A 57371-nucleotide genomic window follows, 5' to 3' on the forward strand; every position below is an offset into this window, starting at 1 on the left:
CCCTGATCGGCGGCGGTATCATGAGTGCCACCCTGGGCGCTATGCTCCGCACACTTGAACCTAGCTGGTCTCAGGTTCTCTTTGAGCGTCTTGACGCACCTGCTCAAGAGTCATCCTCGCCATGGAATAATGCGGGAACAGGACATTCGGCTCTGTGTGAGCTGAACTACACACCGGAAGTTAACGGGCGTATTGAGATCAATAAGGCTCTGGGTGTAAATGAAAAGTTCCAAGTTTCTCGCCAGTTCTGGTCTTATCAAATTAACCAAGGGGTTCTCCCGAATCCTCACGAGTGGATTAACCCTGTACCGCACGTTTCTTTTGCCCGTGGTGAATCGCAGGTTAGTTATTTGAAAAAGCGTTACGACGCTCTAGCTAGCCACCCATTATTCCCCAACATGCAATATACGGACGACCGTAGCGTGTTCAATGAGATGCTCCCGTTAATGGCTGATGGGCGCAGTGAATTTGAAAAAATCGCGATTTCCTGGACCGATGCCGGCACTGATATTAACTATGGGTCTCAGACTCGCCAGTTCCTCAAAGCTGCCGAGGCTAATGGCACCAATATCCGTTATGGACATGAGGTCAAAGACATTACCCGCGATAGTGGTAAATGGAAGATCAAAGTCAAAAACGTTCATACCGGAGATATTCAGGTTGTTCGTGCCAACTTTGTTTTTGTGGGCGCTGGAGGAATGGCACTTCCGCTTCTCCAGAAGTCTGGAATCGCAGAAATACGTGGTTGGGGCGGTTTCCCGGTATCGGGTCAATGGTTGCGCTGTACTAACCAGGAAATCATCGAGCAACACTCGGCGAAAGTTTATGGCAAAGCATCTATCGGTGCGCCCCCGATGTCAGTACCGCACCTGGATACCCGCGTTATTGATGGGGAAAAAGGCCTGTTGTTTGGTCCTTATGCGGGATGGACACCAAAATTCTTAAAGAAGGGCTCGTACCTCGATCTTTTTAAGTCTATCCATCCCACAAACCTCATGTCTTATCTAGGCGTTGGGGCTCAGGAATTTGGACTAACCAAGTACCTCATCACTGAGGTACTAAAGGACCAAGCTGCCCGGATGGAGTCTCTGCGTGAGTACATGCCTAATGCTCGTGATGAAGATTGGGAGCTAGTTACGGCAGGTCAACGCGTACAGGCTATCGAGCCTGTTGTTGGGCCGCGATTCTCCACGCTGGCTTTTGGCACTTCCCTTATTAACTCAGCAGATGGATCTATCGCTGGTATTCTTGGTGCATCGCCAGGGGCTTCTATTGCGCCAGCTGCGATGTTGGAGGTTCTTGAGCGTTGCTTTGGACATTGCATGGTTGAGTGGGGAGACAGGATTAAAGAGATGATCCCTTCCTACGGAATTAAACTTTCCACAGATAAGCGGCTATTTGAGGAGATCTGGAATTATACCCAGACAACGCTGCAGCTTGATAAAGACTGACTGGTTAGTTTTCAGTGTTAGGTAGGTTTTAGTCTTAAAACGAATCCTAGCGGTGCTTTAATGAAAAAGGCACTGCTAGGTTTTGTTATTTTCTAGGAGATATTGAGGCATTATGGGCACCTGTGGACGCACACTATATCCTTTCTCTGCAGTAGTAGGGCAGGAGCGATTAAGACTGGCATTACTCTTATGCGCAATTTCTCCGCGTATTGGTGGTGTAGTTATCCGCGGGGAAAAGGGAACAGCGAAGACCACTACGGTGCGAGCTTTTGCGCGTTTGCTAGGAGAAGCCCCTTTAGTTGATCTCCCTATCGGTGCCACAGAGGATCGAGTCGTGGGGTCCCTGGATATGGAGACAGTCTTGACCACCGGAAAAGCTCGCTATAACCCGGGCTTGCTTAGTCAAGCAGACGGTGGGGTGTTGTACGTCGATGAGGTAAATCTCCTCGCAGATCACCTCGTCGATTCGCTCTTAGACGCGGCGGCAACGGGGCAAGTAACAGTTGAACGGGATGGCATTTCTTATTCTTCTCCTGCCAACTTTGTGCTCGTGGGGACAATGAACCCAGAAGAAGGCGAGTTGCGGCCGCAATTGCTTGATCGTTTCGGATTGGCTGTTGACGTTATGGCGTCCAAAGACACTGATGTACGAGCAGAAATAATGCGGCGTCGGCTTGCTTTCGAATCAGCCCCGCAATCTTTTGCTCAAGCGTGGTCCCATGAGGATGCATCGACGGCGCTGCAAATACAGAAGGCGAAACAACGAGTGCAGCAGTTACAACTTTCTAACGTTAATCTGAACCGGATCGCACATTTGTGTGCAGCATTTGACGTGGACGGTATGAGAGCTGATTTGGTTATCGCTCGAACTGCGCTAGCACATGCTGCCTGGCGCGGAGCTTCAATGGTTGAAGATGAGGATATCCGGATAGCCGCAGAGTTGGCCTTGCCGCATCGCCGTCGCAGAGACCCATTCGATGAGCCTGGCCTAGACCAGGAACAGCTGGATCAAGAAATGGAAAAAGCCCGGGATCAGCACCCTGACGCCAGTGATAAAGCGGAAGAGCCTCAAGAGGAAAAAGAGCAGCATACACTAGAGAACAAGTCTTCGGAGACTCAATCTGAGCAGCCCACCAGTGACGGTCAGGAGGAATGCGCTACTACTGGCGCTCCCTTTCGCTCCACGGGTGCTTAAACGCAAGGGCATAGGTGAGCGGGGAGTTCCAGGGCGACGCTCAAAGGCCTATTCCTCCCATGGAGGAGATGTTCGTCCATTGCGTTTTGGGCATGGTCTGAACCTTGTGGGTACCATTTTCGCGGCGGTTGATAGAGGGGCGCGATTACGGGGAAAGATGATTGACTTCCGGCCGGAGGATTTGCGGGGTTCCTTAAGGCGGGGTATGGAATCAAACCTTATTATTTTTGTCGTTGATGCTTCAGGGTCCATGTCGGCTCGAGATCGATTGGCTTCAGTCACTGGTGCTGTCTTATCGATGCTTCGGGATGCGTACCAGCGTCGGGACAAGGTTGCTGTGATTTCCGTACGAGGAGCCGCTCCTGAGTTGGTGTTGCCTCCTACTGGTTCAATTGATGTTGCGGTGCGCCGTTTGCAAAAGGTAGCTACGGGCGGCCGGACTCCGTTGGGTGAGGGGCTTTTACTCGCCCATGACGTGATTCGTAGAGAGCACGTAAAAGAACCTGGGCGTCGTGCTCTTCTGGTCGTGCTGTCAGATGGACGTGCCACCGGAGCCTCTGGTCTTGTTGGTTTGCGAACAGCTGCTCAGACCATCGCACGTAGTGATTTGGCTGGTTCGGTGGTAGTTGACTGTGAGAAGTCGGGACGCGTGAAGCTCGGACTCGCGCAGGAATTAGCTGGTCATCTTGAAGGGATTTGTATTCAGCTTAAAGAGTTGAATGCAGAGTCTGTGGCCGGAGCGATAAACGTAGTGTGAGCCACAGCCTGAGTGAGAAACTTGAAAAAGTGCGTGAGATGACACCTTGGGCAAGTAGAATCGATATGTCTTCCGATATCAATTCAAGCAAGGAGGGAGATCTTCTTATGCCTCAGGGGAAAGTAGATCCCGCGACTATACCCGATGACGGTTTAACCACGCGTCAGCGCCGCATGTTGCCTATCACTGCTGTTCATACAGGACAGGGGAAAGGGAAATCGACGGCTGCCTTTGGGATGGCTGTGCGAGCTTGGAATCAAGGGATGAATATAGGGGTTTTCCAGTTTGTAAAGTCTGCTAAGTGGAAAGTCGGCGAAGAAGCCGTCTTTAAACAACTCGGAAAGTTGTATGAAGATTCTGGTATAGGTGGGCCCGTAGAGTGGCACAAAATGGGGGAAGGCTGGTCTTGGACAAAGAAGCAGAGCGCTGATGAAGATCATGCTCGTGATGCTCAAGATGGCTGGGCAGAGATAAAAAACCGGATAGCGGCGCAAGAACATGATTTTTATGTTCTCGACGAGTTCACGTATCCCATCAAATGGGGTTGGATTGATGTAAATGACGTTGTAGACACTCTGAAGAACCGCCCTGGTACTCAACATATTGTGATAACCGGACGTGATGCAGATCCGAAGCTTATAGAGGCAGCCGATCTTGTTACCGAGATGACAAAAATAAAGCATCCAATGGATGTAGGACGTAAAGGTCAAAAAGGAATCGAATGGTAGCTGCAGTACCGGGGGTTGTGATTGCTGCAACCTCCTCCGGATCGGGCAAGACAACCATCGCCACAGGCCTGATAGCTGCTTTGGCTCAACGTATGGTGGTTGCACCGTTTAAAGTCGGACCCGATTACATTGATACGGGGTACCACGGGATGGCCGCAGGACGGGTGGGGCGAAACCTAGATTCTGTAATGTGCGGCCGAGCTGCTTTGGGCCCGCTCTACGCGCACGGTGCACAAGGAGCAGATATTTCGGTGGTCGAAGGAGTTATGGGGCTTTTCGACGGTCGCATAACGGAAGGGGCAAATACTGCGGATGCTCGTGCTCAAGGATCCACCGCGGAAATTGCTGCTGAACTGGGACTTCCCGTTATTCTGGTTGTTGACGTTCGCGGTATGAGTCAATCTGTAGGCGCTGTGGTTCGCGGATTTGCCACTGCGGATGATGCCGTGCGAGTAGCCGGTGTGATTTTGAATAAGGTTGGTACTGATCGGCATGCTGCGGTGTGTCGGGAATCGGTAGAAGCTGTGGGCATCCCGGTTTTAGGCGCAATTCCTCGTGTCGATGATGCAGAGGTTCCCTCGAGACATCTTGGTCTGGTCACCTCTACGGAGCTGAGTCAGGCTCGTTCTGTTATCTCGGAAATGGCTGCAATGGTGGAGCATCATGTTGATCTTGACGCCCTGGTTTCTCTTGCACGCTGTACGTTTACAGGTGCTGCATGGGACCCTAGGGCGGTAGTGGGGGGTCATCTCAGTTCTGAGCGGAGTCCAAGAATCGCGTTAGCAGGTGGACCTGCATTTTCATTCACTTATGCGGAACACGTGGAGCTTTTGGAAGCGGCTGGGGCAAGGGTTCTTGCTTTTGATCCTCTGATCGATGATCTGCCGGAGTGCGATGGATTAATTATCCCGGGAGGATTTCCGGAGGAGTATTGCGAAGTATTGGCAAACAGGAAGGATCTACAGCGCAGCATCGTAAACCGCATTGATCAAGGGATGCCAGTCCATGCTGAGTGTGCGGGACTTTTGTGGCTCCTAGATGCCCTTGACGGACACCGGATGCTCGGGATTATTACTGCTCAAGCTGCAATGAAGCGTCGTCTTACTTTGGGCTACCGGGAAGCCGTGGCGCTGAGTGATTCTGTGATGTACCGTGCTGGTGAACGCGTCACCGGGCATGAATTTCACCATACGGCTCTGACAAAGGACGATGCCTTGGGATGGGAGTCCGCATGGGGATGGCGCACCTGGGACGGAGCAGCGGCGCGTGAAGGATTTGTACGCGGTAATATTCATGCCAGTTATCTTCATGTTCATCCAGCGTCTGTGCCTCGGGCAGTGAGAAGGTTTGTTGATGCATGCAAGTGAAAAGCCACAGGCGTTGACGCTCACAACGCCTGATGGAGCCTTGAGCATCATAGGAAATAGTGGTTTTGTGCTGGCTAGTGGTTGGACTGACGATATTGCGGCATTATTTTCTCTTGTGCACAAGGATTTTGCGTTAGGGGCAGACGGCCAAGTAATTGATCGTGTTGAAGTCGATGATGCGCATGCTGTGTTGCAGGATGCTAGCGCAGCGGTTTCTGCTTATTACGCGGGTAGCGCGGACGGTGTGCAGCAGATTCCCGTCAAGCAACTTTCGGGGCCTTTCCGTATGCGCGCGTGGGATGTTTTGCGAGAGGTCCAACCTGGAGAGACTCTGACTTACGCCGAGTATGCGGGGCGATGCGGTAATGAAAAAGCGGCGCGAGCTGCTGCTAGCGCGTGTGCAATGAATGCTGTTGCGCTATTTATACCTTGCCATCGTATCGTTCGGAGTGATGGAACCCTTGGCGGCTTTCGTTATGGCATCAAGATAAAAGAGAGCCTGCTGGCGCGAGAGTCCAGCATTCTTGTGAACTAAGTTATGGCGGGGCGGGTGGCTTGCGGAAGCTAGATGAAAAAGGTATTCATTAGTGAATGTCTTTCTCATCTACTCCAGTCACAGTATTATCCGGATTTCTAGGCTCAGGAAAAACAACTCTTCTCAATGATTTGCTAGGTAATCGTGAAGGCCGCAAAATTGCGGTGATTGTTAACGACTTCTCTGAAATAAATATCGATGCAGCTCTCATAGCTGGGGAGGGGCACCTTGAGCGCGGCGAGGATAGGTTTGTTGAGCTTACCAATGGCTGCATTTGCTGTACTCTGCGCGATGATCTTGTGGAATCAGTGGGGTCATTAGCTAGATCGGGAAAATATGACCACATTGTGATCGAATCAACGGGTATATCGGAGCCCATGCCTGTCGCTGCCACTTTTGAATGGGAATGGGAAGATGGGACGCGTTTGGCGGACGTAGCTCCGATCGATACGATGGCAACGCTTGTAGACGCTACCCAATTTCTGGAATACATCTCAAAAAAGACCTATTTGGTAGACCGCGACCTCGGAGCTACTCCTGAAGACGATCGTACAATCGCTGATCTCCTAGTAGACCAGGTAGAATTTGCAGACCGTATCTATGTAACCAAAGCGGATTTGGTGCCTGCAGAGCGTTATGAGGCGACCGTGGCTTTGGTGCGTAGAATGAATCCGCGTGCGAGCGTCGAAAAGCTTATCGACGGCCGCGTTATTCCAGAAGAAGGTGAGCCGAGATCGGCTATTTCTGATTTGTTGGGAGCGATGGCCTATGACGAGGCAACAGCTCGGACTTATCAGGGATACGTGGATGAGCTGACCAATCCCCACACCCCTGAGACGGAAGAATATGGGATTAGCTCGGTGGTCTTTCGGGGCGACAGGCCTTTTGATCGCGAGCGGCTCATCCAGGCATTGCACTCAATTTCTGGACTAGTGCGCTCCAAAGGACACTGTTGGGTATCTGATCGGATCGATATGGTTCAAGTATGGCATCAAGCGGGGCCTGATCTACGCATTGTGCCCGCTGGTTACTGGCAGCAAGCCGGCCTGGAACCAAGTAATGAGATCGTGCTTATCGGAGTGCACTTTGATAGTGAAGATGCGGTGCGCAAACTCAACCAGGCGATGCTTAATGATACGGAGACAATGCTGCTCCTATCCCAACGGACTTAGCTTCAAGTCCAGATATCCTGGGCGCTTTTATGTACCGCAGTAAGTGATATAGGGTGCCGAGTCTTTAGGACCAGGCTCTTCGAGATCTGTATTGTTGTCTTGACGGATAAAAGGAGTGGTGGTGGCCGCAATAAGCCTTTGAAAATGTGACAGGTCTCCTCTTTCTGCTTGTAGTAGAGCTTCCTCTACGAGGTGATTCCTGGGAATATACACCGGATTGTGCGGGGGTATAGCTCCGCACGCGTCACGGGTAGCGTACCATTGTCTTGCTCAGGGGAACTCTTGCGATGTTGTACCATCGCTCAAACTGCGTAGGAAAGTCGTGAGATCTGCATCATGATGGGTCAGAATCTCTGGTAGCGCATCAAGAAGTTTTTCTGCATCAGGGGCGTGGGGGTCTACTCCTACAGCCTGTGCCATTTCCTCTAACCAAGCGGTACGGTAATGGGAAGCGAAACTATCGGTTTCTTCCCTGGCTGCTTCCATACCGATAAATGGAAGCAGCGTCTCAGCCATGCGTGCAAGATTCCACCCAGCTATAGCAGGCTGCTTTGCATAAGCGTAGCGGCCTTCATGATCAATGCTGGAAAATACTGCATGCGGGTTAAAAGTATCTAGAAAAGCACAGGGCCCAAAATCGATGCTATAACCACTCAATGTGGTGTTATCGGTGTTCATCACACCATGGACAAAACCAAACCTCATCCACTGAGCTATTAAGCGTGCCTGCGATAGGACAGACTGGTGCAAAAGCTCCCGGGCATTTGCCAGCTCGTCGTTGCTAGGTTCGGGTAGCACCCGATGACTTGCATAGCGCACGGTATCACGAAGAACCTCAGCACCATTGATGGCTGCAAATTGCAGCGTTCCCACTCGCAAATGGTTAGGAGCAACCCGAACGAGCACGGCTCCCGGTTGCGGACGGTCTCGCAGTATGGTTTCGCCGGTTGTTATCACGGCTAATGATCTGCTGCTAGGCACACCGAGGGCATGAAGAGACTCAGAAACAAGATACTCACGCAGCATGGGGCCGAGGGCTGCCCGGCCGTCACCGCCTCTAGAAAAAACTGTCCGCCCAGAACCTTTGAGATGAACGTCGTAAAGCAAAGACGCACCAGGGGCCTCTCCACAGAGATGTTGTTCTGCAGTTAGCTCCCCGACCAGAAGCGCCCTTCCGTCGCCAAGCAACGGAACAAAATTACCAGACTGATGCCCGGAATACGCTTGTGCATGCCCCTCTGCCTGGAGCACATCGCATATATTTTCCCGCGTAATGCCGAGCGCTGCTCCCACCTCATCATTAAAAACAACCAGCTGAGGGTCCGGCCACTCGCAGGCGCGGTGGGGCACTGCAAGCGATGGAAGATGCTCCGCAAAGGTATGAAGAAACGTGGGATACGGCATAGTTACTACCGTACCGTGACCCTCTACCTATTATCTTTTCCTTATAAGGAACCCAAATAGGACTAAGCGCATTAACTGTTTAAACTTGTTCTTCATGACTTCCCAGCAGAATCAATGGCAGGCCCCAGTCTCACTTATCGGCGGAGGGCCAGGAGCATGGGACCTGATTACTGTCAGAGGGATGCGTCGGCTGCAAACAGCGGACGTAATTTTGGCGGATCATTTAGGCCCGGCGTCGGAGCTGGACAAGCTTTGCGACGTCACCGCGAAAGAGATCATCGACGTATCCAAGCTTCCATACGGCCGGCAAGTAGCCCAATCGAAAATCAACGAGCTGCTCGTACACCATGCACAATTAGGGAAAAGAGTCGCTCGGCTTAAAGGCGGCGACCCGTACATCTTTGGTCGAGGCTTTGAAGAACTACAGGCTTGCGCAGCGCAAGGAATTGCTTGTGAAGTGATCCCTGGAGTAACAAGCGCTGTTTCTGTACCAGCACTTGCCGGTGTCCCTATTACTCAGCGAGGACTCGTTCACAGCTTTACCGTGGTATCCGGACACGTACCACCCCAGCATCCGGAATCCCTCAACAACTGGAGTGCACTGGCACAAACACAAGGAACATTGAGCGTTATTATGGGCGTGAAAAACGCGCCAGCTATTGCCGATGCTCTTATCGACGGTGGCCGACCGGCTTCCACTCCCGTGGTGATAATTCAAGAAGGTGCCACAGAACAACAACGCTCCTATAAATGCACACTCGGGACCCTCGCCAGCACCATGCGCACACAGGAGATTAAACCGCCCGCTGTCTATGTTATTGGAGAAGTCGCCGGACTAGATGCATAACCTCCACGCATGTAAAACGTATAGATATTAAAGGGAGTGCTGCATGCAGCACTCCCTTGTTCTTCGAGCAGCCTAACTCTGAACCTCAAACGTTAATTCTGTGGATCCAGTCTGTTCTACGGGTAAACCGGCCTGGCGTGCTACTTCTCCTACCTCTTCAGTTGAAGATGGGTTCGTGTCGCTGAGCACCAACACTCGTGCTAACTCACCCTTGTAATGCTTATTAAAGTGACTAATCACTTTTCGCGTCCCATCAGATTGCACGGACTCCACGCGCACCGTAGTCGCGCCGGGAACTTTTCCCAACTGTTGATAGGTTCCAGAACGTAAATCTACGATAAAATCGCCAGTATCAACTAAGGCCTTGGTAATTGCTGATCCCCAGCGTTTTTTCATGGTCGGAATAGTGCCGTCTGAGGCAGGGAGCTTCGTAGAACCCGATAGCCTGTAGCGCGGGATGGCATCCGAAGCCCCTACGACCCCAAATAGCGCCGATCCTATAGCAAGGCGCGACCATGCTGAACGCGGAATAGTAGACGCATCGAGGGCGTCGTAAAGCACACCCGTATAGCGTAATAGTGCTGGCATCGTCGGAGCATGAAATAACTCTGTATTAGCTAAAACTTCCTCTCGCAATTTTTCGCTTAATTTAAAAATTGTTAGGGCTTGATCAGGGGATAGAGAGCTCAGATCCTTAGTGATGCGGTTCCTTATAGGATTCAATGTGGGGAAGGACAAAGCATCCACATTGAGAGGCGCATCATTACCGCCAATGGCTTTAGTCTCTGAAGGAGGTAACACAATGAGCATGTCCCTAACCCTAGCGGGTATATTTCTTACTCATGATCACACGTCTTTCCGCGCTCTTCCTGCGCACCCTGCGCGAAGATCCCGCAGATGCTGAAGTTCCTAGCCACAAGCTGCTAGTCCGTGCCGGATACATTCGCAGAGCAGCCCCAGGTGTTTACACGTGGCTGCCCTTAGGTCTGCGCACACTCAAAAAGATTGAAAATATTGTGCGTGAGGAGATGGATGGGATCGGAGCCCAAGAACTGCTGTTTCCCGCATTGCTGCCCCGCGAACCGTACCAAGCGACTAACCGGTGGACTGAGTATGGCGACTCGCTTTTCCGCCTCAAAGATCGCAAGGGGGCAGACTACCTTTTGGGGCCCACTCACGAGGAGATGTTTGCTGGTGCAGTAAAAGACATGTATTCGTCGTACAAGGATTTTCCTGTCACCCTTTACCAAATTCAAACCAAGTACCGAGATGAAGAACGTCCACGCGCTGGCATTCTTCGTGGACGTGAATTTGTTATGAAGGACTCCTACTCCTTTGACATGACAGACGACGGGCTTGAGTCTTCATACCAACGCCACAGGGGTGCATATCAGCGCATTCTTGATCGCTTAGGCGTTGAATATGCGATTTGTTCTGCCACGTCTGGCGCAATGGGAGGCTCTGCTTCTGAAGAATTCCTGGCAATCAGCGAAAACGGTGAGGATACCTTCGTACGAGCTACACAAGGGAACTATGCCGCTAACGTGGAAGCTGTGGTCACACAACCCGGCGTCGAGCGTTCCATTGAGGGGCTTCCTGAAGCCAAGGAGTACGACACGCCGAATTCAGAAACCATCGATTCTTTAGTCGCGTGGGCACAGAATGCAGGTATTACGATTGAAGGCCGAGAGGTCGCTGCTTCAGATACTTTGAAGTGCATCGTAGTAAAAATCACAGAACCCGGTGCTGAGGATCATGAGCTCGCTGGCATTGTGCTTCCGGGGGATCGTGAAGTAGACATGAAGCGTTTGGAAGCTTCCCTAGAACCCGCAGCGGTGGAGCTTGCTACCGAAGAAGACTTCAAGGCTAACCCTTTTCTAGTCAAGGGGTATGTCGGCCCTCGAGCTTTGATTTCGCACGACATTAAGCTTTTTGCGGATCCTCGTGTGGTCACTGGAACTTCCTGGATTACCGGTGCCGATGCTGATCAACGCCATGTAATTAACCTCACCGTTGGCCGCGATTTTGAGGTAGAAAGCTACATAGAAGCTGCTGAAGTTCGTGAGGGCGATCCAGCTCCAGAAGGCCAAGGAACCCTTACACTGGCTCGCGGCATAGAAGTCGGTCATATCTTCCAACTTGGGCGTAAATATACCGAAGCCTTTGACGTGCAGATTCTTGATGAAAACGGCAAGCGGGCTATTCCTACCATGGGGTCTTATGGCATTGGCGTTTCGCGGCTGATGGCGGTGTTAGCGGAGCAGCGTCATGATGAGAAAGGCCTCAACTGGCCTATTGAGGTTGCGCCTTTTGCAGTTCACGTGGTTGTAGCAAACAAAGACACAGCAGCGATCGAAGCAGGGGATGCACTGGTGTCTGAGCTTGATGCTGCAGGCGTTGAAGTGCTTTTTGACGACCGGCCTAAAGTAAGTCCTGGCGTGAAATTCAAGGATGCAGAGTTGTTGGGAATGCCTTACGTGGTAGTCCTAGGCAGGTCTTTTAAAGAAGGAAAAGTAGAGTTGCGCGTCCGAGGCGAAGAAGCCGTGGAGATCCCGGCAGCAGAAGCTGCTGCACGGATCATCGATATGGTTGGCGCCTAAAACAATTTTCTTAGCGGGCTGGTAGCGCTTTGACTGGTGCTATAGGTACACCAGGCGTGGGCGCGCCGGCCGCTGTTTGGGCTGCAAAAGCTAGAGCTAGTTCTTTCCAAGAAGTAGTTTTAGCTGCAGCAGCCGTAGCAATCCAATAATCTGTGGTGTCTTTGCGCAGGGCCTCAATGTAATCAGCGGTGCTCTGGGCGTCGACAGGTTGTTGATACTTTTTTAGCTCATAAGCAGACTCTGGTTTGGGTAATTCTCCAGTGGGGGCCAGGCTGGTTTGTAGGATGCTGATGCGATTTTGATGGGCATCAATGGAATCGTTGACGGCCTGTTTGAGCAGACCGTTAGCAGATGCGGTAGCAATGCCTAGACCGTAGACGATGGAATACTCCCAAGAGAGTGCATCACGTGCCGCATCAGCGTCGACTTTAACGTCGGAGGATTTAAGTTTATTTACTGAAGGATCGAACATAGCACCGCCTGTGGTCGGCGCAGCTGCTCCTGCCGATACGAGTGCAACAAGCTGGTTAGCTGCGAGAAGCATGGATCCTTCTGGAAGATCACCGGCGCTAGATACGAGCTCTTGCGCTGCGGTTGTAGCGGCGTCTGCAGGGCTGCTGTTGCGGTCAAAGTCAAAGGATGCTTTTTCTATTGCAGCATCCAAGGATGAGTCGTCACAAGAAGCAGGGAGAGTGCCGTCATTTTTGTGTCCGCATACGCGTTGGATTTCTTTGCGAAGTTCAGCAAGGTTCTCACGTCGAAGTGCGGAGTAAGGGGCGTCACTGCTATCAAATACTTTTGCCTCTGTGGCGGCTCGCGCTGCTAGGCGCGTCAGTGTGGTGTTTGGCTCGGGATGTGGAGTAAGGCCGCATGCGCTAAGCGTGCTACCGGAAACCAGTACGGCCAATAAGAATCGAGATGCTGCAGAACGAGTCACAAAAGGAAAGTGTACTTACATACTTAGATAGATTTGTGCGTCGGCTACGATAACGTGCATGGCATTTCCCTCTATCGAAGTCTTAACCGAGCTCATAACACCGATCGCAGCGGCTCATAACATGGATCTTGAACACATCCGGGTAAACCGCGCAGGCAAGAAAACTCTTGTAGCGATATCTTTGGATTCCGATAACCGGCCAGATTTGGATCAGCTGGAAGTAGTATCCACAGCTATCTCAGAGCTTTTCGACGCTCAAGAGGCTTCCGGTGCCCTAAGCTTTGGCCCGGGTTATACGCTGGAGGTTGGCACTCCTGGAATAGACGTCCCTCTTACTACGGCACGCCAATGGCGGGGGAACCGTCATCGTCTGGTTGTTCTTGAAGTTGAAGGAAAAAAATCAGTCGAGCGGATTGGTGCAGTAAGTGATGATGAAACACGAGTGATCGTGGTTAAACGTCAGGGGAGGAAGATCTCGGTCCGCTCGATTGAATTGGGAGAAAATACTCAAGCAGTGGTAGAAATTGAGTTCGCGAAGCCCGCAGAAGCGGAGCTTGAGTTTACGCAACTAGATTTTGATGCCGCTTTGGCTTTGGAAGAGGAAAACAAGTGAATATTGATATCCACGCACTTAAGCTCATTGAGTCCGAGCGAAAAGTTCCTGTAGAGGAATTGATTGAAACGATCGCTCGTGCACTTCTTTTCTCCTACCGCGAGTTTAAAGACACCAACGTTGAAGAAAATACTCGTGCTCGCGTGGACATTAGCGCCACAACAGGACTCGTCTCTGTCATTGTTTCTGAGCTGGATGAAGAAGGCAACGTTCTCTCTGAGTATGACGATACTCCCGCTAATTTTGGTCGAGTCGGTGCACAAGCCGTTCGCGATGCAATCAAAAAGCGTTTGCGGGAGGCGGAAACGTGGAAAGCTTATGATGCATACAGTGAATATGAAGGGCGCGTAGTTTCAGGCATCGTTCAGGCAGACGCATATGCAAATGAGCGAGGAATTACCGTTGTGCACCTGGGAACTGAGGCTGAGGGGCAAGACGGCATCCTCATTCCTGCTGAACAGATTCCTGGTGAAAAACTTGTCCATGGTGACCGCGTAAAGTGCTATGTTGTAGGCGTTAATCGTACCCCTCGTAATCTTCAGATTAATTTGTCGCGTACTCACCCTGAGCTGGTGCGCAGGCTCTTCGAGCTGGAGATTCCTGAGGTTGCTGATGGTTCGGTAGAGATTATCAGTATTGCGCGTGAGGCTGGACATCGTTCCAAGGTGGCTGTGCGCGCGAATATTAAAGGCCTCAATGCCAAAGGCGCTTGTATCGGTCCTCGCGGACAGCGAGTGAATAACATCATGAACGAGCTGGGTGGGGAAAAGATCGACATCATTGATTTTGATGAAGACCCAGCAAAGTACGTGGGCAATGCTCTTGCGCCATCCAAGGTTGTACACGTAGAGATCACTGACCTTGAAGGTCAAGCGGCTAAAGTTACAGTGCCTGATTATCAGCTTTCCTTGGCTATTGGAAAAGAAGGGCAAAATGCTCGCTTGGCTGCACGTTTAACAGGCTGGAAGATCGATATTCGTTCTGACGCTAGCTAGTTTTTCTTAGATCGCCCCTTATAGCCGCAGTAGACGATGCGTCTGCAATGCGGGAAAGGGGCGTTTTTATTCCTGTCTTCTGAGATGTGTCGGGTTTGTTCTTTTACTGGAGAGAACAAAAGAGAATTATTTGGTGTTTGACGTTTTCAACTTCATCTTTGTGGGGAATATGGCGTACACTACTTAACGGCCCATCTGCAGCTTGTGTGATGGACACTAAAACGGTGTCTAGTACAAGCACATGACATTATGAGATGTGAAGCGAAAAGGAGACGGATGCCAGCGGCTTTGTATGATGACTCCTCTAGAGGAGATCTTTCTAAGCCTACGCGGACGCGTATCCGTACCTGCATTGCTACCAAAAAAGCACAACCTGCTGATCAGCTTCTTCGCGTTGTTGCGCGCAAGAAGGATAAGGCAGTAGGCGATTCACATCATTCTGTTTATTTGGTAATTGCAGATCCATGTAAACGTTTAAAAGGACGTGGAGCGTGGATCACACCTACCATTGATGCACTGGAGCTAGCTGAAAAGCGCCGAGCATTTGCTCGTGCGTTAAGGGTGTCTGCAGAAGTAGACACAGGTCATGTACGAGAGTACCTAGCAGCGCTCAGCGCTGGACCCGATATTACAAGGAAGACCGAACACTGATGAGCATACGATGAAGCATCAGCGATGAACGTCAAAGTAACTTAGGTAGGAAGTCGACGTAAGCCCTCCGGGGTTAAGACTTCCTTCCGTAACTCAAGGAGAGAAGTGCCCGGAAAGCTACGTGTACATGAGCTAGCTAAACAGCTCGGTGTAACAAGCAAGGAACTACTTGCCACGCTGAAAGAACAAGGCGAGTTTGTAAAAACCGCATCTTCTACCATCGAACCTCCGGTGATTAAGAAGATGAAGCAGCATTATGCTGCACAAGACGTGAATACTGATCAGGGAGCTGCACAGCCTGCTTCTGAGCCGGTAAAAACTACGTCAACGCCGGCTAAGCCTGCGGCTCCAAAACCTGCGGCAGCAAAGCCAGCAGCGCCTAAGCCAGCGGCAGCAAAGCCAGCAGCGCCTAAGCCAGCGGCAGCAAAGCCAGCGGCCCCTAAGCCTGCGGCAGCGAAACCTGCAGCAGCAAAGCCAGTACCAAAACCAGGTTTCAGTGCATCCCAGACTGATACGCCTAAACCAGCAAGTTCTGCTCCTAAACCAGGTGCTGGAGCATCTCCTTCTGCTATGCCTCGTCCACAGGCGCGCCCAGGTGGGAACGCTCCTAAACCAGGTGGACGCGCTCCTCGCGTAGCTAACAACCCGTTCTCTAGCGGTGATCGTCCAGCACCTCGCCCTGGTGGGGGCAATCGTCCTGGAAATGGTCCGCGCCCAGGTGGGGCTCCACGTCCTGGTGGCGCTCCGCGTCCGGGCGCAGGTCGTGGCGGCCAAGGCGGTAATAATGCGGAACGTCAGCCTCGTCCAGGTGGTCGTGGCGGCCAACAGCGTCAACAAGGCGGTAGCCGTCCGCAGCAAAACGCTGGCCAGGAGCGCCAAGGCGGTGGACGTCGTCCAAGTCCCGCAATGATGCCCTCGCATCCGAATCCAGGGCAAATGCCTTCTCGGAGCGCTGGCGGACGTAATGGCGGACGCGGCGGCGCAGGTGCTCAAGGCGGAAACCGTGGACCCGGCGGCGCAGGCTTTGGTGGCGGACGTCCAGGCGGCGGCGGATCTGCCGGCGGTCGTGGCGGACGTCGTGGTGGTACCGCAGGTGCATTTGGACGCCCGGGTGGTGCTCCGCGCAAGGGACGTAAGTCGAAGCGTCAGAAGCGTAATGAATACGAGGCAATGCAGGCACCAAACGTCATTGGTGGCGTTCGCCTTCCAGATGGCGGCGGCGCAACAATCCGTCTTGCCCGAGGTGCTTCGCTGTCTGATTTTGCTGAGAAGATCAACGCAGATGCCGCGGCACTTGTCCAGGCACTCTTTAATCTTGGCGAGATGGTAACTGCAACTGCCTCTGTGAGCGAAGAGACATTGCAGCTCCTCGGTGAGGAGATGAATTACAAAGTTGACGTTGTCTCTCCTGAAGACGAAGACCGAGAGCTTCTTGAGTCCTTCGACCTTCAGTTTGGTGAGGATGAGGGAACTGAAGAGGACCTGGAGAAGCGTCCTCCTGTGGTGACCGTTATGGGACACGTTGACCACGGTAAGACCCGTCTGTTGGATTCCATTCGTAAATCCAACGTTGGCTCCGGTGAAGCAGGCGGTATCACACAGGGAATTGGTGCTTATCAGGTTGCCGTTAATGTCGATGGCAATGATCGTAAGATCACCTTCCTGGATACCCCAGGTCACGAGGCCTTCACAGCTATGCGTGCTCGTGGTGCTAAGTCCACCGATATCGCGGTACTCGTTGTTGCTGCTGATGACGGGGTTATGCCTCAGACAGTTGAGGCTATTAATCACGCTAAGGCAGCTGACGTTCCCATCGTGGTCGCAGTTAACAAGATCGATAAGCCAGGGGCATCTCCGGAAAAGATCCGTGGTCAGCTTACTGAGTACGGCCTTGTTCCTGAGGAGTACGGCGGAGACACAATGTTCGTTGATATTTCTGCAAAGCAGAACGTCAATATTGATGGGCTTTTGGAGGCTGTTCTTCTTACTGCAGATGCTTCACTGGATCTGCGGGCCAACCCGGACATGGATGCACAAGGTGTGGCTATTGAAGCTCACCTGGACCGTGGTCGAGGGCCAGTGGCTACAGTCATCGTCCAACGCGGTACGCTGCGTGTTGGAGATTCAGTTGTTGCAGGTGACGCTTATGGCCGCGTGCGCCGCATGGTTGATGAGTATGGACATGACGTTGAAGAAGCAGGACCTTCCCGTCCTGTTCAGATGCAGGGTCTGAATGGTGTCCCCGGTGCTGGCGATAACCTTTTGGTTGTTGAAGACGATCGTGTGGCTCGTCAGATTGCTAACCAACGCAATGCACGTAAGCGCAATGCTCTGGCGGCGAAGACTCGCAAGCGCGTTTCTCTTGAAGACCTGGATGCAGTTCTTAAGGAACACAGCACCCTTAACCTCATCCTTAAGGGCGACAATGCTGGTTCCGTGGAAGCCCTGGAAGAAGCACTGCTCAAGATTGAGGTCGATGACGAGGTTCAGCTGAACATTATCGACCGTGGTGTCGGTGCTGTTACGCAGACAAACGTCTCCTTGGCTGCTGCTTCTGATGCAGTGATCATTGCCTTCAATGTCCGTGCTGAGGGTAAGGCAACAGAAGAGGCTAATGCTGAGGGTGTAGACGTTCGTTACTACACCGTCATCTACCGCGCGATTGAAGAAGTAGAGCAGGCACTTAAGGGCATGCTCAAGCCGATCTACGAAGAGCGTGAAGTTGGCCGTGCGGAGATTCGTGCGATCTTCAAGGCTTCTGCAGTTGGCCTGATCGCAGGTTGCATGGTTGAGAGTGGGAAGGTGCGTCGTAACGCTACGATCCGTTTGCTTCGCGACGGTGCCGTGGTGGCGGACAAGGCAACTATCGAGTCGCTACGTCGAGAGAAAGACGATGCCACTGAGGTCTCCGCTGGCTATGAGTGCGGTATGGTTTTGTCCTATCCGGATATCCAGGTAGGCGATATCATCGAGGTATTTGAGCAGGTAGAGGTTCCACGTTCTTAACGATGTGTGCTTAAACCAATAAATATTAGATAGCAGCGCTGATTCTCATCATTGATGTTGAGGGTCAGCGCCGCTTTTTGCTTCTATAAAGCAGGTAAGATAATTGCGTTAGCCGACAAACGGTTGCAAATTATAAGATTAAACAGATGAGAAGGTTGAGAAATGGTTGATCACGCACGTGCTGCCAGGCTAGCTAAGCGTATTCAGACGATTGTGGCTACGGCCATTGAACGAGAAATCAAGGACTACCGGCTGGAATACGTTACTGTTACAGACACCCGAGTTACGGGTGACTTGCACGATGCAACCGTGTATTACACGGTGCGGGGACGCTCAATTGAAGATACTCCGGATGTGGAAGGGGCTGCTGAGGCTCTCAAACGCGCTCGAGGTCAGCTACGAAAGATCGTAGGGGACCAATTGAGCGTGCGCTTTACCCCGACGTTGTCTTTTGAGCTAGATACAGTTCCAGAATCTTCGGCCCACATGGAGGATCTCTTGGCGCGCGCTAAAGCACGCGATGCAGAGCTTGCGGAGCTAAAAAAGAATGCAAAGCCTGCTGGAGAAATGAATCCTTATAAAATGGACGTCGATGAGTAAGACTTGCGTTCAAACGTTGCCGGACAATCCGTTGGATTGGTCAGCGGCTGAGAGAATTATCAGTAAAGCTCAAAGAGTGTGCGTGGTAGGACACATCAATCCTGACCCGGATGCTATCGGCAGCGTGTGCGCAACGATGCTTGCCCTGGAACAGCTTTCTAAAGAAGCTATTGGAGTTATTGGACAACGCGCCCCTTTAGAACGCTCTTTGCTGAATATTCCCAGGGCTAAAGACGTTCTTACAGTGGATAAACTTCCTGATTGTGATGCCATTATCGTCGTGGACTGCGGCGACGTAGGAAGGTTGGGCTCTCTTCAACCACAAGTTATGCGTGACATTAGTCGCGTTGTTTTAGTAGACCATCACAGTACAAATCGCGGTTTTGCAGGAGTTAATCTGATTGACCATCAGGCGGAGTCAACCACTAGTATTTTGCGAGATTGGTTCTGCTACCTGAATATTATCCTGACTAAAAATATTGCTCATAGTCTTTATGCCGGACTGGTCTCAGATACTGGTGGTTTTAGGTGGGGACGCCCAAAAATGCATACTCTGGCACAAGAGCTTGTGGATACGGGTCTTGATATTCGCAGCATTGGCCAGCAGCTCTTTAGTAACGATTCCGTTGCAGATCTCGCGATGATTGGTACGATACTTTCCCGTCTTCACGTGGTGTATCTAAACGATATATCTGCTGTCCTAGCTGTCGCCCAGTACAACGATATCCAGGGACATTCGGCTCATGCTGTAGAAAAAATCGCAGATCTGATCCGCGGTGCCGATGACACAGATATGGCTGTGGTGTTTAAGGAATACAAAAGGGGCGAATGGGCTGTTTCATTGCGCTCGGAAGAACTCGATATTTCTATTCTGGCACGGACTTTGGGTGGCGGTGGACACACGAGAGCATCAGGCTACGTGACGTTTGGAACATCGGAGCATGTGGTCGCGGAGCTTAAGGCAGCGGTTCAAAGGCTCTACTGAGGTAACCACGGGGATAGCCCAAGCCTCACTATTGTTGCAGTAAAGACCTGTAAAACGTATGTTCTCCTGGGAGAAAAGGCGTAGAGAAAGAGTATGTTCGGTGGGAAGAGCACAAGAAGAAACAGTAGAGATTGGTCCAGCAACAATTCTTCGCTTAGCGCTTCCAGCTTTAGGAGTATTGGCGGCTACACCGCTTTATCTACTTTTTGATACTGCAGTAGTGGGCACGCTGGGAGCTGCTTCCTTGGCAGCACTTGGGGCAGGAACCACAATATACGCCCAAGTAACTACTCAATTAACGTTCTTATCGTATGGGACAACAGCACGTTCAGCTCGGCTTTTTGGAGCGGGTAAAAAGAAAGAAGCTGTAGCTGAGGGCGTACAAGCTACGTGGCTTGCCCTCTTCGTAGGAACTGTTTTGGCAGTGACCATCTTCCTAGGAGCTCCTCAGTTCACTTTCTGGCTTAGCGGCTCTTCTGAAGTATCCAGCGCAGCTACGAGTTGGCTTAGAGTAACGGCTGCAGGCATCCCGTTGGTCCTTATCATTATGGCCGGAAACGGATGGCTAAGAGGAGTGCAAAATACTCGTTTACCGTTGCTTTTTACGTTATCGGGTATCTTCCCAGGGATGGTATTAGTCCCAATCTTGGTTGGCCGATACGGGCTGGTGGGCTCGGCGTGGGCCAATATCGTGGGGATTACCATCACTTCTTTTTTGTTTATAGCGTGTCTATTCCGGATGCATGAGGGTTCTGTTCAGCCGAATTGGTCTATTATGCGTTCGCAATTGACTCTTGGTAGAGATTTGATCCTGAGATCGCTGTCTTTTCAGATTTCCTTCCTATCAGCAGCAGCTGTAGCTGGTCGTTTTGGTCCAGAGTCTTTGGCTGCGCACCAAGTGTTACTCCAGCTGTGGAGTTTTTTAACACTCGTTTTAGATTCATTGGCTATTGCTGGCCAGATGCTTACAGGTGCGGCGCTTGGCGCAAAAGATGTTGTTCGAGCGCGTCGCGTAGGACAGGTGTCCGTGTTGTATTCCACGATGTTTGGCATAGCCCTGGCCGTGATATTTGCTGCTGGCTTTCAGGTGATACCAGGAATTTTTACCTCAGATGAGGGGGTTCTTCAAGAGATAAGTGGACCACGGTGGCAGCTAGTTCTCATGATCGTACTGGGTGGTGTCGTATTCGCTTTCGACGGCGTACTTTTAGGTGCTGCCGATGCAGCGTATTTGAGAACCGTGTCTTTGCTCTCAGTACTCGTAGGATTTTTACCTGGGGTATGGTTAGCGCTGCTTTTCAACGCTGGCCTGGTAGGTGTTTGGTGGGGCTTAGTCTCTTTTATTTCTATTCGAATGATTGCGGGAGTATGGCGTTTTTACTCGATGAAGTGGGCATATAGTAAAGATTTATAAGAGGGAATATCGATGTGCCGGAGAGTCGGTGAGCGAATCCTCAGTAACAGTTGTAATAATTAGTCTTACGTTTAAAACAACCTAGGTATGCAAGGAGGTCACATGGCGCAGACCCTATGGGCTGTTGCAGACCTTCACGCAGCAGTTCGCGCTAACGGAGAACACATTGATTCTCTTAGACCTAAAGATCCTTCAGATTGGTTGATTGTCGCTGGAGACGTCGCAGAACGCACGAGCGTAGTTGTGGAGGTTCTTCATAAACTACGTCAGCGTTTTTCCTGTGTTATTTGGGTTCCGGGAAATCATGAGTTGTTCTGTAGAAAAACGGATACGCATCAAGGACGCGCAAAATACGATGAGCTTGTCCGTGCGTGTCGGAAGATTGATGTTCTTACGCCGGAAGACCCCTTTCCTGTCTTCGGCGGTGTGACCATCGTTCCTTTGTTTACACTTTATGATTATTCTTTCCGTCCGCGAGGGATGAGTATTGAGCAGGCTGTTGAGGCCGCGCATGAAAAACAGATTGTGCTTACAGATCAATTTGCCATCGCACCATTTGTAGACATCCGTGCATGGTGCTGGGATCGTTTGGCATATTCGGTTAATCGATTAAGCAGAGTAAACGGTCCTACGATCTTGATCAACCACTGGCCGCTCTCCCAGGAACCAGTGGATAGGATGCAGATCCCTGAGATCGGGCTATGGTGCGGAACTCGCCATACTATGTCATGGGGGAGTAGGTACGGTGCGAAAGCGGTGATCTACGGACACCTACACGTGCCAGGAATAATGCGCATTGATAGCGTTCCCCACGTGGAGGTATCCCTTGGATACCCTCAGCAATGGCAGCAAAACATAGACTCACGTCCGTGGCCTTTCCCCATCATGCACATCGATGATGCCGGAGAAACAACCATGGGGCCGGGACTTGAGCCGGAAGAGCCAATAACGCACAGTGTAGACAGGGGAGAGTTGTGAACAGCGAGATCCAACTTGATCAATCGCTCTTTCCTGAAGCCGCACGCTATGTGTCTCTTACAACCGACCCCGGAATTATAGACTTGGGTAAGTTCAATGAGCTGCATCCGCTGGAGCGGGCCCTTGTAGCGCACGCGGTTCCGCTCCGCAAAGCAGAATTTGGTGATGCGCGGTGGTGCGCTCACCAAGCTCTTGCTAAGTTGCAGCGAGACACAGGTGAGCCAATCTTGCGCGGCGAACGCGGCATGCCGCTATGGCCGGCGTCTGTGAGTGGTTCTTTGACCCACACTGATGGTTTTAGAGCTGCAGTTGTTGCACCTCGATTGCTTATCAGGTCAATGGGAATTGACGCAGAAGTTGCTGAACCACTCCCGGAAGGCGTAATCGGCTCGATTGCGCGAGAAGGCGAGCTTGAGCAGCTTGAACGCCTGCGTAGTAATGGTATCTCGTGCGCAGATCGTGTTTTGTTCTGCGCAAAAGAAGCTACATACAAAGTATGGTTTCCGTTAACGCACCGTTGGTTAGGCTTTGAACAAGCAGAGATCGACATTAGGGACGACGGATCTTTTGTGTCTTATCTGCTTGTTCGTCCCACTCCCGTACCTTTTATAGAGGGGCGCTGGATGGTCAAAAACGGTTATGTAATAGCGGTAACTTCGGTTTCCTAAATAGCATCGAAGAAACAGCGGTAGCTAGGAGAGTGTATTCGGACGCGCCACAAAAATTGAAGAAAGCCGCTTGCCTTTTTCCTTGATAAGCGCGATGGCCTGACCATTAGGAGCTACTGCTGCGTGAGTTTCCGTTAAACCACGAGGTTGGAGCCATTTACCCATGGAGAGATCTGTAGCCTCGGCTTCTGTGATCTCTAATGTGGGATAACAACGAGTTAAGGATTCATCCAAAGAAAGACTGAGCTTTGGGGCCGCCGTGAGGTCATCGAGAGTGATTGTGTCTGAAAGAGAGAAGGGGCCCACAGAGAGGCGTCGTAAAGCTGTGAGGTGGCCTCCTACGTTGAGGGCACTACCTAGGTCACGAGCAAGAGACCGTATGTAGGTGCCCGATGAGCACGTGACCTCTACCTCGATGTCAATGAATTCCAGTGGCAAGGAACGCGAGATATCTAAGACATCAAAGTTGTAAATGGTGACTGGACGTGGAGGAATCTCTACTTCTTGCCCTTCGCGCACCATCTGATGAGCTCGTTTCCCGTTGATTTTGATTGCACTGACGGAAGCGGGGCGTTGCATGATATTTCCAGTGAAATTAGTTATTTCAGCAGCAATATCTGCATCAGTAATAGCGGATAACGTTGAGGCATCGGCAGAAAAAACTACTTCGCCTTCTTTATCATCGGTGGTTGTTGCCAAGCCTAACCGGATGGTTGCTCGGTAGGACTTGGTTGATGCAACCATGTGAGCAAGAAATTTTGTTCCTCTTTCGATTCCCACCACAAGGACTCCAGTTGCCATGGGATCGAGGGTACCTGCGTGTCCTACCCGCTTTGTGCCAAAAATGCGGCGTAAGCGTCCTACTACATCATGTGAGGTCATGCCCGCGGGTTTATCTACGACTACGAGTCCAGAAGTGGAGAGGGGATCAATCATAGTTAGCAGTCTATGGCTAAACTATCCAGAGTGGATATCTGGCATCATATTGAAGACATTCCGGCGGATCTAGACGCCTCGGTCATCACCATTGGCGTTTTTGACGGTGTCCATCGTGGTCACCGAACCTTGATTAGTGCTGCCACTCAACGAGCACGGGTGCTTGGTGTTCCTAGCATCCTGGTTACGTTTAACCCTCACCCTTTGGCAGTGCTTAGGCCAGAAAAGATGCCTCCGTTATTAGGGACGGTCGCCCAACGCGCGAACCTTGTAAAGAACCTTGGCGTTGACCATATGCTTGCCATGAATTTTACCGCCAACCTTTCGCAGCTGTCTCCAGAAGATTTTTTTGTTTCCATTATCAAAGACAAGCTCAAAGCGAAGGTCGTTGTGGTGGGGGAGAACTTTACCTTTGGCTATAAAGCGGCTGGTAACACGGAAACTTTGAAGAAATTGGGGGAAGATTATGGCATCGAGATCCGTGTGTTGGAGTTGCTGGCTGAAGACCAGACCATAGTGTCATCTTCTGTAATACGTAAAGCTCTTGCAGAGGGAGACGTACGCCGAGCTAAATGGGGGTTAGGCCGGGAGTTTTCCGTCAGTGGAGATGTGGTGCGAGGAGCCGGCAGGGGAGGCAAAGAGCTTGGTTATCCAACCGCCAATCTGTACTTTCCAGATTCCATTGCGTTGCCAGAAGATGGTGTGTATGCAGGATGGCTACAGATAACCTCTGCGGCACCCATCGACGGAGATATGGTTGCAGGCGTGCGCTATCCAGCTGCAATTTCTGTCGGCCATAACCCCACGTTCGGTGATCAGCGTCGTAGCGTTGAATCTTTTGTTCTTGATCGTCAAGCTGATTTGTATGGGCATTCCGTTACCGTTGAATTCGTGGACCGTATTCGCGGGATGGTGAAGTTCAGCGGTATGGAAGAACTGCTGGAGGCGATAGCAAAAGACGTGGAAGCTACTCGTGAAATTTTAAGAGTTGATGAACCCCGTAAACACTAGAAGGAAGACTAAGAATGGCAAAGAAAGTAATCCTCGACCTGGACACTGGCATCGATGATGCATTGGCGCTGGCCTATGCTCTAGGTTCTCCAGAACTAGAGCTCATAGGTGTTACTGCAACGTATGGCAACGTACTCGTCAACGACGGTGCTCGCAATGATCTCGCGCTCCTCGAACTTTTTGGGCGATCCGATATTCCAGTTTTTGTCGGTGAGCCCCATGCTCGAGCCAAAGACAGTTTTTCCGTTTTAGAAATTTCTGAGTTTATCCACGGAAAGAATGGCATTGGCGAGGCAACGGTTCAGCAACCTCAGTCCAGCGTTAGCGATAAATCAGCAGTTGAATTCCTGGTTGAATCAGTAGCTGCTTATGGCGACGACTTGATAATTATCCCAACGGGTGCCATGACTAATATCGCTGCGGCAATGGATAAAGACCCAGGTTTTGCAGCTAACGCTCATATCGTTTTCATGGGAGGCGCGCTTACGGTTCCCGGGAATGTGAACACGTGGGCCGAGGCAAACATTAACCAGGATCCCGAGGCTGCAAACATGATGGTCCGAGAATGCGCTGACGTTACGATGATTGGCCTTGACGTCACGCTCCAAACCCTATTGACGTATGAGGAGACTGCGTCTTGGAGAGCCTTGAACACTGAGGCTGCGACAGTGCTTGCCGACGCCACCGATTACTACATTCGAGCCTATGACACAGTAGCGCCGCATCTGGGAGGTTGCGGTCTGCACGACCCGCTAGCCGTTGCCGTCGCAGTGGATCCAAGCCTGATTACTGCGCTTCCTATGAACCTCAAAGTGGATATTGAAGGTCCTACACGAGGCCGCACAATCGGCAACGAGGTCAAGCTGGGAGATTCACACAAGAATGCCCAGGTGGCGGTGACTGTTGACGTAGAGCGTTTTCTCAAAGAATTCATGGAACGCATTACTCGAGTACTAACAGGAAACGCAATCGGTAGATAAAACGCTAGGAAGCAGCCACGGATAAACAAGAAAACGTGAAAACCTCGTTGTTCTGTTCGTTTCTGTGGTAGTGTTCCTTCCGTTCTCTTCACTGCGGTCCACAGCAGTGATAGGAATGGTTTGATAAGGAGAAGCTCCAGTTTCTTTTTATCGAGTCATATTTATGTGGACTGAAATAACTATCTAGGAGTTTTCTCATGGCTTTGAGCAATGAGCAGAAGAAGTCCATCTTGGCTGAGTACGGTCTGCACGAGACCGACACCGGGTCCCCTGAGGCACAGGTTGCGCTGCTTTCCGCACGCATCAACCAGCTGACCGAGCACCTGAAGTTCCACAAGCACGATCACCACTCTCGTCGTGGTCTGCTACTTCTCGTTGGTCGTCGCAAGGGACTCTTGAAGTACCTCGCAGACAACAACGTTGATCGCTACCGTGATCTGATTGCTCGTCTGGGCTTGCGTCGATAAGCTTTTCGACGCTATCCGTCGCCCCGTGGTTTTGTATAAAACTTAGACCACGGGGCTTCGCTATGTCCAAGGTGCGAAAACATGTTAGAATCCTGCCGTTGCATTAGAAGCAAAACTTTTTTGGAAACACACGGCACCGATGACCGTTGTGAGAAGGAATATCCACGAGGAGACTTGCACTTTGAGCGAGGCAAAAAACATCGAATTCAGGGTAGATGAAGAATACGGTTTGATCGAAGCGATCGCCACCATTGACAATGGTGATTTTGGAACACGTACGATTCGCTTTGAAACTGGCCAGCTGGCTAAGCAGGCCGACGGCTCTGTAACTACGTACTTGGATGATGGAACAATGCTGTTGGCTACCACCACAGCTTCTAAGCAGCCGCGTGAGGGATTTGATTTCTTCCCACTCACAGTCGATGTTGAGGAACGCATGTACGCGGCGGGCCGTATTCCAGGTTCCTTTTTCCGCCGTGAGGGACGTCCTTCTACTGAGGCAATTTTGGCTTGCCGCCTGATCGATCGCCCGCTACGCCCAACTTTTGTTAAGGGACTGCGTAATGAGGTTCAGGTTGTCATCACTGTATTGTCCATGGACCCAGAAGATTACTATGACGTTGTTGCGATCAACGGTGCATCAGCTGCTACCCAGCTTTCGGGTCTTCCAGTATCGGGGCCTGTAGGCGGAGTTCGGATGGCTCTTATTGCGGATGAGGAACATCCCAAAGGGCAGTGGATTGCATTCCCAACACATGAGCAGCATGAGAAAGCTCTCTTCGAACTTGTTGTTGCAGGGCGTCTTGTAGCTAAAAAGCAGGGACATAAGACTGTCGAAGACGTTGCCATCATGATGGTGGAAGCCGGCGCTACTGAGAATGTTGTAGAAAAGATCAAGGATGGTGCCCCTGCACCGACAGAAGAAATCGTGGCTCAAGGCCTAGAGGCAGCCAAGCCTTTCATCGAGGTTTTGTGCCGGGCGCAGGCAGGGCTGGCGGAACACGCGGCTAAAGACGCTCAAGAATTCCCGCTTTTCCCACCCTACTCAGACGTTATCTATGATGCTGTGGAAAAGAAGGTTTCTAAGAAACTACGTCAGCTGCTGACTATTAAGTCAAAGCAAGATCGGGATGACGCGACTAACGAGTACATGGAATCGATTGAGGGCGAGTTGCTCGCAAAATTCGGTTCTGAGGATGAGGCCGCCGCTTCGAAGGCTATCCGAGCTGCTTATAACGCAGTAATGAAGAAGCTCGTGCGTCATATGATTCTTACCGAACACTTCCGTATTGATGGTCGTGGCGTTACTGATATCCGCGATCTTGGAGTAGAAGTAGAGCTGATTCCTCGCGCGCATGGCTCCGCTCTATTTGAGCGCGGCGAGACGCAGATCTTGGGTGTGACCACGCTAGACATGCTTAAGATGGAACAACAGATTGACTCGCTATCGCCTACGTCGTCTAAGCGCTACATTCACCACTACAATTTCCCTCCATACTCCACAGGAGAAACTGGTCGTGTGGGATCTCCGAAGCGCCGCGAGATCGGACACGGAGCGCTTGCAGAACGCGCTCTTATCCCAGTGATCCCTTCTCGTGAGGAATTCCCTTACACCATCCGTCAGGTTTCGGAAGCCCTTGGCTCTAACGGCTCTACCTCCATGGGATCGGTGTGTGCTTCAACCCTCTCGCTGTACAACGCTGGCGTCCCGTTGAAGGCTCCAGTTGCCGGCATTGCGATGGGGTTGGTGTCTGATGAAATCGATGGAGAAACCCGTTATGTTGCTTTGACAGACATTCTTGGTGCTGAGGATGCTTTCGGAGACATGGATTTCAAGGTTGCGGGAACTCGTGACTTTGTGACGGCATTGCAGCTAGACACAAAGCTTGACGGCATTCCTTCCGAGGTTCTCGCATCTGCGCTCGCGCAGGCTTATGAGGCCCGCGAAGCAATTCTGGAGACTATGGCTGAGGTCATTGAGAGCCCGGATGAGATGAGCAAGTATGCTCCGCGCATCACAACTGTCACTGTTCCAGTTAGCAAGATCGGTGAAGTTATCGGCCCCAAGGGCAAGACGATTAACTCGATCACTGAGGAGACAGGAGCGAACATCTCCATTGAGGAAGACGGAACCGTTTTTGTTTCTGCCACCTCAGGCGATGCTGCTGAAGCAGCGATTGAAAAGATCAACGCCATTGCTAACCCACAGCTGCCCAAGGTTGGTGAGAGGTTCCTAGGAACCATCGTTAAGACCACGGCTTTTGGTGCCTTTGTTTCTCTGGTACCTGGTCGCGATGGCCTCATCCATATCTCTAAGCTTGGCAACGGTAAGCGCATAGATAAGGTAGAGGACGTAGTCAACGTTGGAGACAAGGTTGAGGTAGAGATCCTCGACATAGACAACCGTGGCAAGATTTCCTTGGCATCGGTGAAGGAAGACTAATCTGAAGGTACTTAAGGCAGATCGTCTTAAGTACCTTCTTTTCTTATCCTTCTTCTGCTCCCCAGTGACAGACATCGTTGGGTGTATGAGCGACGTCGCCTTTTAGGGTGACGTCGAGAAGCTTTTACACCATAGCGATACCGCAGTGGGGAGCGTTGCTGTATCTCGCGGACCTATTTTGTAGGTTGTACAAGTAGAAGCACTTAATGTTTTGATCCAATTAAAAAAGAAAAGGAGCAATGACATGGCCATTAAAGTGGGAGTACTCGGGGCGCGTGGTCGCGTTGGTCAAGCCATAGTAGCGGGCGTGAATGAAGCCGAGGATCTTGAGCTTGTTGCCGAGGTCGACCGTGAAGACGATCTAAGCGTTTTGATTGACAGCGGGGCAGAAATAATCGTTGATTTCACAACCCCAGATTCGGTCATGGGAAACTTAGACTTTTGCATTAACCACGGTATTTCCTGCGTCGTGGGAACCACAGGTTTTACAACAGAGCGATTAGCTCAAGTAAAAGAATGGACGGAGAAAAATCCGTCGGTGGGTGTGCTCATCGCGCCTAACTTTGCCATCTCGGCTGTATTAACCATGGCTTTTGCGCGTCAGGCAGCTAAATTTTTCGATTCCGCTGAAGTTGTTGAATATCACCATCCCAATAAGCTGGACGCACCCTCGGGAACGGCTATTCACACGGCACAAGGTATCGCAGAGGCTCGTGAGGCAGCAGGTCTGGGCACACAACCCGATGCAACAAAAGAATCGTTGGCGGGTTCTCGCGGGGCTGACATTAACGGCGTACCGGTGCATGCTGTCCGCATGACCGGCATGGTTGCTCATGAGGAAGTCATTTTTGGTGCTCAAGGACAATCTTTGACAATCCGCCAGGATTCCTACGATCGTACGTCTTTTGTCCCGGGAGTTTTGGTAGGAGTCCGGAAGATCCAGGAGTACCCTGGTCTTACTGTAGGCCTGGACAAATATCTCGATATTTAAAATGGCCGTAGAAACCCATCTTGATGTGCAACTGGTGGCCTGCACAACGTTTAGGCCACCTAGCGGAATTACATGGTCTTGTGATCCTACGACTACAGATTCTGAGGCGTTGGTGGAGTTCGCAGGACGTGCGTGCTATGAGACGTTTGACAAACCAAACGTAAGAACGGCCAAGAACGATGCTTACCTCCGGCACATTATGGAGGTAGGGCACTTGGCACTTCTAGAACATGCTACAGCTTCTTTATATATCCGTGGCTTGTCTCGCTCAGCGGCGCATGAGTTGATGCGGCATCGGCATTTTTCCTGTTCACAGCTCTCGCAGAGATTTGTCCATCACGAGGATTCACACGTGATCATCCCGCCCTTAATCGCGGAAGATCCTGAATTGCGACGCCTTTTTCTCCACGCAGTAGATGAGTCTCGCTTTGCGTTTACAGAGATTTTATCTGCTTTAGAGGAAAAACTGGCTGACGAGCCGAACGCACTTCTTCGGAAAAAGCAGGCGCGCCAAGCCGCACGTGCAGTACTTCCCAATGCCACAGAATCGCGGATACTTGTCACCGGTAATTTCAGAACATGGCGTCATTTTATTGGGATGCGAGCTACCGAGCATGCTGATGTAGAAATTCGGGCGCTGGCAATCCGCTGCTTGCGTTTGCTTAGGGATCAATCGCCGGTATTATTCGGTGACTTTGAAGAATCTATGCTTGCCGACGGCTCCTACATGGCGACTAGCCCGTACGTCACGGATTTTTAATGAGGTTTTTGTTGCAGAAGATATAGAAATCCGAAAGAGAAAAGTGGCTCCCAACGAGGGGGGACTTGAGCCGACACGCGAGAGAATCCTTGCCCGATGTCAACTTCCGGCTAATTTGCGGGTAACCTTAGGGCACATGAGCACAGGTTTGACAGCGAATACGGGCAGCGACTACTTCGGTACCGTCGCCGTAGCGATGGTGACGCCGTTTGATGCCACAGGGAAACTCGATGTTTCTGCAGGTCGGAAACTTTCCGCGCACTTGGCTGATAACGGTATTGACACGCTGGTGCTCGCCGGAACCACCGGGGAGTCTCCAACTACAACGCTGCAAGAAAAAATTGACCTGCTCAAGGCCGTTAAGTCGGAAGTTGGCGACCGCGTTAAGATTATTGCGGGCGCTGGTACAAACAATACTTCGGCTTCGGTTGATATGGCTCGTGCGTCTGCTGAAGCTGGCGCCGATGCACTTCTGGTAGTCACCCCCTACTATTCAAAACCTAGTCAGGAAGGGATCTATCAGCATTTCCGAACAGTCGCGCAGGCTACAGACTTGCCGATCTGCGCTTATGACATTCCGCCGCGTTCGGTTGTTCCTATTCAACCGGATACGCTGCGTCGCCTCGCTGAGATCCCCACGATCAAAGGAGTCAAAGACGCAAAAGGAGATATAGCTGCTGCTACACCACTCATAGAGGAAACAGGACTTGCCTGGTACTCAGGTGATGATCCGCTTAATCTTCCATGGTTGTCCGTGGGTGCAGTAGGTTTTATTTCTGTGATTGGTCATCTGGCACCAAAACAATTACGCGAACTGTATACAAGTTTTAATAACGGCGATCTTGCGCGCGCGCGTGAGATCAATGCAAAACTTTCATCATTAGTCGCTGCTCAAGGACGTTTGGGTGGCGTAAGCCTCGCAAAAGCCGGATTGCGGCTACAAGGTATTGAAGTCGGAGATCCGCGACTGCCTATTGTCGCACCAAGCGAAGAAGAGCTTGAGATTCTCCGACACGACATGAATAAATCTGGAGTTCTATAAATATGACTGAACCACGTAACCGTTCCCGAAAGGTTACTCGTAAAGCTGGCCCGCCGGAGGCTACTGAAACACCAGTGTTTCAAGCCCCCGATGCATCCGCGGAAGCACCAGCTAAAGCTGAAGCAGAGAAGAAAACTTCAGAGGAAAGCTCTTCTAACCAGGATGCTCCTTCTAAAGGTAATCGTGGACGCTCCAACTCTGGACGATCCGGCAACGGGACGCGCAATGGTCGCTCACGCCGTGGCGGCAATTCTCAGAACAATAAAGGCAACCGGGGTAGGCGCAACGTGGTCAAATCCATGCAAGGCGCCGATCTGACTGAACGCCTTCCAGAGCCTCCCAAAGCTCCAAAGAATGGTCTGCGTATCTACGCTCTCGGCGGTATCTCTGAAATTGGTCGTAATATGACCGTTTTTGAGTACAACGGCAAAATGTTGTTAGTCGATTGTGGTGTGCTTTTCCCCTCCTCCGGTGAACCAGGCGTGGATTTGATCCTGCCTGATTTTGGTCCTATCGAGGATAAGCTAGACAAAGTCGAAGCGCTTGTTGTTACGCATGGACATGAAGACCACATTGGAGCTATCCCGTGGCTGCTCAAGTTGCGTCCAGACCTGCCCATCTACGCTTCCAAATTTACGTTGGCTCTTATTGCTGCAAAATGCCGGGAGCACCGTCAGCGCCCTAAGCTGATCGAGGTAAACGAAAAGTCCGACATTAACCGTGGGCCTTTTAACATTCGTTTCTGGGCAGTCAATCACTCGATTCCGGATTGCTTGGGTCTTGCGATTAAAACCGGTGCAGGCTTGGTGATTCATACCGGTGACATCAAGCTTGATCAAACTCCAACAGACGGTCGTCCTACCGACCTTCCCGCGCTGTCTCGCTTCGGTGATGAGGGCGTTGCCCTCATGCTCTGCGATTCCACTAATGCAACTACTCCGGGTGTCTCTGGCTCTGAAGCCGATATCGCGCCGACCCTGAAACGCCTCGTTGGCGATGCGAAACAACGCGTCATTTTAGCGTCGTTTGCCTCCAACGTATATCGCGTTCAGGCTGCGGTAGATGCTGCTGTGGCTTCGGGGCGCAAAGTCGCGTTCAACGGGCGCTCCATGATCCGTAACATGGAAATTGCGGAGAAAATGGGTTACCTAAAGGCGCCTCGCGGAACTATTGTCAGCATGGATGATGCTGCAAAGATGGCGCCGCATAAGGTTATGCTCATTACCACGGGTACACAAGGTGAGCCGATGGCGGCACTGTCGCGTATGGCTCGCCGTGAGCACCGACAGATCACGGTTCGAGATGGAGATCTGATCATCCTTTCTTCTTCCTTAGTGCCTGGTAACGAGGAAGCCGTGTTTGGCGTCATTAATATGCTGGCTCAGATTGGTGCAACCGTTGTGACAAGCCGAGAAGCTAAGGTTCACACTTCTGGTCACGGTTATTCCGGTGAGCTGTTGTTCCTTTACAACGCTGCTCGTCCGGTGAACGCTATGCCGGTACACGGCGAGTGGCGTCATCTGCGCGCCAATAAGGAACTGGCAATTTCCACTGGTGTGGAACGCGACCGTGTGGTTCTCGCACAAAATGGTGTTGTTGTAGACCTCGTTGATGGACGTGCACGGGTGGTCGGGCAAATCCAGATTGGCAATCTCTACGTGGATGGCGTCACTATGGGCGATATCGACGCTGGGGTTCTGGAGGAGCGAACCTCCTTGGGTGAGGGCGGCCTGATCGCCATCACAGCGGTGATCGATAATCGGACTGGAAGGCTGCTTGAGCGCCCGACTGTTCAGGCGAAGGGTTTCTCCGAAGATGCTGTAGCCATGATGCCTGAGGTTGCGGAACTAGTAGAAAACACTATGACTGACTTGGCCGGGGAAGGCGAAAATGATCCTTACCGCATGGTTCAGCAGTTGCGTCGTCGTGTGTCCCGCTTTGTGGAACAGAAGTGGCGTCGTAAGCCAATGATTATGCCTACCGTTATCCCAACCACACAGACCCAGGTGGAAGCGGATGATGAGGAGATCCGAGCAACTCGCGAGAGCCTATAAATATTTAAAGTAAAAGCGGGCAGCATCGAAAATAACGGTGCTGCCCGCTTTGTTCTTCCTCGCAGTATATGCTGGACCTTATGTTATTTGTGGAGCAGGAACGCTTGGCCTTAGCAGAGTTATTGCTAGAAAAAGGCGCGAAGGCACCCACGCTGTGTGAAGGGTGGAACACTTCAGACTTAGCAGTGCATCTCTATGTTAGGCAGCGTTATCCACTAGCTATAACCGGGATGTTTGTACCCGCGTTATCCTCGTTGCTCAACCACCGCACCCAACAAACTGCGTCTATGCCTTTTCCTGAAGTGGTGGAGAAATGGGCGAAGGAAAAACGGGGGTTTTCTCGCATTAAAGCTTTAGACTTTTTCTTGAACACGGCGGAACATTTTGTTCATCATGAGGATGTGCGTCGGGGAGCGTTACTAGGGGAAAATTCCCTGGGCCATGGGGTCCAGCCGCGTACTCTGACTGACTCTGCAGAGAAAGATTTGCTGCGTTTGTTACGTCTTTTTGCTTCTCAAATACTGCGGCAATCCTCGATACCGGTGGTGTTGGAGCCTAATCGCTATCCTCGGTTCGTGGCAGCGGATTCGCAGGGGGTGGTCTCTTCAGGTAGCGCCGTGACTCATGTCAGAGGTGAGGTGGGCGAGCTGGTGTTGTGGGTTTTTGGCCGTGATGCTGTGGACATTGAAATCTATGGAGAGCGTAGCGGAATTGTGAGGTCAGGTCTATAGGCTGGACTTAAATAAAAGGTGGCTTGCAGTGTTGCGAATGTGATGAATGTGACGTGAGCGTCTAAGCTTGGCTACATGACTGTCAGAAGCAATTCCCGATCTGCCGGATCTTCGGCGCACCAGAAACGCTCACGAGGATCTTCAAATAGATCTGCGCCACGAGCCACAGGTGGGTCAACTGGTCCGAACAGTCGTAATAAGAGGAGTGCTTCTTCCGTGAACCATCCTGCACAATCTGCACGTCGTGCCGCAGATACTTCTGAGGAGAGAACAGGTAGCGCTTTTCGGGCTGTTGGCGGTGGTCTGGCATCGCTATTTGGGGCTACGGCGAGAGGCGTTGGGTCGCTTACTCGAGTTATCGGGGGAGTCGGAAAAAACCGAGACAGTGATGAGGCTGAAGAATTTTTTGAAGATGAAACAAGCCGTAAGCCTTCTCGCAAGCGTTCCACCGTACTTAGTTCTGAGGATGATGGTGTTGAAGATGAAAATGATTACAGCGATGATCGGTTAGCTGAGCAACGTGCAGATTCCATTGGTCTTATTCTTATCGCTTTAGCGGTGGTTCTGGGTGCTTCTGTCTGGTTTAATGTTGCCGGCCCTGTCGGTGAAGGAATTTCGGCAGGCGTGCATTTCCTTATTGGATCCGGATCTCTTATTCTGCCAATTCTCCTAGTCATAGGGGCTGTTGCCTTGATGCTGGGGCATTTTCCCACTATCGATTCGCGGGGTCGTATTATTGGCGGAACGATTTTGATTGCAGTATCCATGCTTGGTCTGGTGCATCTTTTTGGTGGTAATCCTTCTGATTGGCCGGGCCGTGCTGCTGCGGGTGGGGCCGTGGGGGCTTATACCGGCGGGATTTTAGCCAAAGGGTTCTCTCCCTATTTAGCCATTCCGCTTTTGGTTATCGTCATTATTTATGGGGCTCAGAAGATCACAAATATCACGACGAGAGAGCTTGTCGACGCCCTCCGTGAGTTTATGAACCAACATCGCGGTGCTGATGTAGATGAGGAATATTCCGATGATCTTTACTCAAATGTTGATGAGGAACTAGAGGAGCGTGCGGAGGGCGGTTTGCCTCGCAGGGGAGCGTCGACAAGCAGACAGACTTCGCCTCGTGCCAGCTCGTGGGCCGGGAACGCAGCGCCTTCTCGAGGGCGAACTGGAGCTGATCAGCGTATCGGCAAAAAGCCATCGACGCCTTTGGATGCTTATCCATTGGAAGAAAACGATGAAGAGACTGGTTTATTTGAAGTCCCAGCGAGTGCAGAACAAAGGCGTCAGTCCGTAACTCAGAAACGTAATGACGATGCGCGCTTGACCAGGGATATTTCTGATACGGATGAGCTTCCTATCGTCCCAGATAAAACGGAAGTAGTGGAAAGACGCTCTTCGGCCGGTAGGAATGGTGCGCAGAACGCCGCGAGTGTTGTCTCCGGAATCGTCGGTGGCGCAGTATCTGGAGCTATAGCCGGTAATGCTTCTGCTGCGGGTCAAGCTGTCACTGCCGCTGCAGCAGCCGCTGACGTGGTTGCAGCGGGACGCAAGGCTGTTCAAGAAGCGGTTTCGGCGCGTGCTCAGCAACCAGCGGCATCGACACAGCGTCCAGAAGAACCTCCTGTAGAGGCTGTTGAGAGCGTGGTTGAGGACTATGAGCTTCCTAGCACCGGACTTCTTATCCCTGGTCAGCAACCTAAAACACGTTCGGCTGCCAACGATCGAATGATCGAGGCCATCACTGATGTTTTTGCAGAGTTTAAAGTTGATGCGCACGTAACAGGATTTTCTCGGGGGCCAACAGTAACTCGTTATGAGGTTGAGCTAGGGCCGGGCGTGAAGGTATCCAAGATTACGAATCTTCAGTCGAACTTGGCGTATGCAGTTGCCACAGATAACGTGCGGCTTCTTACACCGATCCCAGGAAAATCAGCAGTGGGCATTGAGGTTCCTAACACTGACCGTGAGATGGTTCGGTTGGGTGACGTGTTGAATGCACCTGAGGTCCTTGCAGATACGGATCCGATGCTCATCGGTTTGGGTAAAGACATCGAGGGAGATTTTGTTTCTCACTCGGTGCAAAAAATGCCGCATTTATTGGTAGCTGGATCTACTGGATCGGGTAAGTCGGCTTTTGTTAATTCGCTTCTTGTATCCATGCTTACCCGGGCGACCCCTGAAGAGGTACGCCTGATTCTAGTTGATCCCAAGATGGTGGAGCTTACGCCGTATGAGGGTATTCCACACCTGATTACTCCTATTATCACCCAGCCTAAAAAGGCAGCAGCTGCACTCCAATGGTTGGTTGAAGAGATGGAGCAGCGGTACATGGATATGAAGGCCGCGCGTGTGCGCCATATTAAAGACTTTAACCGCAAGATTATCGCTGGTGAGATACAAACCCCGATGGGTTCGCAGCGCGAATATCACGCGTATCCCTATATCGTGTGCGTTGTCGACGAGCTCGCAGATCTTATGATGACTGCGCCTAAAGAGATCGAGGATTCGATCGTCCGCATTACTCAAAAAGCGCGAGCAGCGGGAATCCATTTGGTTCTGGCTACACAGCGTCCTTCCGTGGACGTTGTTACAGGTTTGATTAAGACAAATGTGCCGTCTCGGTTAGCGTTTGCAACTTCTTCTTTGACCGACTCGCGTGTGATTTTGGACCAGGGCGGAGCAGAAAAACTTATAGGCATGGGCGACGGGTTGTTTATCCCGCAAGGCGGAAGACCTCAGCGCATCCAAGGTGCCTTTGTTACTGATGAAGAAATCCAGTCTGTTGTTGACGCCGCCAAAGCACAGGGACAGCCTAATTATACCGAGGGGGTGACCACCGATAAGGCCGCTGAAGCAAAGAAAGACATTGATTCTGATATCGGAAATGATCTAGAAGATTTGCTTCAAGCTGCTGAGCTGGTTATTACTTCCCAGCTGGGCTCGACCTCGATGCTGCAGCGTAAGCTACGCATCGGTTTTGCTAAAGCTGGCCGGTTAATGGACCTAATGGAATCCCGCGAAATTGTGGGACCATCGGAAGGCTCGAAGGCGCGAGAAGTTTTGGTGAGACCAGAAGAGTTAGAAACAACGCTTTGGATGCTTAAGGGAGCAAAACCTGAAGACGCTCCCAAAGAGCTTGATTCGGATGGCGGTACTGATGCAGCGTCTACAACAACGCAGGCAACATATAACTCTACGGGTAATGCTTTTTAGTCTTATGTGCTACATGATTTAGCGGCAAGAGAGCTAAGCCTGAAATAAGAGGGGTAGTCGGTTTAAATAGGCAGAATTGCTCGTGATCGACTACACTCGGGCACCGTGCATGGAGGGGAGTACCCCACCCACAGCATTGATCGTCAACACGGCAATCTCTTCATAGATTCCCGGTCGTGCTGGCTCCTAGGGGAGCTTCTGGCAAAAGTAGCTGAAAGCTCTAGGAGTGGGGGAGACCTCCGGTTCATCCGCTGACCGAATGAGACCGGAGGTGTCTTTTTCCTTGGAAGTAAACATGATGGTATGGATCATCACTTTTGTGGTGATCTTAGGATTTTTTGTTTTTGATTTTTACTCACACGTAAAAACTCCGCATGAACCCACGCTCAAAGAATCTGCAGGGTGGTCTCTGTTTTATGTGGTTCTAGCATGCGCTTTTGGTGTGTTTCTTTGGTTTGCTTGGGGGGAACCTGGTAATCCACACCAACACGGAATTGAATTTTTCACGGGATACGTGACGGAGAAGGCGTTAAGCGTTGATAATCTGTTTGTCTTCGCGTTGATTATGGGGACTTTTAAGATTCCTCGTAAATACCAGCAAAAAGTGCTGCTTATTGGAATAGCTTTGGCACTAATCTTTAGGCTGATCTTTATTCTGCTGGGTGCTGCTGTCATCCATGCTTGGTCAGATGTATTTTATGTCTTCGGTATTTTCTTGCTGTACACGGCGATTAAGCTCATTTATGATGAGGCAACCGATCAGCCTGAGACCGATCCAAATGATATGCGGATAATCAAATGGCTGCGTAAAGTGGTTCACGTCACTCCTACCTACGAGAAAGACCATCTCTACATTCATCAAAAAGGCAAATTTGCACTAACGCCACTCTTTATCGCCCTGGTAGCGGTCGGCATGATCGACCTAATGTTTGCGTTTGATTCGATTCCGGCAATCTATGGCATTACTAAAGAGCCATATATTGTCTTTACCACTAACGCCTTTGCTTTGCTGGGGTTACGTCAGATGTATTTCTTGCTTGACGGCTTGCTTGAGCGTTTGGTCTATTTGCCTTATGGATTGGGAATTATCCTTGGTTTTATTGGGGTGAAGTTGGTCCTGCATGCTCTACACGAGAATAAGCTTCCATTTATTAACGGTGGGGATAGCGTCCCAGTCCCAGAGATCGGTACGGTGTGGTCACTTGTGGCGATTGTGGGGATACTGACGGTGACTGTGCTTGCTTCTGTTATCAAATCCAAGCGTGATGACACTCAAGGAGTAGTACGTGCCAAAGCGACCCATGACGACGCATGACGCTGAGGAATAAAAGCTAGCTATGTACGAGTAGCAGAGCGCCATTAGGAAAAGACTCCGTTGCAACCATAGAAGAGTAGTGTCTCTATGGTCGCAACGGAGTCTTATGTATAAGCTGCGGATTTTATAGCGATCTCTAATCGCTAAAAATATTAATTACGGGGTTCCATGTGTGGGCAGTGCGTCCGGTGAGGGCACCCTCTGCATAAAAGGGATCGCGATCCATGATCGCAACAGCGTCGGCAAGCGTGCTGGGCTCAGGAAGCCTCACCACAAGCAATGCACCCCCATCACCGTCTGTAAACGGACCGGTGCCAACGACTACCCCATCTTCTTTGAGTTTGCTGCAAAAATCGCGGTGACGTGGACGAATCTCTGCAATTGCAGGATTATTAGGGTCGTACGTATAGAGGAAAGCAAAGGTGTTCATGCTTTAGCATTGTATCCTTAGAACCCTAAGCACCACTGCGGGTTTGTCGAGAATTCTCAGTCGGCTAATCGTGTGGTGCAGCAAATGATTAGAGCGGAGGCGGGTATGGTGAGTGATTGTGAATGAGGAACGCACTGTCAACACACCGGAACATAATCCTTCTAATTTTAATGTTCCTAACGTCCTGACTAGTCTGCGCATCATTGTCATCCCATTATTTGCGTGGCTCGTCATTTCAAGCGACGGTCAGCAGGCCTCATGGATGTGGTGGAGCCTCGGCGTTTTTGTTGCGCTGATGATTACGGACAAACTTGACGGTGATATCGCACGAGCTAAGAATCTGGTCACCGATTTTGGCAAAATTGCGGACCCAATTGCAGATAAAGCACTAATGATTACAGCTTTTGTCTGCCTGAATATTGTGGGTCTCGTAGGATGGTGGGTCACGGCTATTATTGTGGTTCGTGAATTAGGCATTACGTTCTGGCGTATGGGGGAACTGCGTAAAGGAAACGTAGTTCCGGCTAGCAGAGGCGGGAAGATTAAGACAGCTCTTCAATCTTTGGCGGTGGCGCTGTACCTGATCCCTCTTTCTGGATTTTTTTCTGTTGTTCAGTTCATCGTGCTGCTAGCTGCAGTGGCTATTACCGTTATTACGGGCGTGCAGTACCTTATCGACGCACGTCGCTTGAATCATGAGCGATAGCCTGAAGGGAGCAACGCAGGTTATCGCCGAGCTAAAGCGAAGAGGAGAATCCCTGGCAGCCTGTGAATCGCTTACGGCTGGTTTGTACATGGCATCGCTTGCCGACGTTCCAGGTGCGAGCGCAGTGCTCAAAGGCGGCTTTGTTACCTATGCTACGAGTCTGAAACACGCTCTAGCAGGGGTGGAACAATCAATACTTGATGAGTTTGGCCCAGTGTCTTCCCAATGCGCTGTGGCTATGGCGGAAGGCGCTCGCCTCTGCTGTAATGCGTCTTGGGGCATTTCCTTGACAGGTGTTGCAGGTCCAGAACAGCAAGCCGGGCACCCTGTGGGCGAAGTATGGATTGGTGTTGCGTTCCCGGACGGAAAAACCAAAGCTTATCGTGCAGGGGACATTAGCTGTGGTGAAACAGAAGAGGGGCTACTTGTGGGGGGCCGCTCACTGATTCGCTCTGCAGCAGTACGATGCGCCCATGCTCTTATACTGCAACTTTTAAAAAAGTAGGGTTCGTTTAATGAACACGGCATTAGTGCTCTATATTGAGTAGGGTCGACGCAAGTTTTGGAATTTCTATGGAAAGTGGGAACAAAAGAACGGCTTAAGTCGTTTGAACTAACGATGATGAAATATACCGCTGTCTTAGATAATCCAGTTTCGGCTTCTGTCGCTGGGCGGTCTGCTCGTGCGCCGGAACCGCTTTTACGTCAAGCATTGGGAGCTGCACTGCGCGCTTTCCGCGCAGACAAAGGTATTACTCTGCGTGAGCTTGCGGAAGCCTCGAGAGTTTCTCCGGGGTATTTATCGGAGTTGGAACGAGGGCGTAAAGAAGTTTCCTCGGAGCTTTTAGCTTCTGTCTGCCATGCACTAGGAGCTACCGTGGCTGACGTTCTTATTGAGGCTGCGGGTTCTATGGCCGTGCGGTCAGCAGAAGCTGATCTGGCCCGCGTGTAAGTAAGACTGATTTTCTTAGTCTTATCTCCGCCTGGTGGCGAACATGGTCTGATAGCTCGAACCTGAGCTAGGATTATTAAGTGCGTGCATAACGCGAAAAAAACTATTGAAATGAAAGGCCGAACGCACGATGGCTAACCCATTTTCCAAGGGATGGAAATATCTGATGGCTCTCTTTGATTCTAAGATCGAAGAGAATGCTGACCCGAAGGTTCAGATTCAGCAGGCTATCGAGGATGCTCAGCGTCAGCATCAGGAGCTATCGCAGCAGGCAGCGGCAGTTATTGGTAATCAGCGTCAGCTGGAGATGCAGCTTAACCGCCGTTTGGCTGAGATTGAAAAGCTGCAGTCTAACACTCGTCAGGCTATCCAGCTTGCGGATAAAGCACGCGCTGAGGGCAACACGCAGAAAGCCACAGAGTATGAAAATGCTGCAGAAGCCTTCGCTGCGCAGCTAGTTACTGCTGAGCAGGGCGTAGAAGACACCAAACAGCTGCACGACCAGTCGCTTCAGCAAGCTGAAGCTGCTAAAAAAGCAGTTGAGCGCAATTCTATGGCGTTGCAGCAGAAGGTGGCGGAGCGGACCAAGCTGCTTAGCCAGTTGGAACAGGCCAAGATGCAGGAGAAGGTGGCGGAGTCGATCCAGTCGATGAACTCCATCTCCAACCGCAACACTCCTAACCTAGATCAGGTTCGTGAGAAGATTGAGCGTCGATACGCTAATGCTTTGGGGACTGCGGAACTTGCTCAGAATTCCGTGCAGGGGCGTATGGCCGAAATTGAGCAAGCCGGTGTGCAACTTGCTGGGCATTCCCGCTTGGAGCAGATTCGTGCAGAAATGGCAGGTGGTCAGCTTGCTTCCGGTAATAGTGCGCAACAACGCTCGATTGAAGGGGCACAGCCGCAGGCAACGCCGAGTGCTACGGATGATGCTGTTGCGCAAAAGATGCGGGAGCTTCGTGGAGACGTATAAAACCGTAAAGTGATCGTTATGAGAAAAGGTACAAGTCCTCGTGGCCGGACTTGTACCTTTTGTTGTATTAAGAATTGCGGGTCAATCGCCAGCACCGCGTGCCATAAGGGCATCTGCTATTCCACGGGCTCGGCGGATGGAGCGGATCATGACAGGTGTTCCTAGCGCAATGAGTGAAAAGGTAGCACCTCGGGCTTTTCTAGCATCCAAAACTTCATAGACAGTTGCGAGCATTAAGGGGATGAGTCGAAGCGTTAGAGAAAAAGCCAAAGTAATGGTTTCCACAGGTACCCCAAACCGCTCTGTGGGTGCCAATAGCCGTTGTATTGCTTCCATCATTGATTCTAATGAAGTGGTTAACGTGAGAAGCATGGCAAGCATGAGGGAGGCGAAAATGGCCAGGACAAGGCTAGAGGAGTATGTCAGTCCTTTTTGCCACCATTGAAACGCCCCGAGGAACAACAATATAACTGCGGGAGGCCATAGCTGCCCCCACGCAATAGGGAGGGGAATTTTAGCTAAGACGTATAGGGAGCTGGAAAATATCACGCAGAGCAAGGCGACAAAAGGCTGTGCTACTAAAGCGGTTGTAGCTATGACAAAGACTATGAGGAAGCAGATCTTTGCAAGAGGGGGGATTCTGTGAATAACAGTTTCTCCTGGGACATAAACCCCTAAAGGAACGTTGCGCATCATAAGGGATTATTCTCCATAAGGGAGACATACTGGGAGATTACCGACTCGGGCGGACCATCGAACAAGATTTTTCGGTCATGGACGCATAAAACTCGATCAAAATTGCTTAAAAGATCTAAATCGTGTGTGACCGCGATAACCTGTTGGTCGAGTCCTTCGATGATGTTTTTGATATGGGCTCGATTGCGCAGATCTAAAAGCGTGGTTGGTTCATCCATGATCAAGATCTCAGGTTCTATGACTAACACAGACGCCAGCGCAAGCAGTTGTTTTTGTCCGCTGGAAAGTAAATGAGGCGAGTGCTCCGCGTGGGATTCAAGTCCAAAACGAGCTAACACAGCAGCGATCCGTTTGCGCCGTGTTTCTTTGTCTAACGCGAGGCGACGCAGGGAGAATGCAATGTCATCTTTGACCGTTGGCATAATAATTTGGTTCTCTGCGTCAGAGAAGACAAAACCTACTTTGCGACGAACCGACTTGCCGTGCGTTGCGACGTCAAGCCCATCTACAATTACGGTCCCTGAAGAAGGATCGCTCAATCCGTTAATGAGCCGCACTAGGGTAGACTTCCCGCCGCCGTTAGCGCCGATAATGCCTATGCGGTGTTCCTGAAGGGACAGGGTTATGGAATCGAGGACGGGTAGTTCTCCATAAGTTACGGATACGTTGTCCAAAAAGATGTTGGGCATGGGCTAACCAGCGGTGGAAGTGCGGCGACGGCTTCCCCGAATATCGGGGAAGGCTGCGTGTACGCCCAATGCAATGAGAATAGCAATAACGAGTTTCACCACGTCAGGGCCGAGGAACGGGATATTGACAGCGGCTGCCTTAGCAAAATCGAGGCCTGCTCGAAGCATAAGTCCGAAGGTTCCGCACGCATATTGAACTAAAAGGGCGGAAAAAGCTGCTAGCGCAAAGAAAAACGTGGTCAATGGTTTGGATTTTTTGGGCGCGAGATAGGCAATGGTTCCTGCTACAAGGGGAGACAACAGGTAACCAACCAAGTAACCTACTGATGGTCCTGATATCGCGGCCAAGGTAGTGCGACCTCCCGCAAGGACAGGAAGTCCTATTAATCCTAGGGCAAGAAATAAAGCCGTTGCGAGGAAACCTCTGCGTCCTCCTAATATAAGACCAGCCAAAATAATGACTGCGTTTTGCATAACAATTGGGACGCCGGCGGCGCCTACCGGAATGGAAACGAAGGCGAAAACAATGATGAGGGCAGCAAAGACCGCGATGTAAGCGAGGTCAAGCAGTCGATTGCGTTGAGAAGAAGTGTTCACGTTGATAAACAGTAGTAGTTAACGCTGTTCAATTCATTATCGGGGCTGTGCTTTGTATAGGGAATATCGCCTACGATAACCACTATGCGATTAACAGAGTTCCACCAGTTGGTAGTTGATGAATTTGGCGGTGTTCGTGGGCCATGGTTACTGCATTCTCATGTATTGGCAGCTTTGGGTGATACTCCAGATCGTTTAATTGAGGATGGGATGGAACCACGAGCCGTGTGGTGGGCATTATGTGAAGATTTTTCCATTCCTGAAGATCGTCGGCTCGGGCTGGACAAACCGAATTGAACGGTGTCCGAAAACGCGTGAAGTTATGTAGATCAGTTTGCCTATCGAACATCTGTTTGTGTATTCTCGGTGGGGATTAAAGTGATGTTGAGAATGGTCGTTAGGATTCATGCTTAGTTGAATCGAGCTCACCAATTGGGGGTGGAATTCCCCGACTATAAAACGATTAGGGATCCAAAGTGCCCTGATTGTTCGTCAAATGGATGGGTCAGATTAATGTGAGTGTTCCTCAATAAGAAAAGAAGGATGAAATGGCAGCTAAGAAAAATTCGAAGTCTCAGCCGGCAACAGGGGACAATCGGCAAAAGGCGCTCGACGCAGCCTTAGCTATGATCGAGAAAGACTTTGGCAAAGGCGCAGTAATGCGCCTTGGTGATGATAACCGCCCTCCGATTAGTGCTATTTCTTCCGGGAACACTGCAATCGATGTTGCTCTTGGTATTGGAGGCTTTCCCAAGGGGCGCATTGTAGAGGTGTATGGACCTGAGTCTTCAGGTAAAACAACCGTGGCGCTGCATGCTATAGCTCAAGCGCAGCGTGCTGGAGGAATTGCTGCTTTTATCGATGCGGAACACGCATTAGATCCGGATTATGCACGTAAACTTGGCGTAGACACAGATGCACTTTTGGTGTCTCAACCGGATACAGGTGAGCAAGCTCTGGAGATTGCAGATATGCTTGTTCGCTCTGGAGCTATAGATATTATTGTCATCGACTCTGTGGCCGCACTTACCCCTAAAGCAGAAATCGAAGGGGAAATGGGGGATAGCCACGTTGGTTTGCAAGCGCGTTTGATGAGTCAGGCGCTGCGTAAGATGACCGGTGCTCTTTATAACTCGGGAACCACCGCTATCTTTATTAATCAGCTGCGCGAAAAGATTGGCGTGATGTTTGGCTCGCCTGAGACGACTACGGGTGGCAAAGCGCTTAAGTTCTATGCTTCAGTTCGTTGTGATGTTCGGCGTATCCAAACGCTAAAGGACGGGCAGGATGCCATCGGTAACAGGACGCGGTTAAAGGTAGTAAAGAATAAGGTCTCGCCTCCATTTAAAATCGCGGAATTTGACATCATGTATGGGGAAGGTATCTCTAGAGAATCCTCCATTATCGATTTGGGTGTAGATAATGGGATCATCAAAAAATCAGGCTCGTGGTTTACCTATGATGGTGATCAGCTTGGTCAGGGCAAAGAAAAAGTTCGTCTGTATTTAAAGCAGACTCCTGAGCTTGCGGATGAAATTGAAGAGAAGATCTTCCGGGCATTGCAGATCGGAAAGTACGCTAACCAGAACGACGCACTTACTGATGATCCAGTAGACATGGTTCCTAATATCGATTTTGATGATGAGGACAATGGATAACGTTGATCCAGCTCTGAGCAAAGAAGACAAACTCAAGCGCCTCTCGCAGGCGCTTGAGCGCTATCATGAGGAAGGCAACGAACTTTTTGATAAAAAGTTCGAAGAGGCTAAGGCCCCAGTGAAACATCGCGCACTCTTGCTACTCGATCAACGTCAGCGCTCGCGCCATGAGCTTAAACAAAGACTGTTGTTACTGGACTTTGAAGAAGAACTCGTTGATTCGGTATTGGAAGACTTTGAATGTTCAAAGCTGCTCGATGACCAAATGTTTGCCAACGAATGGGTGCGGCAACGGCATATGGCGCGAGGAAAATCCCGAACTGCGCTTAACCATGAGCTTAGGGAAAAAGGCGTAGCCAGATATCAGCGAGAGGAAGCGCTGCGTCAGATTTCTGAAGATGATGAAGAAAATGTGGCCAGGACTTTAGCTTGGAAGAAGGCTCGTTCGGTCAAAAAAATTCCTGAAACTCGAAACGAATATGACAAGGCACTCAGAAGAATCGTAGGTGTGCTTGCGCGTAGAGGGTTCGGGCAATCCCAGTCGCTTCAGGTCGCACGCTCCGCATTAGAACGGCGGTTGGCTGAACTCAAAGAATGAAAGTTGAGAGCTATGGCTTAAAGACGCAGGTGATCCGGTTAGGTCTTTTATCCCTTGGTCACTACAATGGCGTGACGTGTCATTGTCAACAAAAGATGTGCAGATGAAGAGCGAAAAGTCCGAGAAAACAACTGTGGGCCTGGGTAAGACATATGAGGTGCGAACCTTCGGCTGCCAGATGAACGTCCACGATTCCGAAAGGCTTTCCGGACTTCTTGAAGACGCCGGATACTCGCCTGTAGCAGCTGGCGATGATCCAGATCTGGTGGTCTTTAATACCTGTGCTGTTCGGGAAAACGCTGATATGCGTCTTTACGGAACATTGGGACAATTACGCGCAACTAAAATAGAACGTCCTGGAATGCAGATCGCAGTGGGGGGCTGCCTTGCTCAAAAAGACAAAGACGCGGTTGTAAAAAAAGCTCCTTGGGTGGACGTGGTTTTTGGCACGCATAACATTGGATCGTTGCCAGCTCTGCTTGACCGGGCAGAGCATAACAACCGTGCCCAGGTGGAGATCGTAGATTCTCTGGAGCAATTCCCCTCAGTCCTCCCCGCGAAACGTGAGTCTGCCTACGCAGGATGGGTATCGGTGTCTGTTGGGTGTAACAATACGTGTACCTTCTGTATCGTTCCTTCACTGCGTGGCAAAGAAGTAGATCGCCGTCCCGGCGACATTCTGGCAGAGGTACATGCACTCGTGGAGCAAGGCGTATCCGAGGTAACCCTGCTAGGGCAAAACGTTAATGCTTATGGTGTTAATTTTGCCGACTCCTCGATTGAGCGTGACCGTTCTGCCTTTTCTAAGCTTTTGAGGGCGTGTGGCGATATTGAGGGCCTCGACCGGTTGCGTTTTACTAGTCCGCACCCGGCTGAATTTACTAGCGACGTTATTGATGCAATGGCTGAGACTCCTAATATCTGCCCTCAACTGCACATGCCACTTCAGTCCGGTTCGGATAAGGTTCTGAAGGAGATGCGGCGCTCGTATCGGTCAAAGAAGTTCCTCGCGATTTTGGACGAAGTAAGGGAGAAAATACCTCACGCCTCGATAACCACAGACATCATCGTTGGTTTCCCTGGTGAGACTGAAGAAGATTTCCAGGCGACCCTGGAAGTGGTAGAAAAGGCTCGTTTTACCAGTGCTTATACCTTCCAATACAGCCCACGTCCAGGAACTCCTGCGGCAGAGTATGAAAATCAGATACCAAAAGAAGTGGTACAGGAGCGTTACGAGCGTCTTTTGGAGTTACAAGAGCGAGTGTCTCTTGAAGAGAATCAGAAGCTTATTGGCACAGAGGTTGAGCTTTTGGTGCAGACTGAAGGCGGGCGGAAGAACAATAAGACAAACCGCCTTACCGGTCGTGCCCGTGATGGTCGGTTGGTGCACTTTTCCCCGGAAGGCTCTACAGACGGAGAGATCCGCCCAGGTGACATCATCGTAACAACGGTCACGAGTGCTGCGCCGCACTTCTTAATCGCAGATTCTGGTGTTATATCGCATCGTCGTACAAAAGCCGGAGATATGAGTGCTGCAGGAAAAGTGCCAACCACCGCACCTGTTGGAGTTGGACTAGGATTGCCCTCAATAGGTGCACCAACCGCTCAGAAACTCGCACCAAAAGATGCTTGTGGTTGCTAACCCAAAGCTACAACGTAAACCTGTTTTGAGCACTGTACACAACATTATTGAGCCATTAATAGGAGAAGGCAGTAGTGTCTGAAGAAAAACAAGAGTCAGTTTCTGCCAGTCAATTAGCTCGTGAAGAGAAAACCGCCTCTCGTCGCGTATCTACGGATGGCGTACGCACCGGCATGTTTGTCGCTCTTGTTCTTTTTCTTGTTGGCCTTGTGTTACCGCATACAGGTGAAATTCGTGGCGTACAGCTGCTCATCCCTGGTGATTATGATTCAGTCAAAGTAGCGGAGCGTATCTTCGTTTATACGGGAACGCTTTCAGTCGTTGTGCTCAATGGAGTAACGCTAATCTTCCGGCGTACTTTAACGGCTAATTTATGCTATTTACTTGGCGGAATCTCTTTGCTGATATCCCTGTTTTGTTTATGGATGAGGCTACAAAGCAAAGAATTTCAAGGACAGACCGGCATCGGAATCGGTCTGTTATTAGAGGTAGCAGCCACTATTATTTTGGTTTTCTTTCTCAGCCTGATTATTTTTGCTCGAAGTGATGAGCAAGCAAAGATCGCTAAGACACGAGCTGAACATGAAAATCTTGATGAGGTGGGCTATGCACAGCGTTCTCTGCGCATAGCTGAACAAACTAAAATGCCGAAAGACAATCCATTATTTGTTGATGATCGGCGTCGGTTAGCTGCAGCAAAGCACAAAAAGACTGAGGAACGCGGACCTGCTAAAGATAGCGAGTAGCTTCAGTCCTGGCTTACACTAGGTTTTTCTCCCATGCACGTATTGCAGCTACGTGAGTAAAACCAAGTTGGTTATTAACGGTTTGCATAGCATCGTTGTATGTGGCCATTTCCGTATAAATACGTTTGATATGAGGCCAACGGCGGAGGGCTTCCTTTATACACAGCGTTTTGATGAGGGTCCCCAGAGCTTTCCCTCTATAGTCGCGTAGAACAATGGTGAAGTTTTGTTCAGAAACAGAAGGGGATGTGTCGGCGCGTCGAGAAACTTCGCTGAAGGCAATGGCTTTTCCCTGGGAAATAAGAACAGTAGAAACTACCTGGTTACCGCGTCGGAGAGTCGTTTCTGCTGCTTGCTCTAGTCTTTTTCTGGTCCAAGGACGCGGTTTTCTACTTAATGTGCCTACTGGTATGTCGCGGGCTGCCTGATCGAACAGAGCCAGAAGACTATCGATGAGCTCTTGTGGTGGCCTGTGATCGTAGTAGGTGAGGGATTCATATCCCTGAGGAATCGTTATGGGATAGTCCTGAACTGGTACATATCCTTGGATCTCTTCTAAACCCTGGGTAAAGCCTTGGCTATTAATGGCTGACTCTAGAAAAATACTATAAGGCGTTGGCTCTGCAGGCATGAGCTTCCACAGCTGGATGATGGGGCGGCTTAGTTTTTCTGCAAACAAGGGGAGCGATTCCAAGAGGAGACGTATACATTCACATGCTTCTTCACCCGGTTTCTCCGTGGGCAGTGGTTGTAGCTCCGCATCTAGGATGATGTCACATGAAATTGAAGAGAGATTTGATTGCAGAGGTACGTCAATTTCTAAATACCCAACTGGATAACCAATGGTGCTTTCCTCTGAATCCGGTAAAGAATGATCAGTGCAAGGAAGTACCTCTAAACCTAGCTCGCCGGTCGGATATATCGGTGCCTGAGGCTCCGCCTGGACAGCAACAACAATGATTTCCGTTGGGCAGGCGAACCATGGATTTGTTGGATAACAGAGGAAACAGTGGAAGAAGTGGAGGTATCGCCGCTGATGTCTTGGGTAGCCAAATTAGAAGAAAAAGTAAACGACCGAAGCAGATCACTCGGCTCGATCTGAGACAAGTCAGTGTGCTTCGGTCGTTCGATTTGATAAAGCTTCAGCATCTAGCCAATTCTAGCGGTTTTCTACCGCATTGAGCGCAGCATTAGCCCATTCTTGCCACTGCTGTGCTTGCTCACGCAATTGGGCAGCCTTCTTGGAATTGCCTTTAGACTCAGCCTCTGCAGCTTGAGCATTAAACTCTTCGACTTTGGCAGTGAACTGGGAGGCGCGTGCCTGTGCTGCTGGGTCGGTGCGACGCCACTGGGCATCAGCCGCATCTTCCACCCTGCGCTCGATCTTGGAGATTTTATCTTCAAACTCACGTACTCGGTCACGGGGAACGTAGCCGATTTCTTCCCACTTCTCCTGTAACTCGCGCAGTTTCTTACGAGCAGCATCCAGATCCTTGGCCGGATCAATGAGCTGAGAGTATTCCGTAAGGAGAGCGTCCTTTGCATCGGCGTTAGCGCTGAATTCTCGATCGCGTTCCTCGTTAACTGCATGACGTGCGTTAAAGAAGTAATCTTGAGCCTCTTTGAAAGCGCTCCATAGCTTGTCATCTACCTCGCGCGGTGCTCGACCGGCGGTCTTCCATGAGGTCATGAGATCTCGGAACGCCTTAGCGGTATCGTTCCAGTCAGTAGAATTCTTAATCTCATTGGCTTTGGCTACCAGCTCTTCTTTTACCTTGCGTGCTGCTGCTCTGCCACGGTCCAGCTCTGCGAAATGAGAACCACGCCGACGATTAAAAGCATCACGTGCACGTGAATAGCGCTTCCAAAGTTCATCGTCTGTTTTGCGATCAATGCCTTTGATGCTCTTCCATTCATCGAGTATTTCTCGAATACGATCTCCGGCGGTCTTCCAATCCGTAGAATTCTCGGCTAGGAATTCTGCTTCTGCCGCTAGTTCTTCCTTGCGTGCGATTGCTTTGAGGCGGTGTTGTTGCTTTTCCTCGCGGGCTTTTTCCCCTGCATCGTCTGCACCGTTGATAATCGTGCCCAAACGCTGCTCAAGCGATTCAATATCACCAATAAGCGCTGCAGTAGGTAGCGTCTCCAGAATCTCTGCTGCTTTACGCTTGATATGATCTGCGTCGCCTGGGTGGGTACTAAGCCGTGCTTCTAACAAGGCGATTTCTGTAGCCGCATCGTCGAAACGAGCTCCGTAGTGAGCAAGGCCTTCGGCTGGAGTGCCTGCTTGCCACGAACCGATCTCTCGGTCAGCACCTTTGTATGCGACAAAGACTGTGCCGTCTTCTTCCACGCGTCCCCATTTGCTGGGGTCATTCTGTGGTACCGCAGGGACTGCGGGCGCTGAATGTGCCGTATGTGCACCAGGGCATGGCCCCGGAACAGCTCCTGGTCGAGGACCAGGACGAGGACCTGGGATGGGGCCTGGCTTGGGGGAAGTGTTAGAGCTCATAACGCTAGTCCGTCTTTCTATTCATCGTGCCGCGCGTCGCGGCTGCCGAAGCTTTAACAGAAGCACAAGGAGAGGAATCTGTTATCCCGAGTATGCCTTATGTTTCACTTCAATAAACTTACAGGTTTCGCAATCACACTGCTGCACAATCAAGCGTGACATTATCAGCGACTAGTGTATGCAGGTTGGTTCTCTCAACTCTTACCTTTAGTCTTAGCCCCGAAAGCTTTAAAATTAAATGCAATGTGGAAGCCAGCGGAAGGCAGTTGTGGTGAGTAGTGGTGCGGATGCCGCGGTGGATAGTCGTGGAAAATTTGAAATGAGACCGTGGACTGTGCTGATTATCCCGAGCAGCCCAGCACTTGTCGCAGAATTATCCCCTGAAGATGCCCCCTCAAGAGCACTATGCGAATGTGCACGCTACATCATTGAAAGTTTGTCTCCTACGTCTATAGACATAGTCGGTACATGTGATACCAACTTCCGTACAAACCTAGAGGGAAGTCTGAAAGCATGGGGCGCACCTCAAGTGCATGTGGGGAAAGGCTTTTATCTTCCTGAACTCCTTGCTCGCTATGTTGCCCAACCTTTCATCGCGGAGCACCCAAGGGTTGAAGTTACTGGTATCAGATCACGATTGGGGGAACCACGAGGAGGCGCACTAACGATCGTGGTTGTTGATGGCTCCGCGGGTTTAACGGGGAAAGCTCCCCTTGCTTTGATTGATGGGGGTGAAGAAATTCACCAGCTCATGGAGAAACTACTGGCATGGGGTCCTCAGGTTATGCGCGATGACGCAACAAAGGCGAAATTTACAGCGCTGCTAACAAAAGAAGGCGGTGGAGTAGTGCACCCAGATCTGTGGCATGAGCTCAGCGGCCTGGAGATAAAAGAGTCATTTTTAGCCTTATCCGACTCCTCTTTGGGAGTAGGAAGATTTGTCGCAGTATGGCAAGGTGATACAGCTAAACGAACAACAAATACCCGCTATGCGGAATGATGATCGTTGGACATACCAGCGGGCAGGAGAAGGACGTGTCAGTAGCGTCTAGAAAACATGTGTCAGTAGCGTCTAGAAAACATAGAGAACACAGCATGCGTGAAGAAAGTTCGGGTCAACAGGATATAGAGGCGATACGTCCTATTGCCGTCGTTGGCCCGACCGCGTCGGGGAAATCAGCTCTTGGTATTGCTTTAGCTCATGAGCTCAACGGAGAGATAGTCAATGTTGATTCGATGCAGCTTTATCGAGGCATGGATATTGGTACAGCTAAACTTTCTATTTCTGAGCGCGAAGGGATTCCGCATCATCAGCTTGATGTTTGGGAGGTTACGGAGACTGCGTCTGTAGCAAGATTCCAACAAGATGCCGTTCGCGATGTGGAAGACATCATGGCACGTGGGAAAACCCCCATTCTCGTGGGGGGATCGATGCTGTATGTGCAAGCGCTTGTCGACGCCTGGCAATTTCCGCCTACTGATAAGAAAGTTCGAGCTAAATGGGAAGAAAAACTCGCTGAAATCGGTATTGACGCGTTGCATCGCCACCTTGCGCTACTCGATCCCGCTGCGGCGGAGATCATTGAAGACAAAGATCCTCGCAGGACAGTTCGTGCGTTGGAAGTTATTGAGCTTACTGGTCAGCCATTTCAAGCCAGCCAGCCACCCAAAAATGGTGTTCCTCGTTGGGCGACGCGAATTTTAGGCCTACGTACACACAGTGATTGGCTTAACCCTCGTATTGAGTTGCGTACTCGTCTCATGTTTGAACAAGGTTTTGTCGCAGAGGTTGAATCGTTGTTAGACAAAGGATTGGTAGCTGATTCGACGGCGGGACGAGCGATCGGATACGCGCAGGTTCTACAGGGAATGGCCGGTGATTTAACCTGGGATGAGGTGGTAGATCGGACGATCACGGGGACTCGCAGATATGTTCGCAGGCAAAGAAGCTGGTTTAACCGTGATCCTCGTATCTCCTGGATCGATGCCGCTGAAGACACTCCGACGCAAGCGCTATCATTGCTAACGTGACTGTGACACATGAACTACCTCAACAGATCTCGTTTGCTAAAGGCCATGGGACTGAAAACGACTTTGTAATTATCGAGGATCTTGATGCGAAATTGCCGTTAACACCTCAGCTAATAAGCGCCATATGCGACCGCAGGGCGGGAGTAGGCGCAGATGGTGTTTTGCGCGTCGCTCATGTTGGCTCCTTGCTGGCTTCCGGCGTGCTTACCCAAGCACCGGAAGGGCTCGATCCATCTGATTATTTTATGGACTACTACAATGCGGATGGCTCCGCTGCAGAGATGTGCGGTAATGGAACACGAGTGTTTGCCCATTGGCTGAGGTCACGAGCTTTAGTTGACGTAGACGATTTTAGTATTGGCACTCGTGCAGGTGCTCGTACTGTCTCTGTTCACGCTTTTAGCGCAACGGATGCTGACGTTAGCGTTGATATGGGACCAGCCGAGGTCACTGGTGTCTCAACGTGTCGTATTGGTACGGCCTCATACGCAGGTATGGGCGTGGATATGGGGAACCCGCATCTCGCCTGTGTGGTTCCAGGTTTGACTCCGCAAGCTTTAGCAGAGGTTGACCTGGTACAGCCTGTTGTTGACGGTGAGTTTTTCCCAGAGGGCGTCAACGTAGAGTTGCTTACGGAACTCGATCAACAATCACAGATCCATATGCGTGTATATGAGCGCGGTGTGGGAGAGACACGTAGTTGCGGAACCGGTACCGTCGCTGCGGCACGCTCGGCGCTAGCTGATGCTGGGCTTGTCGACGGCCACGTGGTGGTGCATATTCCTGGTGGCAGTGTCAGCGTGACAATCCAAGGAGACACCTCTGTTTTGCGGGGCCCCTCGAAAATCGTTGCGTGGGGCCAGCTGGATACCCGCGGTTTAAGTTCATAAACCTGTTAGGTGGCGCTGGGGCTAATTCTCACTCAGCCGTTTTGCAGCGCGTCGTGCAGCAATCCACGATTCCTCAAAATCAGAGGCACGACGGTCTGTAACCTCAAGGATTTTCTCTAGCTGCCCGATGGTTAACGCCTTAGTGAGGTGTCCATCGGCGCGAGTTAGGAAGCGTCGCGAGGTCTTCCGAAGATAATGGAAAGCCTCAATGTCCGGATCACTGCTTTCTGGGTCGAGAAGCGCGGGGCGATAGAGAGTTCGATCCGCAATTGATTCCATATCTGCGCCGGTCTCAAACTTGTCATACTGCGTGAGAATGTCCTGAATATCTTCAAGAGTGAGTCGAATAGAGGCACGAAGAGAATCGATTTCCCGGGTGTTAGGGCGATGCTGGGTCATAAAGGTTGTCGCGCCGATAATGATGATGGAGAGCATCACTCCGGGAAACCTGAGCCATATGACGAGGCAGACGCAAGCAAAAGAGATCGCGATATAAGGCCAGAGTGGCCTACGTCCTGCGTCGCTAATTCCAGCGAATTCCGGCATGATTTATTGTTCCTTTGGCATCAAGGTGCTGTGCGATTATGAGGTGTGATGACCTAAACCTAGGCAAGGGGGTGAGCAAAAAGTAAACGGGATATCAGTGCCCACCACAGCCGCAGCCACCAGAACCACATCCTCCGCCGCCGGATCCGCAGCCACCTGACTCTGGAACAGACACAGACCCCACCAACACGGCTTTGCCTGAGATCACGGAGTCACGTTCTGGCAGAGAAGCTGCGTCGGGCAAACAGACATCAAAGGGGAAAGGACCGTCGACAGTTGCATGGATAAACCGTGAACCTGTGAGGGTATTCGTTCTGTATTCGGCTGACAAGACGCGGACGTTGAACGTTGCAAAAGCGTCAGGAGCGGCAGTGCCGTTGCCAGACATCACTGTAAGAGCGCCTTCGCTGACCACCGTTCCCAGTATCTCGGGGGAAGCCTGCTCAAAGTCTGCGATCGTCGGATACGTGATCACGTCGAAAGCGAGAGCGGATAAGCCCAGTTGTTGCCAGCGCTGCTCGGGTTCGTCGACAAGCAAGGGTCCTTGTGCAAGGTTGCAGGCCACCGTAGTGACTTCTTGCCCGTTGTAATCAACAATTTCGCACAATGCGAGGACATCATTCACCATAGAAATATGCGCGAATGATTGAGTAACGGAGTCGAAGCCAGCAAAAGTTGCAAACGGTTCAACAGCGAGAATGTTAATCTGTGCGCCGGAGTCGTCTGCATACTGAATAAGCTGGCCACCACGGACTTCGCCGGTCACGGCAAGTTTATCGGTGGCGATGGCTGCTTCAACGGCATCCTGCCACTTGTCAAAGGTCATACCAATGCTCAAGAGATCAGTGCTCATAGCGTTTGATTGTATCCCTTTGTGCCCCTATTGATGGCATTGGAACTATTTCTCTATTCCCAACGGAGCCTGATACTGCGTGTCGATGAGACATCGGTGGGCACGTTGTATGTCACAGAAAAACATGTGAGGTTGGCTCTAGTGCTACGTTTTTGCTGCGTTCGCTAACAAAGATCATCGGTGCAAAGTACTAGTGTTGGGCTACTCAACATGCGACAATGGTCGGTAACGATGACTAAAAATAATGAAACCCCAATTCACGACCAGATCCTTAACTCCGCTCATCCATCAGAGCCGCGAGGAATCTCGCATGATGACCTTCTTGACCGAGCCTTCAAGGATCATCGGCCTGTAGCACCGCATGAAGATTCTGGAATAGATCAATCTGGGCTTCTTAGTTCTCGGTATACGGATGGTGCAGCGTCCTCATCTGGTGCTTCGGAGAACAAGCAGCCTACTGTCGGTGAGCTTGACTTAGAAGCTCGATCCAGTCTGCGCAGCCTTACCCGAGGCTCAAGTATCCATGCGACAGACCAAGATGACGGCTATGACGTTGAGTACCGAAAATTACGTCTAGAACGTGTGATCCTTGTTGGTGGGTGGACTCAAGGAACTACTGCAGAAGTAGAAGCCACTATGCAGGAACTTGCAGCTCTGGCTGAGACAGCAGGGTCGGAAGTTGTGGACATGCTCTATCAAAAGCGTGATAAGCCCGACCCAGGAACCTATATCGGCTCCGGTAAAGTAGCAGAGCTTAAAGACATCGTGATGTCTACCGGTGTGGATACCGTGGTGTGCGATGGTGAACTATCGCCAGGCCAGATGATTGCCTTAGAAAAGGCCTTAGACGTTAAGGTCATCGATCGGACGATGCTGATCCTTGATATCTTTGCCCAGCACGCCAAGAGCAAAGAGGGCAAAGCTCAGGTGTCATTGGCACAGATGGAATACCTCATTACCCGAGTTCGCGGTTGGGGCGGGGCGTTGTCTCGACAGGCGGGAGAGCGAGCAGGCTCCAATGGTGGCGTAGGCCTGCGCGGACCCGGTGAAACAAAGATCGAGGCAGATCGTCGTCGTCTTCGTTCAGACATGGCTAAATTGCGTAAAGAAATCGCTGGTATGAAAACAGCGAGGGAAGTGAAACGCTCGCAGCGTCGCGAGTCTACCATTCCTCAGATCGCGATTGCCGGGTATACCAACGCTGGAAAATCATCCCTTATTAATGCGCTTACTGATGCGGGCGTACTAGTTGAAGACGCCTTGTTTGCGACCTTGGATCCGACGACCAGGCGCGCTGAGCTTGCCGACGGCCGATCCGTGGTCTTTACGGACACCGTGGGGTTTGTTCGTCATTTGCCCACTCAGCTCGTGGAGGCTTTCCGCTCCACTCTTGAAGAGGTTGTGGGAGCAGACCTGGTACTCCATGTTGTCGATGGTTCTGATCCATTCCCTTTGGAACAAATCAAGGCTGTTAACGGAGTTATATCTGACATCGTTCGGGAGCTGAAGGTAGAAGCGCCACCAGAGATAATCGTGGTCAATAAGATCGATCAGGCGGATCCGTTGGTCCTTGCAGAGCTGCGACACGCGTTGGATGACGTAGTGTTTGTATCTGCACAAGAAGGCGACGGTATTCCTGAGTTGGAAGCACGCATTGAGCTTTTCTTGAATACGCTAGATGCGCACGTTCACCTGCTAATTCCTTTTACTCGGGGAGACATCGTTTCACGCCTCCATAAATTTGGAACGGTTTTGTCTGAGGAATATCACGCGGAAGGTACGCTTATCGATGTCCGACTGCCGCATTCTTTGGCCGCAGAGCTGGGGGAGTACCACGTCACTTCCGCCTAATAATCCGAGGTGGGGGCGAAAAATGCTCATGGTGCCCCCACTTTGTTGGAGAAAAGCCCCTTTGGGAGTGATGATAAAGGCTCGTGAGCAAAACTTCCTGGGGATGGACCCTTCACGGCGACGGTAAGACGATTGCCCCTGGTGCCGTAGTCGCA

Annotated in this window: 55 protein-coding genes and 1 pseudogene (2 of these 56 cut by a window edge); 43 read left to right on the top strand and 13 right to left on the bottom strand. The window is 51.0% G+C overall.

The genetic code is table 11. The features are described from left to right. From mqo to CpATCC19410_RS06730, 7 genes are all read left to right on the top strand, one after another. Nucleotides 1-1451 carry the 3' portion of a malate dehydrogenase (quinone) gene (gene mqo, locus CpATCC19410_RS06700; RefSeq protein WP_014401245.1) on the top strand. The gene continues 49 nt to the left of window position 1, outside the view, so the window shows 1451 of its 1500 coding nt (coding positions 50-1500); the start codon falls outside the window, past its left edge; the stop codon is at nt 1449-1451. 112 nt (nt 1452-1563) lie between these two features. Next, the gene (locus CpATCC19410_RS06705) at nt 1564-2646 is read left to right on the top strand and encodes a magnesium chelatase ATPase subunit I (protein ID WP_013242150.1); all 1083 of its coding nucleotides are present in this window, start codon (nt 1564-1566) and stop codon (nt 2644-2646) included. Further along, entirely contained in the window at nt 2639-3403 is a 765-nt protein-coding gene (locus tag CpATCC19410_RS06710; RefSeq protein ID WP_014401244.1) for a vWA domain-containing protein, read from the top strand. Before CpATCC19410_RS06705 ends, CpATCC19410_RS06710 begins: the two co-directional genes overlap by 8 nt. Before the next feature lie 107 nt (nt 3404-3510). Beyond that, the gene (cobO, locus tag CpATCC19410_RS06715) at nt 3511-4131 is read left to right on the top strand and encodes a cob(I)yrinic acid a,c-diamide adenosyltransferase (protein WP_014522734.1); all 621 of its coding nucleotides are present in this window, start codon (nt 3511-3513) and stop codon (nt 4129-4131) included. Further along, nucleotides 4125-5498 (top strand): cobyrinic acid a,c-diamide synthase CobB, encoded by a 1374-nt coding sequence (locus CpATCC19410_RS06720; protein WP_013242147.1) that lies wholly within the window; start codon nt 4125-4127, stop codon nt 5496-5498. Before cobO ends, CpATCC19410_RS06720 begins: the two co-directional genes overlap by 7 nt. After that, nucleotides 5485-6033: a methylated-DNA--[protein]-cysteine S-methyltransferase gene (locus CpATCC19410_RS06725; protein WP_014558735.1), complete on the top strand. Its 549-nt coding sequence runs from the start codon at nt 5485-5487 to the stop codon at nt 6031-6033. The genes CpATCC19410_RS06720 and CpATCC19410_RS06725 overlap by 14 nt, the downstream gene beginning before the upstream one ends. Nucleotides 6034-6089: 56 nt before the next feature. Then, nucleotides 6090-7205 carry a GTP-binding protein gene (locus CpATCC19410_RS06730; RefSeq protein ID WP_013242145.1) on the top strand — a complete coding sequence of 372 codons (1116 nt, stop codon included), beginning with the start codon at nt 6090-6092 and terminating at the stop codon, nt 7203-7205. A 27-nt stretch (nt 7206-7232) separates the two neighbouring features. Here CpATCC19410_RS06730 and CpATCC19410_RS06735 read toward each other — a convergent pair. Next, nucleotides 7233-8609 (bottom strand): annotated as a pseudogene (locus CpATCC19410_RS06735) (protein adenylyltransferase SelO family protein). Nucleotides 8610-8703: 94 nt separating this feature from the next. Here CpATCC19410_RS06735 and cobA point away from each other — a divergent pair. Next, complete coding sequence (cobA, locus tag CpATCC19410_RS06740; RefSeq protein ID WP_013242143.1) at nt 8704-9456, top strand: uroporphyrinogen-III C-methyltransferase; 753 nt, start codon at nt 8704-8706, stop codon at nt 9454-9456. Nucleotides 9457-9528: 72 nt separating this feature from the next. On the opposite strand, the gene yaaA is transcribed toward cobA, so the two are convergent. Then, nucleotides 9529-10266 (bottom strand): peroxide stress protein YaaA, encoded by a 738-nt coding sequence (gene yaaA, locus CpATCC19410_RS06745; RefSeq protein ID WP_014401242.1) that lies wholly within the window; start codon nt 10264-10266, stop codon nt 9529-9531. A 32-nt stretch (nt 10267-10298) separates the two neighbouring features. Here yaaA and CpATCC19410_RS06750 point away from each other — a divergent pair, with 32 nt between their 5' ends. Then, the gene (locus CpATCC19410_RS06750; RefSeq protein WP_014300771.1) at nt 10299-12056 is read left to right on the top strand and encodes a proline--tRNA ligase; all 1758 of its coding nucleotides are present in this window, start codon (nt 10299-10301) and stop codon (nt 12054-12056) included. Between the two features lie 10 nt (nt 12057-12066). On the opposite strand, the gene CpATCC19410_RS06755 is transcribed toward CpATCC19410_RS06750, so the two are convergent. Beyond that, nucleotides 12067-12993: a DUF4439 domain-containing protein gene (locus tag CpATCC19410_RS06755; protein WP_013242140.1), complete on the bottom strand. Its 927-nt coding sequence runs from the start codon at nt 12991-12993 to the stop codon at nt 12067-12069. Nucleotides 12994-13051: 58 nt separating this feature from the next. On the opposite strand from CpATCC19410_RS06755, the gene rimP reads away from it, so the two are divergent. The 9 genes from rimP (at nt 13052) to CpATCC19410_RS06800 (ending at nt 22903) form a co-directional block, all read left to right on the top strand. Continuing rightward, entirely contained in the window at nt 13052-13606 is a 555-nt protein-coding gene (gene rimP, locus CpATCC19410_RS06760) for a ribosome maturation factor RimP (protein ID WP_013242139.1), read from the top strand. Further along, entirely contained in the window at nt 13603-14601 is a 999-nt protein-coding gene (nusA, locus tag CpATCC19410_RS06765) for a transcription termination factor NusA (RefSeq protein ID WP_013242138.1), read from the top strand. Before rimP ends, nusA begins: the two co-directional genes overlap by 4 nt. A 276-nt stretch (nt 14602-14877) precedes the next feature. Continuing rightward, nucleotides 14878-15252, top strand: a complete 375-nt coding sequence (locus CpATCC19410_RS06770; protein WP_013242137.1) for a YlxR family protein — start codon at nt 14878-14880, stop codon at nt 15250-15252. A 105-nt stretch (nt 15253-15357) separates the two neighbouring features. Further along, the gene (gene infB / locus CpATCC19410_RS06775; RefSeq protein ID WP_047928852.1) at nt 15358-18258 is read left to right on the top strand and encodes a translation initiation factor IF-2; all 2901 of its coding nucleotides are present in this window, start codon (nt 15358-15360) and stop codon (nt 18256-18258) included. Nucleotides 18259-18420: 162 nt separating this feature from the next. After that, the gene (gene rbfA, locus CpATCC19410_RS06780; RefSeq protein ID WP_013242135.1) at nt 18421-18858 is read left to right on the top strand and encodes a 30S ribosome-binding factor RbfA; all 438 of its coding nucleotides are present in this window, start codon (nt 18421-18423) and stop codon (nt 18856-18858) included. After that, a complete protein-coding gene (locus CpATCC19410_RS06785; protein WP_013242134.1) occupies nt 18851-19843 on the top strand; it encodes a DHH family phosphoesterase in 993 nt (330 codons plus the stop codon). Before rbfA ends, CpATCC19410_RS06785 begins: the two co-directional genes overlap by 8 nt. A 58-nt stretch (nt 19844-19901) precedes the next feature. Continuing rightward, nucleotides 19902-21257: an MATE family efflux transporter gene (locus CpATCC19410_RS06790; RefSeq protein ID WP_013242133.1), complete on the top strand. Its 1356-nt coding sequence runs from the start codon at nt 19902-19904 to the stop codon at nt 21255-21257. A 102-nt stretch (nt 21258-21359) separates the two neighbouring features. Then, nucleotides 21360-22235, top strand: coding sequence for a metallophosphoesterase family protein (locus tag CpATCC19410_RS06795; RefSeq protein ID WP_013242132.1), 876 nt, complete (start codon nt 21360-21362; stop codon nt 22233-22235). Continuing rightward, complete coding sequence (locus CpATCC19410_RS06800; RefSeq protein ID WP_013242131.1) at nt 22232-22903, top strand: 4'-phosphopantetheinyl transferase family protein; 672 nt, start codon at nt 22232-22234, stop codon at nt 22901-22903. The genes CpATCC19410_RS06795 and CpATCC19410_RS06800 overlap by 4 nt, the downstream gene beginning before the upstream one ends. A 24-nt stretch (nt 22904-22927) precedes the next feature. Here CpATCC19410_RS06800 and truB read toward each other — a convergent pair whose 3' ends face one another. Then, nucleotides 22928-23839: a tRNA pseudouridine(55) synthase TruB gene (truB, locus tag CpATCC19410_RS06805; protein WP_013242130.1), complete on the bottom strand. Its 912-nt coding sequence runs from the start codon at nt 23837-23839 to the stop codon at nt 22928-22930. A 12-nt stretch (nt 23840-23851) separates the two neighbouring features. Here truB and CpATCC19410_RS06810 point away from each other — a divergent pair, with 12 nt between their 5' ends. From CpATCC19410_RS06810 to CpATCC19410_RS06860, 11 genes are all read left to right on the top strand, one after another. Further along, nucleotides 23852-24850, top strand: a complete 999-nt coding sequence (locus CpATCC19410_RS06810) for a bifunctional riboflavin kinase/FAD synthetase (protein WP_013242129.1) — start codon at nt 23852-23854, stop codon at nt 24848-24850. 14 nt (nt 24851-24864) lie between these two features. After that, nucleotides 24865-25830 (top strand): nucleoside hydrolase, encoded by a 966-nt coding sequence (locus CpATCC19410_RS06815; RefSeq protein ID WP_013242128.1) that lies wholly within the window; start codon nt 24865-24867, stop codon nt 25828-25830. Between the two features lie 197 nt (nt 25831-26027). After that, entirely contained in the window at nt 26028-26297 is a 270-nt protein-coding gene (gene rpsO, locus CpATCC19410_RS06820; RefSeq protein ID WP_013242127.1) for a 30S ribosomal protein S15, read from the top strand. 139 nt (nt 26298-26436) lie between these two features. Beyond that, nucleotides 26437-28740, top strand: a complete 2304-nt coding sequence (locus CpATCC19410_RS06825) for a polyribonucleotide nucleotidyltransferase (RefSeq protein ID WP_014522221.1) — start codon at nt 26437-26439, stop codon at nt 28738-28740. Between the two features lie 244 nt (nt 28741-28984). Next, nucleotides 28985-29731, top strand: a complete 747-nt coding sequence (gene dapB, locus CpATCC19410_RS06830; protein ID WP_013242125.1) for a 4-hydroxy-tetrahydrodipicolinate reductase — start codon at nt 28985-28987, stop codon at nt 29729-29731. 1 nt (nt 29732) lies between these two features. Next, nucleotides 29733-30491, top strand: coding sequence for an FAD-dependent thymidylate synthase (gene thyX, locus CpATCC19410_RS06835; protein WP_013242124.1), 759 nt, complete (start codon nt 29733-29735; stop codon nt 30489-30491). 136 nt (nt 30492-30627) lie between these two features. After that, a complete protein-coding gene (dapA, locus tag CpATCC19410_RS06840) occupies nt 30628-31533 on the top strand; it encodes a 4-hydroxy-tetrahydrodipicolinate synthase (RefSeq protein ID WP_013242123.1) in 906 nt (301 codons plus the stop codon). 2 nt (nt 31534-31535) lie between these two features. After that, complete coding sequence (locus CpATCC19410_RS06845; protein WP_013242122.1) at nt 31536-33587, top strand: ribonuclease J; 2052 nt, start codon at nt 31536-31538, stop codon at nt 33585-33587. Nucleotides 33588-33655: 68 nt separating this feature from the next. Further along, nucleotides 33656-34318 carry a TIGR03085 family metal-binding protein gene (locus CpATCC19410_RS06850; protein ID WP_013242121.1) on the top strand — a complete coding sequence of 221 codons (663 nt, stop codon included), beginning with the start codon at nt 33656-33658 and terminating at the stop codon, nt 34316-34318. A 75-nt stretch (nt 34319-34393) separates the two neighbouring features. Continuing rightward, nucleotides 34394-37531 carry a DNA translocase FtsK gene (locus CpATCC19410_RS06855; RefSeq protein ID WP_014522428.1) on the top strand — a complete coding sequence of 1046 codons (3138 nt, stop codon included), beginning with the start codon at nt 34394-34396 and terminating at the stop codon, nt 37529-37531. Nucleotides 37532-37829: 298 nt separating this feature from the next. Then, nucleotides 37830-38846, top strand: a complete 1017-nt coding sequence (locus CpATCC19410_RS06860) for a TerC family protein (protein ID WP_014300758.1) — start codon at nt 37830-37832, stop codon at nt 38844-38846. A gap of 136 nt (nt 38847-38982) precedes the next feature. Here CpATCC19410_RS06860 and CpATCC19410_RS06865 read toward each other — a convergent pair whose 3' ends face one another. Next, nucleotides 38983-39276 (bottom strand): YciI family protein, encoded by a 294-nt coding sequence (locus tag CpATCC19410_RS06865; protein ID WP_013242118.1) that lies wholly within the window; start codon nt 39274-39276, stop codon nt 38983-38985. Between the two features lie 112 nt (nt 39277-39388). On the opposite strand from CpATCC19410_RS06865, the gene pgsA reads away from it, so the two are divergent. From pgsA to CpATCC19410_RS06885, 4 genes are all read left to right on the top strand, one after another. Beyond that, entirely contained in the window at nt 39389-39982 is a 594-nt protein-coding gene (gene pgsA, locus CpATCC19410_RS06870) for a CDP-diacylglycerol--glycerol-3-phosphate 3-phosphatidyltransferase (protein WP_013242117.1), read from the top strand. Further along, on the top strand, nt 39972-40487 hold the full coding sequence (locus CpATCC19410_RS06875; protein WP_013242116.1) for a CinA family protein: 516 nt from the start codon (nt 39972-39974) through the stop codon (nt 40485-40487). Before pgsA ends, CpATCC19410_RS06875 begins: the two co-directional genes overlap by 11 nt. A gap of 114 nt (nt 40488-40601) precedes the next feature. Beyond that, entirely contained in the window at nt 40602-40934 is a 333-nt protein-coding gene (locus tag CpATCC19410_RS06880; RefSeq protein ID WP_014401238.1) for a helix-turn-helix domain-containing protein, read from the top strand. A gap of 130 nt (nt 40935-41064) precedes the next feature. Continuing rightward, nucleotides 41065-41907: a PspA/IM30 family protein gene (locus CpATCC19410_RS06885; RefSeq protein WP_014522427.1), complete on the top strand. Its 843-nt coding sequence runs from the start codon at nt 41065-41067 to the stop codon at nt 41905-41907. A gap of 81 nt (nt 41908-41988) precedes the next feature. Here CpATCC19410_RS06885 and CpATCC19410_RS06890 read toward each other — a convergent pair whose 3' ends face one another. Genes CpATCC19410_RS06890 through CpATCC19410_RS06900 form a run of 3 tightly spaced genes read right to left on the bottom strand, consistent with a single transcriptional unit; the run spans nt 41989 to nt 43889 of the window. Beyond that, on the bottom strand, nt 41989-42603 hold the full coding sequence (locus CpATCC19410_RS06890; protein ID WP_013242113.1) for an energy-coupling factor transporter transmembrane component T family protein: 615 nt from the start codon (nt 42601-42603) through the stop codon (nt 41989-41991). Next, nucleotides 42600-43292, bottom strand: coding sequence for an energy-coupling factor ABC transporter ATP-binding protein (locus tag CpATCC19410_RS06895; protein WP_013242112.1), 693 nt, complete (start codon nt 43290-43292; stop codon nt 42600-42602). The genes CpATCC19410_RS06890 and CpATCC19410_RS06895 overlap by 4 nt, the downstream gene beginning before the upstream one ends. Before the next feature lie 3 nt (nt 43293-43295). Continuing rightward, on the bottom strand, nt 43296-43889 hold the full coding sequence (locus tag CpATCC19410_RS06900; RefSeq protein WP_013242111.1) for a biotin transporter BioY: 594 nt from the start codon (nt 43887-43889) through the stop codon (nt 43296-43298). Between the two features lie 84 nt (nt 43890-43973). Between CpATCC19410_RS06900 and CpATCC19410_RS06905 the strand changes: the two genes are divergently transcribed. The 5 genes from CpATCC19410_RS06905 to CpATCC19410_RS06925 all read left to right on the top strand — a co-directional run bounded on the left by CpATCC19410_RS06905 (nt 43974) and on the right by CpATCC19410_RS06925 (nt 48533). Further along, nucleotides 43974-44186 (top strand): DUF3046 domain-containing protein, encoded by a 213-nt coding sequence (locus CpATCC19410_RS06905; protein WP_013242110.1) that lies wholly within the window; start codon nt 43974-43976, stop codon nt 44184-44186. Between the two features lie 251 nt (nt 44187-44437). Beyond that, the gene (gene recA / locus CpATCC19410_RS06910) at nt 44438-45547 is read left to right on the top strand and encodes a recombinase RecA (protein ID WP_013242109.1); all 1110 of its coding nucleotides are present in this window, start codon (nt 44438-44440) and stop codon (nt 45545-45547) included. Further along, nucleotides 45540-46145, top strand: a complete 606-nt coding sequence (gene recX / locus CpATCC19410_RS06915; RefSeq protein WP_014300754.1) for a recombination regulator RecX — start codon at nt 45540-45542, stop codon at nt 46143-46145. Before recA ends, recX begins: the two co-directional genes overlap by 8 nt. A 103-nt stretch (nt 46146-46248) precedes the next feature. Continuing rightward, entirely contained in the window at nt 46249-47787 is a 1539-nt protein-coding gene (gene miaB, locus CpATCC19410_RS06920) for a tRNA (N6-isopentenyl adenosine(37)-C2)-methylthiotransferase MiaB (RefSeq protein WP_013242107.1), read from the top strand. Nucleotides 47788-47861: 74 nt separating this feature from the next. Beyond that, a complete protein-coding gene (locus tag CpATCC19410_RS06925) occupies nt 47862-48533 on the top strand; it encodes an Rv2732c family membrane protein (protein WP_013242106.1) in 672 nt (223 codons plus the stop codon). A gap of 13 nt (nt 48534-48546) precedes the next feature. On the opposite strand, the gene CpATCC19410_RS11040 is transcribed toward CpATCC19410_RS06925, so the two are convergent. The 3 genes from CpATCC19410_RS11040 to CpATCC19410_RS06935 form a co-directional block, all read right to left on the bottom strand. Next, complete coding sequence (locus CpATCC19410_RS11040; protein ID WP_227985895.1) at nt 48547-49227, bottom strand: GNAT family N-acetyltransferase; 681 nt, start codon at nt 49225-49227, stop codon at nt 48547-48549. A 206-nt stretch (nt 49228-49433) separates the two neighbouring features. Next, entirely contained in the window at nt 49434-49682 is a 249-nt protein-coding gene (locus tag CpATCC19410_RS11045; RefSeq protein ID WP_227985897.1) for a hypothetical protein, read from the bottom strand. A gap of 10 nt (nt 49683-49692) precedes the next feature. Continuing rightward, on the bottom strand, nt 49693-51045 hold the full coding sequence (locus CpATCC19410_RS06935; protein WP_013242104.1) for a DUF349 domain-containing protein: 1353 nt from the start codon (nt 51043-51045) through the stop codon (nt 49693-49695). A 238-nt stretch (nt 51046-51283) separates the two neighbouring features. Between CpATCC19410_RS06935 and CpATCC19410_RS06940 the strand changes: the two genes are divergently transcribed. From CpATCC19410_RS06940 to dapF, 3 genes are all read left to right on the top strand, one after another. Next, nucleotides 51284-52045 carry a hypothetical protein gene (locus tag CpATCC19410_RS06940; protein ID WP_014401235.1) on the top strand — a complete coding sequence of 254 codons (762 nt, stop codon included), beginning with the start codon at nt 51284-51286 and terminating at the stop codon, nt 52043-52045. Between the two features lie 95 nt (nt 52046-52140). Beyond that, the gene (gene miaA, locus CpATCC19410_RS06945) at nt 52141-53076 is read left to right on the top strand and encodes a tRNA (adenosine(37)-N6)-dimethylallyltransferase MiaA (protein WP_014300751.1); all 936 of its coding nucleotides are present in this window, start codon (nt 52141-52143) and stop codon (nt 53074-53076) included. Nucleotides 53077-53102: 26 nt separating this feature from the next. After that, a complete protein-coding gene (gene dapF, locus CpATCC19410_RS06950) occupies nt 53103-53966 on the top strand; it encodes a diaminopimelate epimerase (protein WP_179946590.1) in 864 nt (287 codons plus the stop codon). Between the two features lie 21 nt (nt 53967-53987). Here dapF and CpATCC19410_RS06955 read toward each other — a convergent pair whose 3' ends face one another. Continuing rightward, entirely contained in the window at nt 53988-54512 is a 525-nt protein-coding gene (locus CpATCC19410_RS06955; RefSeq protein ID WP_013242100.1) for a hypothetical protein, read from the bottom strand. A 94-nt stretch (nt 54513-54606) separates the two neighbouring features. Then, nucleotides 54607-55365, bottom strand: a complete 759-nt coding sequence (locus CpATCC19410_RS06960; RefSeq protein WP_013242099.1) for a hypothetical protein — start codon at nt 55363-55365, stop codon at nt 54607-54609. A gap of 210 nt (nt 55366-55575) precedes the next feature. Here CpATCC19410_RS06960 and hflX point away from each other — a divergent pair, with 210 nt between their 5' ends. Together hflX and CpATCC19410_RS06970 are read left to right on the top strand one after the other, a co-directional pair. Next, entirely contained in the window at nt 55576-57216 is a 1641-nt protein-coding gene (gene hflX / locus CpATCC19410_RS06965; RefSeq protein ID WP_013242098.1) for a GTPase HflX, read from the top strand. An 83-nt stretch (nt 57217-57299) separates the two neighbouring features. Continuing rightward, on the top strand, nt 57300-57371 hold the 5' end (the start) of the coding sequence (locus CpATCC19410_RS06970) for a uracil-xanthine permease family protein (protein ID WP_013242097.1). 1215 nt of this gene lie beyond the right edge of the window; only the first 72 of its 1287 coding nucleotides appear in the window; the start codon lies at nt 57300-57302; the stop codon falls past the right edge of the window.

Origin of the sequence: Corynebacterium pseudotuberculosis, assembly GCF_002155265.1 — a bacterium.
GTDB lineage: Bacteria > Actinomycetota > Actinomycetes > Mycobacteriales > Mycobacteriaceae > Corynebacterium > Corynebacterium pseudotuberculosis.

What these genes read in the sequence shown, in the direction of transcription:
- CpATCC19410_RS06705 (WP_013242150.1), top strand. Translation starts at nt 1,564, where the DNA reads ATGGGCACCTGTGGACGCACACTATATCCTTTCTCTGCAGTAGTAGGG.
- cobO (WP_014522734.1), top strand. Translation starts at nt 3,511, where the DNA reads ATGCCTCAGGGGAAAGTAGATCCCGCGACTATACCCGATGACGGTTTA.
- CpATCC19410_RS06720 (WP_013242147.1), top strand. Translation starts at nt 4,125, where the DNA reads ATGGTAGCTGCAGTACCGGGGGTTGTGATTGCTGCAACCTCCTCCGGA.
- CpATCC19410_RS06725 (WP_014558735.1), top strand. Translation starts at nt 5,485, where the DNA reads ATGCATGCAAGTGAAAAGCCACAGGCGTTGACGCTCACAACGCCTGAT.
- CpATCC19410_RS06730 (WP_013242145.1), top strand. Translation starts at nt 6,090, where the DNA reads ATGTCTTTCTCATCTACTCCAGTCACAGTATTATCCGGATTTCTAGGC.
- cobA (WP_013242143.1), top strand. Translation starts at nt 8,704, where the DNA reads ATGACTTCCCAGCAGAATCAATGGCAGGCCCCAGTCTCACTTATCGGC.
- yaaA (WP_014401242.1), bottom strand. Translation starts at nt 10,266, where the DNA reads ATGCTCATTGTGTTACCTCCTTCAGAGACTAAAGCCATTGGCGGTAAT.
- CpATCC19410_RS06750 (WP_014300771.1), top strand. Translation starts at nt 10,299, where the DNA reads ATGATCACACGTCTTTCCGCGCTCTTCCTGCGCACCCTGCGCGAAGAT.
- rimP (WP_013242139.1), top strand. Translation starts at nt 13,052, where the DNA reads ATGGCATTTCCCTCTATCGAAGTCTTAACCGAGCTCATAACACCGATC.
- CpATCC19410_RS06770 (WP_013242137.1), top strand. Translation starts at nt 14,878, where the DNA reads ATGCCAGCGGCTTTGTATGATGACTCCTCTAGAGGAGATCTTTCTAAG.
- rbfA (WP_013242135.1), top strand. Translation starts at nt 18,421, where the DNA reads ATGGTTGATCACGCACGTGCTGCCAGGCTAGCTAAGCGTATTCAGACG.
- CpATCC19410_RS06785 (WP_013242134.1), top strand. Translation starts at nt 18,851, where the DNA reads ATGAGTAAGACTTGCGTTCAAACGTTGCCGGACAATCCGTTGGATTGG.
- CpATCC19410_RS06790 (WP_013242133.1), top strand. Translation starts at nt 19,902, where the DNA reads ATGTTCTCCTGGGAGAAAAGGCGTAGAGAAAGAGTATGTTCGGTGGGA.
- CpATCC19410_RS06795 (WP_013242132.1), top strand. Translation starts at nt 21,360, where the DNA reads ATGGCGCAGACCCTATGGGCTGTTGCAGACCTTCACGCAGCAGTTCGC.
- truB (WP_013242130.1), bottom strand. Translation starts at nt 23,839, where the DNA reads ATGATTGATCCCCTCTCCACTTCTGGACTCGTAGTCGTAGATAAACCC.
- CpATCC19410_RS06810 (WP_013242129.1), top strand. Translation starts at nt 23,852, where the DNA reads ATGGCTAAACTATCCAGAGTGGATATCTGGCATCATATTGAAGACATT.
- CpATCC19410_RS06815 (WP_013242128.1), top strand. Translation starts at nt 24,865, where the DNA reads ATGGCAAAGAAAGTAATCCTCGACCTGGACACTGGCATCGATGATGCA.
- rpsO (WP_013242127.1), top strand. Translation starts at nt 26,028, where the DNA reads ATGGCTTTGAGCAATGAGCAGAAGAAGTCCATCTTGGCTGAGTACGGT.
- CpATCC19410_RS06825 (WP_014522221.1), top strand. Translation starts at nt 26,437, where the DNA reads ATGACCGTTGTGAGAAGGAATATCCACGAGGAGACTTGCACTTTGAGC.
- dapB (WP_013242125.1), top strand. Translation starts at nt 28,985, where the DNA reads ATGGCCATTAAAGTGGGAGTACTCGGGGCGCGTGGTCGCGTTGGTCAA.
- thyX (WP_013242124.1), top strand. Translation starts at nt 29,733, where the DNA reads ATGGCCGTAGAAACCCATCTTGATGTGCAACTGGTGGCCTGCACAACG.
- dapA (WP_013242123.1), top strand. Translation starts at nt 30,628, where the DNA reads ATGAGCACAGGTTTGACAGCGAATACGGGCAGCGACTACTTCGGTACC.
- CpATCC19410_RS06845 (WP_013242122.1), top strand. Translation starts at nt 31,536, where the DNA reads ATGACTGAACCACGTAACCGTTCCCGAAAGGTTACTCGTAAAGCTGGC.
- CpATCC19410_RS06850 (WP_013242121.1), top strand. Translation starts at nt 33,656, where the DNA reads ATGCTGGACCTTATGTTATTTGTGGAGCAGGAACGCTTGGCCTTAGCA.
- CpATCC19410_RS06855 (WP_014522428.1), top strand. Translation starts at nt 34,394, where the DNA reads ATGACTGTCAGAAGCAATTCCCGATCTGCCGGATCTTCGGCGCACCAG.
- CpATCC19410_RS06860 (WP_014300758.1), top strand. Translation starts at nt 37,830, where the DNA reads ATGGTATGGATCATCACTTTTGTGGTGATCTTAGGATTTTTTGTTTTT.
- CpATCC19410_RS06865 (WP_013242118.1), bottom strand. Translation starts at nt 39,276, where the DNA reads ATGAACACCTTTGCTTTCCTCTATACGTACGACCCTAATAATCCTGCA.
- CpATCC19410_RS06875 (WP_013242116.1), top strand. Translation starts at nt 39,972, where the DNA reads ATGAGCGATAGCCTGAAGGGAGCAACGCAGGTTATCGCCGAGCTAAAG.
- CpATCC19410_RS06880 (WP_014401238.1), top strand. Translation starts at nt 40,602, where the DNA reads ATGATGAAATATACCGCTGTCTTAGATAATCCAGTTTCGGCTTCTGTC.
- CpATCC19410_RS06885 (WP_014522427.1), top strand. Translation starts at nt 41,065, where the DNA reads ATGGCTAACCCATTTTCCAAGGGATGGAAATATCTGATGGCTCTCTTT.
- CpATCC19410_RS06890 (WP_013242113.1), bottom strand. Translation starts at nt 42,603, where the DNA reads ATGATGCGCAACGTTCCTTTAGGGGTTTATGTCCCAGGAGAAACTGTT.
- CpATCC19410_RS06895 (WP_013242112.1), bottom strand. Translation starts at nt 43,292, where the DNA reads ATGCCCAACATCTTTTTGGACAACGTATCCGTAACTTATGGAGAACTA.
- CpATCC19410_RS06905 (WP_013242110.1), top strand. Translation starts at nt 43,974, where the DNA reads ATGCGATTAACAGAGTTCCACCAGTTGGTAGTTGATGAATTTGGCGGT.
- recA (WP_013242109.1), top strand. Translation starts at nt 44,438, where the DNA reads ATGGCAGCTAAGAAAAATTCGAAGTCTCAGCCGGCAACAGGGGACAAT.
- recX (WP_014300754.1), top strand. Translation starts at nt 45,540, where the DNA reads ATGGATAACGTTGATCCAGCTCTGAGCAAAGAAGACAAACTCAAGCGC.
- miaB (WP_013242107.1), top strand. Translation starts at nt 46,249, where the DNA reads ATGAAGAGCGAAAAGTCCGAGAAAACAACTGTGGGCCTGGGTAAGACA.
- CpATCC19410_RS11045 (WP_227985897.1), bottom strand. Translation starts at nt 49,682, where the DNA reads ATGCTGAAGCTTTATCAAATCGAACGACCGAAGCACACTGACTTGTCT.
- CpATCC19410_RS06935 (WP_013242104.1), bottom strand. Translation starts at nt 51,045, where the DNA reads ATGAGCTCTAACACTTCCCCCAAGCCAGGCCCCATCCCAGGTCCTCGT.
- CpATCC19410_RS06940 (WP_014401235.1), top strand. Translation starts at nt 51,284, where the DNA reads ATGCAATGTGGAAGCCAGCGGAAGGCAGTTGTGGTGAGTAGTGGTGCG.
- miaA (WP_014300751.1), top strand. Translation starts at nt 52,141, where the DNA reads ATGCGTGAAGAAAGTTCGGGTCAACAGGATATAGAGGCGATACGTCCT.
- CpATCC19410_RS06955 (WP_013242100.1), bottom strand. Translation starts at nt 54,512, where the DNA reads ATGCCGGAATTCGCTGGAATTAGCGACGCAGGACGTAGGCCACTCTGG.
- CpATCC19410_RS06960 (WP_013242099.1), bottom strand. Translation starts at nt 55,365, where the DNA reads ATGAGCACTGATCTCTTGAGCATTGGTATGACCTTTGACAAGTGGCAG.
- hflX (WP_013242098.1), top strand. Translation starts at nt 55,576, where the DNA reads ATGCGACAATGGTCGGTAACGATGACTAAAAATAATGAAACCCCAATT.